This is a genomic window from Stomatobaculum longum, from assembly GCA_000242235.1.
GTDB lineage: Bacteria > Bacillota > Clostridia > Lachnospirales > Lachnospiraceae > Moryella > Moryella longum.
Genome location: JH590863.1, coordinates 418,228 through 463,730, shown reverse-complemented (window position 1 = coordinate 463,730; position 45,503 = coordinate 418,228). Strand labels below are relative to the sequence as shown.

Here is a 45,503-nt window from a genome sequence, read left to right as displayed (position 1 = left end):
CGACGGAGGATCACCCCCGCGTGTGCGGGGAAAACATGCTAAGGGTAGACAAAAGAGAGGCGCGCCGGGGATCACCCCCGCGTGTGCGGGGAAAACGCTTTCAAGATTCTAAGCTGATTAGCCGGAGCAGGATCACCCCCGCGTGTGCGGGGAAAACTCCCCTCGTTAATAGCACTTTCTAATGTAGAAAGGATCACCCCCGCGTGTGCGGGGAAAACCGCGGCTTTATAAAATTAGGAACTGACAAAATAGGATCACCCCCGCGTGTGCGGGGAAAACTCATATTTGCAAATACTGTCGTTGTATTATCCAGGATCACCCCCGCGTGTGCGGGGAAAACGGCTTACCCGCTCTTTTTAGTATCTCATCTTTAGGATCACCCCCGCGTGTGCGGGGAAAACTGTTGCGGCAAATAAACTTAAGGAACTTAAGGGGGATCACCCCCGCGTGTGCGGGGAAAACCCCTAGTATTGCAACGCAAAAAGCTATTAGTGAGGATCACCCCCGCGTGTGCGGGGAAAACAGATGGGGGCAATGAAAGCAGTTGAATCTCTGAGGATCACCCCCGCGTGTGCGGGGAAAACGAAATGCTATTGACGGCAAAGCTGATGATACTAGGATCACCCCCGCGTGTGCGGGGAAAACACGAGGCCAGTCAGAAGGTTATGACCTGGATAAGGATCACCCCCGCGTGTGCGGGGAAAACCGGAGGTGTTGCCTTCCGCCGTCGTGATCCTGAGGATCACCCCCGCGTGTGCGGGGAAAACGAAGATAACTATAAGGGCTTTAATTATCGGTTGGGATCACCCCCGCGTGTGCGGGGAAAACTTATATTGTAGATTTCCTTGTATATAAGCATGAGGATCACCCCCGCGTGTGCGGGGAAAACTTTCACTAACTATACGACTACTTACGATAGCTAGGATCACCCCCGCGTGTGCGGGGAAAACGCAGAATGGCCTGCATGCTGAAATCCTGGAGGAGGATCACCCCCGCGTGTGCGGGGAAAACGAACTTAAGGGTTTTATCTGTGAACGCGATTCAGGATCACCCCCGCGTGTGCGGGGAAAACTTTGATGAAACTGGCGCAATGTCTGAAGGGCAGGGATCACCCCCGCGTGTGCGGGGAAAACCTCTTCAATCAATGCAAGCTGTTCACAAACCTGGGATCACCCCCGCGTGTGCGGGGAAAACGTCGAATTTTATGAGAACTTAAAGCCGGATGAGGGATCACCCCCGCGTGTGCGGGGAAAACTCCAGTGCTTTCTCAAAATCCTTCTTGTTCATAGGATCACCCCCGCGTGTGCGGGGAAAACACCACATTCACAATCGCATTTTCCCATTTCATAGGATCACCCCCGCGTGTGCGGGGAAAACTTAGAATATTTACTAATGATATATCTTTTTTAAGGATCACCCCCGCGTGTGCGGGGAAAACCTATAGTCTCATTCAATCATCAGAACTCATAGAGGATCACCCCCGCGTGTGCGGGGAAAACACTTCGGAAATGGCGTATTTCCGTGGTTGATCCTAGTCCTCAGCCTCGATCCGCTTTAACTTCTCGTAGAGCTGATGCGTCAAGCGGCAGTCAGCGAGCGCCCTATGCGGCTCCAGTATAGCAAAATGAAAGTACTTTGATAAGGTCAAGAGTTTGTAATCTTCCACCTCATCTACTTTTTGCCTTGCAAGATTCAGCGTGTCGGTAATGTGAGGATGCCCCGACAAGATATCGTTTTGCTTGCAAGCCTGCTGCAGGAAGCGCCAATCAAAACTCGCATTGTGACTCACAATGCGAGTATCTCCGATGAACTCCAGCAGCTCTTTAAGCACCTGTGCAATCGGTTTTCCTTCGTTTTTTAGCTTATCCGATGTGATTCCGGTCAATTCAACAATTGTCTCCGGTACAGCATCGCAGTAAATCAAGCTACTGTAACAGGAAACTTCTCGTCCTTCCTCTACTCGGATAGCCGCAACTTCAATCATCCGGTCATGTGCTATATTTAGGCCAGTCGTCTCTACATCCAGGACTACATACTCGGCTGTACTCCGTTTGCGTGCCTGATGCTTCTGAATTCGCTGCACCTGATAGAACTTCTCCGCACGGCTCATCGCGGCCTTTTCTGTCTCAACTTGTTCGGAATTCTTTTCTCGTTTTTTTATCCCGGGCTTTCTCACCAGCTTGATGCCGTCGTAATCTACCGGAAGCCAACTGGTATTATGAATTGCAAAGTCTAGTTTCTGCTCTCCGTTGCTGCTGTAAACCATGGTCGCTCTGCCATCTTTGAGGTGCTCACAAATGCGTCCCCAAAGTTCATCGCGTACGCGTGCACTGAGATTCCCAACATAAACGCCTGTCGAAATTTCAAGCAACCATTTAGACAAATCCCCTCGCACCTTGGGGGGACAATCGGTAAGTGTAATCACTATCATGGTGTATCACCCATCCGATATGAGGTGGCGTTTGGAACAGTATCTCTTATGTTATCCCAAAGGTAAACCACACTCTCTTCTTCTCCCGCTTCCTCCTCATCTGCAAGCAAATAGTGCAAATCTCGTATCATTCGCTCTAAAATGTGCTGCTCTACCATCGCATCACGAGTCTTCCTTCTAACATAAGCGGGCAAGTCCGGCAAGTCTTGCGACGCCGCTTCAAATGCGATAGGGATAGTCACCTCGGCTTTGTAAAGGTCTGCAATATCATATACAAATGAGAGTTCATGTCCGACATGGACAAAACCGAGTCCCGGGGAACACCCCAAAGCAACAATGACTGCATGCGCAAGACCGTAAAGACATACATGCCCTGCACTGAGTGCTTGATTCACCGCATTGCTCTCAAAGAAATCCTCTGGATTGTATTCTCTGCCGGACCACGAAACGTCGTATTGCTTGGATAGCTTGCGGTATATTTCCCGCACACGACTGCCCTCACGTCCGCGGAGTTGCTGTAACGTTAACTTGCTTACATCTTCGGAAGGGAAACGCATTGCATACATCTTTCGAACGACAGCCAAATGTAACCGCTGATTACTAACCAACTTGGCTTGTTGCAACAAAAGACCTGCTCGCTTGGTGAGCGGGCGTCCGCTTGCATAATAGCGGACACCGTGCTCTCCAACCCAAATGACAGTAACGCCGACGTCTCCGATTAATTCCATCGCACGGTGGGTAATGCTGCTGCCCGGTCCCAACATCAGTACCGATATGGCTGCCGCCGGAATATCTACCGTACCGTCATCGTCCATAACTTCAATCGCACTGTCACGTCGATTCAGCTTGCAGCGTTCCAGATACAGAAAGGTCATTCGATCTTTGACCTGTGGCAACTGTTGTAATTCCGGGCGTATGATGCCTGGAATCTCCTTCATCTTTCACCTCAGGGCAGACGCATAATGGTGAGCAATCCCATGCCGTAAGCTCTTCCTCTGCCCATACCGCGGCATAGAAGCTCTTTAAACTTTTCGACATCCGTTACAGTTAAAATGCCTTCGTAACTCACTTCACGCAGAGAAACAGACTTGTCCTTTTCTTCCCGTTTATGGAAAATGTGCCAACTGTTTCCGACAGCGCGAAAGCCTCCTTCTTCCAGCATAAACCCATTCTTTTCAGCTCGTTTCTTGAGCCAACTCTCTTGCTGCTCTGCGCCCACACAAGCTCTTACCTCACCGCGTTGCCCTGTGCTTGCACGAGAAATGCTCTGCGTTGGATTCGCGACTAGGCGAAAACGCCACCGGCTCTGCTTGGTGATACGCGCTAAGAGAGGCTCATAATCTCTCGTCAAACAGCCTTCTTTCGGATTCCCGTATTCATGTACCGCAGCCTCCAAGTTTGGCTTTTCTTCGCTGAGTACAAGGAGATAGAGCCTACCTCCAAGAGAATCCAAGCGCCAGAGTCTCCGCTCTCTGCCTCCTGCAAAGGCACTTTCCACCATCCCGTGGATTTTACTGCGGGAGCTGAGGAGTCTCCTTGTGCTTCTTTTGTCTGTATCTAATTCCATTCTTGTCAGATACATATCCTCCCTCCTTTCACAGTTCTGCCATGGCATCGTGTTCTTCTGCCGATTCTTCGGTATTCACATCATCCCGAAGCCAGATTTCCTTTGCACGCCGATAACCGAATTCTCGTTTCATCGGATTAAAAGAAATCGGCAAATCCTGTACAACAGCACCTTCTTGTTCCGCCACGCCACAGTCTAAGCGAATGTAGCGATGACTCTGCTGTATGCTCTTCGAATCTTTATTTTGATTCTCTTCTTCCCGTAATGCAATCTCTAACACATCCTCTCGAATACCGAGCACCAAAGGGAGAGTAGGCGGACAAGAACGTCTTCCAAGGAAAAGCGGAAAGCAGGGATTCCGTAGCGCGCTCTCTATCTTTTCCAAGAAACTTCGATCTTCCGATTCCAATCCGACTAAAAAAATTGCGTCGGAAAGATAATAACGATAGGTGAGATATGAAGTTTTCTCAGCCTTTGCCATATGAAAATCCTTTATGACTTCACCGTTTCGATCGACACGAACGCCAAAGCGAAGTGCTGATAGTTCCGATAAATCTGCATCTCGTCTAAGTCCCAATGCTGCCGCCAACAGACCAATCACTCCACTCTTCGAGGGCTCACGGTTGGTACGTCTTACCTCAAATTTTGAATCGGTTCCCCACGCCTGCAGCGGTGCAGCGAGGCGCAGTAACAAGGTACTCATTCCGCCTCCCCTGCTTTATCCAAAAGTTCACGAACACAATTCTCCAGAGTCTCCAGATTCTCTTTCACCGATTTGGTAACGCAAAGTCTCTCGATGCCTTCGCCGGTTCCCAATGCATAGGTCGGAATTTCAACAAAGTTTCGGTAACTCTTCTCTGCGTATTCCTGAATCCGCTCAATAGACGCTTTGCTATATCCGTTGCGGCTCATGACTGCCTCTTCAAAGGCACCGCTGAAATTCACCGGCTGATCCTCACGAATCGTGATATAAACTGCATCCGGGACAGTACGATTGGCGAACGTATTCTGCTTTCCGGTCGGCATCGCATAGATAAATGCCTCTGCAAAAACTCTGACAATCTGCTCCGGATTCTTTACCCACTTCTTCAACTCTGACACGTTGACCGTTGCATAGCGATACAAAGTCGAAGAATTGAACTCAACCGTTCCAAGATGTCCGGCTCCAGCATTGTCCTCCGGCGCGAGATCATCCACTGCCGTAAAGTAATCATACTCACTGTGTACCGCATGGGTCGAAATACTGTGCGCAACCTGAGAAGCTGCATCATAATTCAGCGAAGGATCTGCAGCAACCATGCGTCCGAACAGCGCAATTTCAAATCCGGGAATATCTTTCAACGCCTTCTTAAAAGACTCTTTTTCTTCACAACCATCCACTGCAAGCTGTGCCAATGCCTGGATTTGTGCACTGCTGATAAAAAATAACGCGTCTAACTCTGCCTTCTTGCCTTTTTTCTCATCGATCTTGACCTTGAGGCCTGCTTTCGTCAAAGCATCAATTGCCAGCTTCTCACCGTTCAGACCAGAATTTAACTTCTGTATCTCCTCTGCCAACAATCCAACCACTCTCTTGCTTCTCTTAGAGAGCTCCTCCTCCGTCATTACCTCCTTGAAGTACTCGCGCATTGCATGCTTCCATGCCTGAGATGAAACTCTCGCTCGCGTGGTTCCACCGTAAATAGCGGTCTTCGGACTACCAGTATCATCGCGGTTGATGCAGCTCGGCGGAACCGTCTGAATCACATGCAAGTCCACAAACAATCTATTCTTATCCATATCTTTATCCTTTCCGGTCTTGATGACCTCTCCTAGATTAAAATCTGCTCTTCCCCACAGCAAATCCCTACGCTTTACTCTTTCGATCCGGTTCCTGCCTCATCTTCATCCTTCTCACGATAGGATAGTTCCCTGTAAAAATCACGCCCCCATTTAAGCCGCACATTGTCAAGACGATTCAAGTCCTGATACTCGTACAAATCTCTTGCTAATGCCGCATAGTCCAACGGAATGCTCTCGCGCTTGCAAAGCTGAATAATATTTCGTAAATGCCAACTGAACTCCGTCAAGTCTGCCGAAGTGACAACCACATTGAAACGCCGAATGACTGCCTCTTCATTCCCATTCGATTTTCGTGCCAACTGCCCGACTGCGCGTCCCAAAGTATTGTTTTCCAGATACATGAACTCACTGTGAAGATCTTTTCCCTGCTGATGCAATGCGTATAGCGTCAGTGCCGTATAAACTGCCTTCTCTGCTCGACTGGGGTCATTCCCTCTTCCTTCCAGTTCCTCCGGCAATCCATCGAATAATAAATCCCAGAGCTCCGGTACCGCTCCCGGCTGCTCACCGATACCGCGCCGCATCTTTGCAAGCTTTGCACGAACCTCAGCATCTCTCGGATTCCGTTGTAACTGCAATAGCTTGGACTTTACAAATCCGGAGATAAGACTCGCCTTACTTAGTACCTTATGTTTTTCTTCCATGCACGCCTCCTTTAATTCTTGTTCGCGCTCCGCAAAGCAGGATATAATTTGTTGATTTTACGCACCATGACTTCAAATGCTTTCGGAGCCGAGTAATAAACTTCTCCCTGCTCTCTTCCCACCATGGCGACCAAGCCCGCATTGCGCGTCAGCTCTCGTCCGAGCACCAATGCTCGCTCCTTCGCCTGCCGCTGCCATTCCAGTATCTTATCTTCCATCGCTTCACCCAAACTACTCGGTTCAATCGAATTCAGCCATGCACGGAAAGGAAAATCCAGAGCAGCGTAGCAAGTTTCTCTTGCATCCGAAAAAGCGCTCCCACCTGTATCATTTCCCGCTGCGATTGTTAAATCTTTTGCCAGTCCTCCGACAATGCCGGCAAGCTTATCGCAACTTTCAACCTCACTTTTAATTCGTGATAGCCAGGCTTCTCCGGAATTCTGTTGCATCTCTGTAAGCAAACCGGCGGCAAATGAAAGCCGATCCTCAAACGCATCATTAACAAAAAAGTCTTTGTCTCCGTACTGCACGGAAACAATTCTAAAGTTACACTGCTGTTTTTCCCCTAGCCTGGCATTCTTGTAAAGCGCCTGATTCCACCTGACAATTCCTGGCAGATAAGTTCCTTCCTCCGCACAAAAAATCGAAGCAAACTCTCTCCACATCTGTATACCGGCTCTATGTCGTCTCGGCTGATACTGAATGATTTTCTTGTCTGCCGTTCTTCCCCAAAGAGTCATTTGTTCTGTCGCAGCGCTTTCCTTCGGGAAGAAATCCCCACCTAACAGCGTAAATCCGTCTACAGAGAATTCATCAGCTCGATGCAGTAAAAGCCGTCTCGACTGTAGGGTTAGTAATTCCGCCTGATTTTCCGGCAATTGTATCTCTTCTCTCTCTTTATAAGGCGCCTTTTCTTTCTCCCAAACTGCAATATTCTCTTGCTGCCACGCTTTACTCCCGTCTTTCAGCAAAGTTAGATTTAAGAGTAGGGTTTCAAACAGTGTTTTTCCAGCAGCTGTGATGATGCCTAATTTTCCAAGCCATCCGGCTCCGGGCGAGGGCAGCCCCTTTTTCTTTGGCTTGGCTGAAGTGTCATCAAATCCATTGAGATATAAGAGCCATCTTGCCGCTTCCGCATTGGAAAGCACTTTCTTTCCTTCTCCCGCCCGTGTCGAGAATAAACGCAGCTTGTTGCTACTCTCTGAAATCTCGCCGTTTAACTTAGAGACTTCATATTCAGTTCCCGCTTCTGCGCTGGTTGCCTGCCAAAACGGCCTCTCCTCATGAAACAGCCAGAACCTTTCCCGCCACTGTTCCAAATATTCTCGAATCGGCTCTTCCGGAAAATGTCCCAAGTCATACAATGCTTTCCAGCGCCGAAACACTTCATCCTCTAGCTCATCGTCCTCCAAATCAAACAGTAAGTTCTCTTCACCGTTCTCATCCACCCGAGAAAAGGTGCAGTGAAGTACTGCAAGTAACAGGCGCAGCATGGCCACGTCCTGCGCAGCCGTTTCACCGGCCAAATCCTCATATTCATGCGCATGGACAAACATATCTTTGAGCGATACCTCTTCGACACGACAATCTCGTGTTCGAACCCGTATCCACGGCTCATCCAGCAGGTTAAACTCAGGTTTTATCATCCGCAGCTCCTTTCTCATAAAACAGGCCTTCCTCCTTCGAGTACCATAGACGAAAACCCGCAAGTTCTGTTTCCAGCTGTTCGTTCAACAGGAGAAATGACTCCTCTCTTAACATCGGGTCGTGCTTCCACTCACCGGATAACACAAGCTCATTCATCGGCTTCAGCGCATCAAGAGTCTTTTTAATTTGATATTCACGGCAGAGCGCACTTGGCAACTTTACACTTTGCCGCAACAAGTCTCGCTTCTCTTCCGGAGAGGGAATTCGTTCGACCGAAAGTCTCTGCCCCTCGTGTTGCCAGGGAAGATAGTGGATTTCATTTCCTTTTTGGACGAATAAGAGCACCTCGATGCTGTTTTCCGAGTCTCTTACCTGCGCCTCTGCTTCCTCCTCGTCCAATTTGGTCTCCACATTGCTAATCCAGTTTTCAAGACTTCTTCTGGGCTTATCGAGGCAATAGGAATCCGCCTTCGTCTTTTTATGTCCGGTCTTATTCGCCTCTTCCTTTTTCGCTTTTCCGTACATTTCCTTATCAGCTTCGGTTTCCCAATCAGGTTCCCGGTCGTCGTAGCAATCCTGCACCAAATTCGGAATATCCGTTGGCAGTGTGATTTTGTCCGGCAAGCGCTTCCTGGTTCTCATGAGGAGATAGTCCCCGTAAATGGCGCGTGTTCCGGACTCAAACGCATCTTCATCCGGTTCTATAACATAGCATTGTGCCGCCTTCAGCTGTTCCGGCCGCATATTGTCATGAATCGGATGACGATGTAAGCGTCCCAAGCGTTGCAGGAGTAAATCCATGGGGCAAAGGTCGGTTAACATCACATCTCCGTCAATGTCCAGACTTTGTTCGAGCACCGATGTTCCGATTACAATCAAATGATCCCGTTCCGCTTTGGTGGAGCGCTTTCCCAGTTTTTGTAACAATTCACGCTCACGCGCTGCGCGATCCGGCATCAAAAACGCACTGTGCAGGAGGACAATATCCGCGTCCGGCATCTGCCCTCTTACTTCCTTGGCAAACTCTTGCGCTCGCCGTATGGTGCTTAATATCACGATTGCGCAGCCACCGTCCCGCAACTTTTCTTGTAGTATTTGAATGCGCCCCGATTCTTTGACTCGTCGAATCGCCACACTTCGCGATACACTCTGTAGTTGCAATCCCCTTTGATGAACCTCTTTTCCGTCGGTCCAGGTAAGCAGCGGATACGCGCGCGAATATCTCCAATCCGCTTCTTCGCCTTGCGTAAACCGCTTTTCGCGCTCACGTATTTCTCGCTTGGATGTATTCAGATAGGCATCCACAAAGTCGATGCGCCTTGAAGCGGGCAAGGTGGCCGAGAGAAGAATCACCGGCACATGATAGGCACCGAGCCAGGAGAGTGCGCGCTCCAGGTACACGTTCATGTAGGCGTCGTAGGCATGCACCTCATCGATAATCACAATTTTTCCCGCCATGCCGAGATGCCTGAGCATCAAGTGTTTTTGCTTCAGTGCGGCCATCAAAATCTGATCGACCGTTGCAATGACAAAATCGGAGAGCAATACTTGCTTGCGGCCGCGGAAAAAGCTGTGTACCACCAGCGCCTTATCTTCATCCTCACCGATGCATGCTTCCCCCGTGAACTCTCCCTTCCCTGCTTCCAGCAAATCGGCATAGTCTTGATTTAACTCTGCTTTGCCGTGCGCAAGGCGTATCGAGAGCTTCTCCTTGCTCTCTCCCTGAACCGCAACCTGTTCCTCCGCCCAAGTCCGTATACGCGGGAATATACCGTTTGCCGTCGCCTGTGTCGGCAGTCCGAAAAAGAGCCCGCCGCTTCCGCACTTTCCGGCAAATGTTTCGGCGGCAGCAAGTGCCGCCTCGGTCTTACCGACGCCCATCTGCGCCTCAACAATGAGGATACCCGGCGAGCTGACTGCTTCTGATATCTCAAGCACTGCCTTCTGTAGTTCGTTGGGTGGAAAGCTAAAATTCTCCGCAAAAGCTGCCTCGTCCATTCCGCCAAGTTCGGCAGACCAGACAGCCGGAAGCTTTAACTTTTTCCAAGCACTGCGAGTCCGCTTGGGATACATGTCTTCCCGTCCCAACTCGTCAATCGATATCGTCGGGTGGTAGAATTGATTGCTCGCGACCCAGTCAGCCATGACGAGAAGCCCGGACAGTAAAACGCGCTGCGGTCCGGAGAGCTCCGGGATAATCGATGCATCTTGAATGCCGCTTACTTCTAAGGCGTATCGAAGAAAGGCGTCCCAAATCTCAACCCACAGCGTGGCATCACTATCCTTGCCTCTGAAATTGACGAGATGCCCGTCAAACGTAGACTCGCTCACCGCCTCCTGAGGTTTTCCGTGATGTGCGCCGACAATCTCACAAATTCCTTCATTCACACCCCGCTGCTGTAAAATCACCTGCCCGGCCAACGCATGCGCTACTGCTGAGGGATCGGTAAAAGTTTTTATATCTGCTATCTCCAGCCCCTCTTCCGCAAGCCGCTCCCGCACCTCCGGCAACATTTCCAGAATGCGCGCCTGAAACACAGCCGTTGCCTTGCCGATATCATGCGCCATACCCAGGAATACACACACCTTTTGAAACAGCGCTTCGTTTTCCTGTAGAGCCTCCTCGCTGCCGCCGCAGATTTCTCGCCGTACGGCAGCCGGAAGCCAATGCTTCCAGAGTTTCTTCATGATTCCCGCTGTGTCCCGCGCGTGCATCCAGAGCGGCAGCCACTGCGCGCTGTCGTTCGGATTGGTTTTTGCCGCAAGACTGCGCATCAGCTTGCTTACATTCATGCTCTCCTCCCCGAGTTCTTAACATTCTCTTACATTTTAGCGCTTATAATCTTGATTTCAAGTTATAATTGCATATTTTTGCTTTGATTCTTATCTCAGTTTTATATATTTTGATGCGGTTATATCATCTCCCGAAATTTTGAACTGTCATTTCTATGCGTTTCGATATTTCGGATTCTCGACTGCGCTCCCTCACGCCCTCAGCTTTGTTATCTTTACTTTACCACAGCACCTGTCCGAATTTCGGGACTCCATTATTCGCTCACGTTCCCTTTTCAAAATTTCCGGACAAAAAAGGAGGCCGCTGCTTCCGCAACCGCCTCTTTCCTATCTTTTTTCTCAAAGATACAATACCGTGTAATCCAACTCTTGTCTTCTTAACTCCCGTGCTTCTCATTCCCCGTGTAATTCCACGGAAAGGTAATTGTGCTTGACCGCCGTCAAAAAGGTTTCAAAGATATCCGTGCGCCGCAATTTGAGTGAGGATGTATTCACACAGGGATGGCAGCCGATGTACTCGTCTCGAAAGAGGTCTTGATCCACGAGAAGCTGTACTCTGTGTTCGCTGTCGTTCATCAGCCCCATGACACTCACCGAACCCGGGTAAAGCCCTAGGTACTCAATCATCTTTTCGGGCGGCGCAAAACTGAGGCGTGCGGAGCCGATCTGCGCCGAGAGTTCCTTGGTCTTAAAGGGCTTGTCCCCCGGCATCATCAAGAGATAAAAAGCGCTCTGCTGCCGGTTACAGAGAAACAGGTTCTTACAAATGCGGCAGTTTAACACTGTGTCGATGTCCGCGCAGACCTCCATGGTCTCGGCGGGTGCGTGATCCACGCGCACATACGGAATGTCCAGTCGATCCAACAAATCATAGACCGCAAGTTCCCGCGCTGTTCTATCGGCGCAGTCCTTCGGTCTGCCGTGTTCTACATGCAAAGCGTTTTCCTCTTATCCTTCAAAATAATAGATCCATACCATGATAGCGCATTTCCCGCGCTGCCGCAAAATTAAAGTGTCTGTGGCGTTTCGGCTTTTTTCCATGTAGTATGGACATAAAGCGCCTGCCGGGGCGGCAGTGCGGCTTACAACAGGAAAGGGTAACAATGAATACGGAACAAAACGGACAGCGGGCCGTTCGGCTGGATTTACTCAAAGCTCTGGCCATAACTTTGGTCGTCTTTCTCCACAATGCAGAGCTGAATCCGGGCGGTGTGATTGACAACGCCTTTATGATGCTCTGCACGAGCGCGGTTCCCGTCTTTTTCATGGTCACGGGTGCCATTCAATTAAACCGGACAGGCAGCATAAACTACAGGCGGCATCTAGCCTCGATCGGCCGCCTCTATGCGCTTGTAATCTGTTGGAAAATGCTCTATGCGGCTTTCATGCACTTTTTTTACGCGGTGCCGATTGACGGCAGCCTCTCGAATCTCGTAAATTACATCTTTCTCTTTCAGGAAATCCCGGGCGTCAGCACGGGACATTTCTGGTATTTTCAGGCGCTGATTACCCTGTATTTTATCCTGCCGCTATTACGCCTCTGCCGCGAGAAAAAGCTCCTGCTCTATCTCATGCTGCTGCTCTTCGTTTTCTCCTGTGTGACCTTTGATCTGGATTTATTCTTCCGGCTGCTGCAAAAACTATCCGGAAAGCATATCCCGGATATGATGCTGCTCACGACCCTGAGTCCGTTTCATCCGACCTATGCGGTCTATATCCTCTACCTCTTGCTCGGAAAATGCCTTTATGCGGAACGCGGGAAATGTGCCCGCTATCGGCGTTTTGCGCCGGTCTGCATTGTGCTCGGCCTCGCCGGACTGCTGCTCATTAAATATCTGCAAAGCGGTCTATGGTCCTGGCAGGGCGTGCACATCGTGAGCGGCTACTATTACGCTTCCACCATGCTGATTGCCGCGGGACTCATGCTTCTCTTTGTCGGCAGAACTGCTGTCTCCGCGCCGGAACAGTGGATCGGACGTGTCATCGGGCAGCATACGCTCGGCATTTTCTTCTTACATCTTTTACTTTACACTATCCTTGACTGTACGCTCTATCCGCACATCCGCGCTTGGAATTCCTGGTATCTGAATCTCCTCGAGAGCCTCGGTATCGTTGTCCTTTCCGCGCTCTGCACGATACTGTTCCGAAAGGGGATTCGGGCATTTACGGCTTTCTTCCGGCGCAAGTTTTGAGGCTCCGCTGCGGTGACAGCCCGCCGTCGAGTCCTCTGTCTGACATCGGCATCCGTATCGTTTTACCGCTTTTCAACGGTTCTTTCATCATTCGAACTTCTTACAATGCCGCTTCGGTTTCGACCTTCCCATTCGCCCCTCAGTTTTCTTTCCGCACTCTATCTTCGACGCATTCGATTGACCTTGTCCATGATTCACAGCAAAGCCCCCGCCGTGTCTTTCGACCCGGCGGGGGCTCACGTTTCACCTATTTGCTTTTACGCACTTGCTTTTGCCACTCAGCGCTCGAACAATTTCTTATATTCCCCGTAGCCCTCTTCTTCCAGCTTGTCATAGGGAATAAAGCGGAGCGAGGCGGAATTAATGCAGTAGCGAAGGCCGCCCGTCTCGCGGGGACCGTCGGGGAAGACGTGCCCGAGGTGCGAGTTCGCCTGCGCGGAGCGCACTTCCGTGCGGACCATGCCGTGCGAGCGGTCGGTGGTTTCCTTCAATTCCTTTCCTTCAATCGGCTTTGAAAAAGCGGGCCAGCCGCAGCCGGAATCAAACTTATCGAGGGAGCTAAACAGCGGCTCGCCGCTCACGATATCTACATAGATGCCCTTTTCAAAAAAGTCATCATACTCACCGGTGAAGGGGCGCTCGGTCGCGGCGTTCTGCGTGACCTCATAGGAGAGGTCGCCAATCTTTTTGCGGAGCGTCTCCTTGCTCTCCTCTTCCGCTAGATGGAACATCTTCTGCGGAATGTGGCAGTAGCCGTCCGGATTTTTATCGAGATACTTCTGGTGGTATTCCTCTGCCGAATAGAAGTTCTGTATGGGCGCCAGCTCGACCGCGAGCTTCGCGCCGTATTTTGCCTCCTGCTCGTCATAAACCGCCTGAATTTCCGAAAGCTGGCTCTGATCCGCATAGTAGATGCCGGTGCGGTACTGAATGCCCCTGTCATTTCCCTGCTTGTTTACGGAAAGCGGATCGATCACCAGAAAGTACTTATCGAGTAGCTCACGGAGCGAAATCTCCTTCGGGTCATACTCGATTTTCACGGTCTCCGCGTGCCCGCTGCTGTCGCAGACCTCCCGATAGGTAGGAGCACTGTCCGGACCGTTTGCATAGCCCACCTCGGTCGCGCGCACGCCCGGGAACTGGTCAAAGTACTTCTGTAAGCCCCAGAAACATCCGCCTGCGAGATAGATGGTCATTTTACCAGTTCCCCCTTCCATGTCATGACGCCGCCAAAGTTGTAGACCTTCCGATAGCCGAGCTTTGATAATTTCTCCGCCGCAAGTCCAGCTCGATGCCCACTGCGGCAGTAGATAAAAATCGGCTGATCCAGATCCTTCAGGATTTCCGGTCTCGTTCCGTTGATCTCCTCGTTCGGCAATAGCACCGCACCCGGAATGTGACCGCTGTCATACTCCTCCTTGGTGCGCACATCGAGGATGATGTGACCGTCGTCCTGCTTCATCATCTCCCGTGCCGTATCCTGATCGATTGTCTGATAGCCCATGGTCTCCTGTTCCTCCTTGCTCTCGCCTGTTGTGCTCATCGAAGCGCTGCTGCTTGTCTCGGCAGCCGCCATCGATACCGCACTTTCTGTTGCCTTACTTGTCTCCGCAGACTCGGCCTTCTTCCCGCAGGATACCAGCAGCGGCAGTGCAAGTGCCGCAACAACTGCGAGGAGGTAGCGTCTCTTCTTCATGGCTTTCTTTCCTCCTTTTATCGTATCGCTTTCTCAAACTTTTGCTCTGATGCATCAATTTCGAAATTGGTTCGAAATTCACTTATAGTATACCACTTTGGTCAGAAAAGGGAACAGGAATTCAAATATACCAGACCGGAAGTGCAAGGACATTTTCCCGCAGCACGCCCGGCTCTGGGCAGAGGCAGACCACGGCGCCCATGCCGCGCTTCTTCTCCGGGATGGTATCGAGCAGCTGAAACGCCGCCGTCATATCTGCCTTCGGTCTGCTGCTCTGTTTGATTTCCACCGGATATAGGATGCCGTTCTCTTCGATAATAAAATCAATCTCAGACTCAGTCGTAGACTTCAAATCCCGTCCGCGATAATAGGATACAAAGTAGCGGTAATCGAGACCGCGGTTTGCATAGGATTTTAAAATCTCCGAAATCACAAAGGTCTCAAAAAAGGCCCCGCTCATTGCGCCGTTTGCCAGTGTCTCAACCGTGAGCCATCTGGTCAGATAGGCAGCAAGGCCCGTGTCTCGGAAATAAAGCTTCGGCGTCTTAATGGCGTGCTTTAACACCGAGGCGGTATAGGGCTCTAAGAGGTAGATGATGCCCGACGCCTCAAGAATCGAGAGCCAGCGCTTCACCGTATCGGCATCCTTCCCGATTTCTCCCGCGATGTTACTGTAATTCAGAATCTCCCCCGTTCGCGCCGCACAGGCAATCATAAATTTCCGGAACGCATCCAAATCCTGCACCGCCGAGAGTTCGCGCACGTCCCGCTCAAGATAGGTCTTTACGTAGCTTGAGAAGTACATCTGCCAATCTACAGTCGCATCCTGCACGCCCGGATACCCGCCGCGGTGGATGTATTCCCAGATATTCTTAGGCTTGACCACTGTCTTTTGCCGCTCCCGCAGATAATCAAGGCCCGGCACAAAGGGCGCGCTAAAGCTGTCGCCCGTCAGTTCCCGGAGCGATAAAGTCGAAAGTTCCAGAACCGCCACTCTTCCGGCCAGAGACTCGAAGGCGAGCCGCATCAGCGAGAAGGGCTGCGAGCCCGAGAGCAGAAACTGCCCCTTTGCCTCGCTACCATCGCAGTGCAACTTCAGGTAGCGGAATAAATCCGGTACCCGCTGCACCTCATTCAGGACAACCGGCGGCTCATGCAGCATCATAAATATCTCCGGATTTTCCTTTGCCTGCTCCTCGAGGAAGAGGTCGTCAAAGGAGAGCTGTTTCCGCTCCGGAAACAACTCTCGCAAAAGCGTTGATTTTCCCGTCTGTCTCGCACCGGTAATCAGCACCGCCTTGAAACTTTGCGCCGCTTTGCACACCACATCTTCAATCTGCCGGTGAATGTACTCCATATTCGTATCCTATTCCTGCATCTCGTTGTTCAGCGCTTCCACTAGTCTCATTAATTCTTCCAACTTATTTATTATTTCTTGTTGCTGATTTGTCTGTTCCTGTGCTTGTACCGGCTGTTCAACAATATGATTTAATATTCCATTAAACGAATCTAGCTTATTCGTCATTTCAACGTATATACTTTTATTTGCATTTTCCTCTTCTAATTGAGATATCAATTTTTTAATTTCGCTTGTTTGATTCTGATTCGCATATATTTCTGAATTGCTCTCTTCTACTCCCCTTTTGATTTCATTCAATATTGCTGTAATCCGCTCTTTTACTTCAGTTTTGTTTTCGATATGGAGCTCGTATTTTTTTGAAACAAAGTCACTCCACAAAAACAGCCTCAAAATATTACCATTCTGGTTAATAGTTGCTTTGGTTCCGCAATAACAATATTCGCCCTTTCTGGTATAATAATAATATCTATTTTTATGTTTAGTTTCGAACCATACTCTAACTTGTCGCTTATTTAATTCTCGAACTATTATAATTGATGGCATTATAGGTGACAGCAATGCAAGAATGCCCATGGCAGGCAACATAGTGAATCTATCTCCCGGGGTTATAGCTATCATAATAGTAAAACAAAAACTAAAACACAAATATGGTGTTGCCTTTCTTGAAATTCTCTGTACAGTCTTATCTTTTGTAAATACATCAGGTGAACTCAAGCCGTTATAAACAAGAATCATTAAAATAAATATAGCTGAATATCCAACAGGAATTATCGATTCTTCACCCATATTTCTTATCAGAAAATCCAAAATCACTCCGGTAGATAGAAGAATCATATCTACGGATAATATTACCAAAATTAATGACACAACCTTTCGTTTAGTTCTCTCCTTTTCATCCTCAAACAAGAGTCTCAGATTATCATTTTCCAGAAGATTAGTCACTTCAACAATAGGATTCCACATTGATGATATTTTACTAAGTGCGGACTCTACTGTAGACATAGTCCCCATCCTTTTCACCTCTTACTTTAATCCACAATCTACAATATTAGCTTCTGATATCGCGGAAAAGCAGCCCCTTCATCTCTGAAGCAGCTGCTTTCCCTTATCACTGTGCACTTATTCTCTTATAACTCTCAGCCCATCTTCTCGCCCCAGTGCTCGTTGACATCGTAGTTATATGCCTTGATGCGGCGGTAGGCGATCTCCTGCCACGGCTCGCGGAAGCTGCCGTCTCCGCTTACAAAGAAGCCGGAATCCATGTAGCGGATGATGATGTACTCCGAGTTCTTCTGGTCAAAGCCGTTGCCCTGGCTAAAGTCAATGCCGTTGCCGGTATTCCGGGTCATCACGGCCTCGAGGAGCGGCAGGGTGACTTCGCTCAGCGGAAGCTTCATATCCGGCATGTCGAAGAAGCCGCCCTTTGCCTTCGTGTAAACGCAGAGCGTGCCGAGCGCACCGTTGCAAACGCACTTCACTCTCTTGATATCCGCGAGCTTCACCTGATGCTTTGCGCCTATGATGACGCCGCCCGAGAGGCGGATAATCTTCTCACCGAGCGTTGCGCCGAGCTCTGTCTCGAGGCTGTCCAGATTGTTCGGGAATTCAGCTCCCAACTTGCTCGCGGCAAAGGCAAGGAGCAGCGGCTTGGTCTCGCGAATGTTGTGGCCGTTGTTCCAGGTTCTGGTATCGAGATCCAGCTCCGGAACGCTCATATTCTTCATGTTCAGGTCGCGAAGCAAGACTCTGTAGTGGAAGTTCTGGCTCCAGTAGTTGGTCAGAAACAGAGAACCGATCTCCGCAAACTTCATATCCACATCGACCTTGCCGTTTAAGCTCTTATAGCTGAAACCGTCCTTCGCGATGCGAAGGGTATACCCCGCGCCGAGCATGCCTTTATTGGAAAACTCCATGGTTGCGCCGTCATCAAAATATGTCTTCATCTCTTCTCCCCTCAATTCGGCTTCCGGCTCACTCACAGAAGCTCGTTGTCAATGGTATAGCTCATGTAGGCGCCCTTCTTAAAGAGACCGCCCTCCTTCAGTCCCCAGGCAATCGCAGAGCAGGCAAGGCGCTGCGACTCTTTCTTTTTGACGCTCCGCGAGGTAAGCAAAATGCCCGCCGGGAAGAGTTTCGCAATCAGGAAGCTATAAAGGGAATCCGTCTCTCCTTTTTCCGCCAGCTTTGTGTGGTAGCTCGGATTGGTATCCCACCACTCGTTCGGCTTACAGAAGGAGCAGACCGCACGCATCTCGCTTGTGCTCAGGTTCTCGGCGCAGACCGCGCGAACCTGTTCCAAATCCTCATCGGCAATCACACCGTCCGTGATTGAGTAGGCATAGTAGGCGTTTGCAAGGCCGTCGTTATCGTCCTCGGTCTCCTTTAAGAGGTACAGATTCGACACGCCGCACTTTGCGTACTTCTTCCACTTGCCGCCGATGTCTCGAAACGCCTTTCCGCTGTAGCGCGCGGAATCACCGCTTTCCAGCGCGCGGCGCAGTTCTTCGAGATCCACGTCCTTCTTTTCCCACTCGTCAATCCAGTTGATACGTAAGTCTGACATGACTTTTTCTCTGCCTCCTTGGCTTTCCGGATTCCCCTACCGTGACTATGGTTCACATTCTTTTTATTATAGAATTTTGCCCCGCAAATCTCAAGCCAACTCTCCTGTTTCAGCGTTTTTTTGAAAGCACCGGCCTCCAAACCGGCAAGTTATACGGCATTCTGAATCACAGCTTCCGATTAGCTGTATACAGATCACCGCCTTGCGCTTCCAATCACACATTTCGCCCAAGATTTCGGTTCCGAAGAACGGATAGAGCCGCTCTGGTTTTCTCCCTTTCGGCTTTCTCCTTTTTCTTCCTCTTCCCGTACGCTGCACTCCGCCTTCTTAGCTCACTCCGTCAAAACCCCGATGTCGTTCCCAAGGTGTTTTCCGCCGTAGTTTCCGCCGCATTCGCCTCGGTGTTCCCGAACCCCAGTTGCAGCCCGAGGTACAGGATTACACCCTCGCGAAACACTCTGGGATCGTAGCCGGTCAGCGCATGAATTTTGTCGAGCTGATACTGGAGCGTGTTCTTGTGGATGTAGAGCTTCTCCGCCGCTGTCTTTAAGCTGCAGTCCGCGGCAAAGTAAACTTCCAAGATGTGTCTCTCTTTTTCGCTCAACTTTCCGAGCGTTCGCGTGGCATAGCTCTCGCGAACCGCGACCGGAATGGAACCGCTCAGCAGTTCCAGATCGAGCTGCTCAAAGTCCGCGTAGCCGGCTCTCTCAGCGCCCGCGCGGGCCGCAATCTGCGCCTCCCGAAACGAGCGGTACTGATGCACCAGTTTGTGATCAGCCCCCACACCGACCGAGAGAATTTCCCGGAACTCTGCGGCGAGCCGCTCAAATTGCTGCTGTCTCGGCGGATAGTCCCCCTTCGGCAAGATCAGGATGTACTCGTTCGGAAAGTGGAAGGTAAAGAGCGGGCTCCCGGTCTCACGGAATACGGTCAGTATTTTCTGCTCCACCATCGAGAGGTTCGCGGGGTTATAGCGCGTTGAGAGACGCACAAGTACGGTGCGATAGCGAACCTCTTCGCTGAGGCCGTGGGACGCGAGGAAGTCAAGGTAAAAGCCGTGGTTCATGGGCTTCCCCGAACTCAGCGCCCGCACCACATAGTCGGTCTCGACCTGCTCGTTCCGGTTTCTCGCATCGTACTCCTGCTCTCGGAGCAGAAGGGCCGTGATGCGCTGGGCGAGGTAGGCATACTTTCTCACTTCCTCGGGGACGCCGGTGATGCCGATGACCGCGACTATGGTTCCGTGGTGCGAAAAGGGCAGGTTCACGCCCTGCTGCGTGCCGTAGAAGCTGTCGTTCTCCATGACTTCGATCGGCTGTCCTTCCTGTGCGGCGCGGTGCCCGATTTCATGGTAGGTGCCGACCCGCTCGGGGTTCGTGCTCGCAAGTATGCTGCCGTCCGGCCGGATAAAGTTCACATCGTGCCCGCAGACATCTTTCACGCTGTCCACAATCTGCTGCGCTGTCTTTTTGCTGATTTCCGCCATTCCTTTGTTCTCCGTACCAATAATTGTGTCTACAGTATAGCACTTCTTGTCCTTTCACACATGGATTCAACAGGGCGATTTCGTTATTCTAATAACAGACAGACAGTCCCGGCTGTCGACAAGCATCCGAAAACAAAGCAAGGAGGAAATGAGATGAAAGTAGTGGTCGCCATTGATTCTCTCAAGGGATCTCTCAGTTCTCTTGAGGCGGGCGATGCAATCCGCGCCGGAATTCTAAGGGCGGACAGCAGCGCCGAAGTCCTGGTGCGCCCGCTCGCGGACGGCGGCGAGGGCACGGTGGAGGCGCTCACCATAGGTATGGGCGGCACTCTGCAGGAGGTGCGCGTCACAGGGCCGCTCGGCGCGCCGGTCACAGCGGTCTACGGCATTTTGCAGGACGGCAAAACCGCGATCCTCGAAATGGCTGCAGCTGCCGGCATCACCCTCGTCGAAGAAAAGGAGCGCAACCCGCTGAATACGACGACCTACGGGGTCGGAGAGATGATACGGGATGCGATTTCCAAGGGTTGCCGCCACTTTATTGTGGGCATCGGCGGTTCCGCGACGAATGACGGCGGCATCGGCATGTTACAGGCGCTCGGCTACGGGCTCCTTGACAGCGAGGGCAAGCAAGTTCCCTTCGGCGCCAAGGGCTTGCAGGTTCTGGACCGCATCTCGGATGAGAAGGTCATGCCGGAACTTGCGGATTGCACCTTCCGCGTGGCCTGCGATGTGACCAATACGCTCTGCGGCGATCAGGGCTGCAGCGCGGTCTTCGGCCCGCAGAAGGGCGCCGATCCCGGCATGATCATGCAGATGGACAAGTGGCTCGCCTACTATGCGACACTGGCGCGCGAAAAGTACGAGAAGGCGAACCCGCGGCAGGCGGGAACGGGCGCGGCGGGCGGCCTCGGCTTTGCCTTCTTAACCTTTACCGACGCGCAGCTGGAATCCGGCATCAAAATTGTGCTTGAGGAGACCCGCCTCGAGGACTATGTGAAAGAGGCCGACCTCGTGATTACCGGCGAGGGGCGGCTCGACGGACAGACTGTCATGGGCAAGGCGCCGATCGGCGTCGCGCATATCGCAAAGCAGTACGGAAAGCCCGTCATCGCCTTCGCGGGTGCGGTCACTCAGGATGCAACCGCCTGCAATGCACACGGCATCGATGCCTTTTTCCCGATACTGCGCCGCATCTCGACACTTCAGGAGGCCATGGAGCCCGAGAATGCGAGACAGAATATGACAGATACGGTCGAACAGGCACTGCGCCTGTTCCTGCTCAAATAAAAAAGGAGGTTACCCATGGACTTACAATTCACGACACTCGGCGCACTGATCGGACTGGTCGTCGCCATTCTTCTGATTATCAAAAAGGTACAGCCGGCTTACGGTCTGATTCTCGGCGCCTTAATCGGCGGATTGATCGGCGGTGGCGGTCTCGCGGGCACGGTCTCCACGATGGTGAGCGGCGCGGGCTCCATGATGTCCTCGGTGCTCCGCATTCTGACCAGCGGTATTCTGGCTGGCGCGCTCATTAAGACCGGCGCGGCACAGAAAATCGCAGAGACCATCGTCGACACGATAGGCGAAAAGCGCGCCATTGCGGCACTCGCGGTCGCAACCATGATTATCTGCGCGGTCGGCGTGTTCATTGACATCGCTGTCATCACGGTTGCGCCGATTGCCCTTGCAATCGGTGAGCGCGCCGGTCTCTCGAAGAGCGGCATTCTGCTTGCAATGATAGGCGGCGGCAAGGCAGGCAACATTGTCTCCCCGAACCCGAACACCATTGCCGTGACCGAGGCCTTTAAGCTTGACCTCACGGCTGTAATGATGAAGAACCTGATTCCGGCGCTCTGTGCGCTCATCGCGACCATCGTCCTCGCTTCCCTCCTCGCAAAGAAGGCGGGCGACGGCATTTCGCAGAACGATCTCGAGGCAGCTCCCGCGGAAAAGCTCCCGAACGCCCTGCAGGCGTTTGCGGGCCCGCTGACTGTGATTGTGCTCCTCGCCCTTCGCCCGCTCGCTAAAATTTCGGTGGATCCGCTGATTGCGCTTCCGCTCGGCGGTCTGGTCTGCATTCTGGTTACCGGAAACATTCGCAACCTGATTCCGTACACGGACTTCGGCCTCTCGAAGGTCATCGGCGTCGCGATTCTTCTGATCGGAACCGGCACGATTGCGGGTATCATCAAGGCTTCCGCGCTCCAGAAGGATATGACCGCGCTCCTCAGTGCCATGAACATGCCGGCCTTCATTCTGGCACCGCTCTCCGGTATCCTGATGGCAGCCGCAACCGCTTCCACCACCGCGGGTTCCACCGTTGCCTCTCAGACCTTCTCGGGCACTCTGCTTTCCGCCGGTGTCCCCGCGCTCTCGGCAGCAGCTATGATTCACGCAGGCGCGACTGTCCTTGACTCCCTGCCGCACGGCTCCTTCTTCCACGCGACCGGCGGCTCCGTCTACATGGACATCAAGAACCGCATGAAGCTGATTCCCTTCGAGGCATTAATCGGCCTCACTTCCACGATTGTCGCTGTCATTCTGTACCTCGTGGCGGCATAAGAATTCGGCAGCAGCAAAGACATAACGACACAAAAACAGCGGGTGCAGCTGACAAAAGTCAGTTGCACCCGCTGTTTTTGCTTACTTGTTTTCTCAGTTCTCGTTCTGCGTATGTTCGGACAACCATTTCTCCGCTTGTTTACGCAGCCAGCTTCGCCGGTAAAGCGTACTCGCGGTAACCGGCAAAATAGCAAACGGAAACATCATGATTACACATTACACCGGCGAGCGCGATTGTTGTGTAGTGTACTCTGCCCTTTGCGCGCGCAATTTCGTTGACAAAATCCGCCGCGCGGTCAATGAGCGTTCCGCCGCCGAAGATACGAAGCAGCGCATACTCCGCGATAAAGATTCCGAGACAAATCAGTATGATGGGAATCGTCACCCGTCCGCAGAGTTCAATCTTCTTCTCCATGGGGATTTTTTCTTCCCCCGGTATATTCCGAAACCAATTTTCCGCCCGTTCTTCCTTGTTCATCTCTCGTCCCCTCTTCACACGGTCAAGCGGCCTTCCGCCTGTATCCCTTCATCCCGATTGCGTATGTTGCCGCCGCGCTTGTTCTCGCGGCGTTTACTTGTCTCCGATTGCAACGAGGTGCGGACTCTTCTTTGCGCATGCATTTCGCATGGCTTTCCGTTTCAACTCTCCGTATCGTAGACCAGCTCGCCGCTATAATAAACTTCCAGGGACATCTCAATCAGATTGTCATCGTCCGGCAAGGTCAGGTACCCGCTGTAGGTGAGCGTGTGGTCCCCGTAAAGCTCGTCAACCAGTTCAAAACTGTACTCGTGATAGCGCTCCAAAAAGTGTTTGAGCGACATGCGCTTTCCTTCGAACGCTCCGCGCTCTTTCTCCGGGCGCAACAAAAGAACCGCCACAAAATCCGGGTCTACATCCTCAATCGTAAGGCTGCCCTCCTCAAAAAAGAGGCACACGGAAGTCCCTGCATCCGCAATTTCCTGTACGGTCCTGTCGTGCAGACTGAAAGGCGGCTTAATGGTAGGGCGGTATCTCGCAATCATGTCGCACCTCCGGAATACTGATCCTGCTGCCGCGCAAAACCGAGAAAGCGTGTTCCCTGAAAGCTTAACTGTCCGCGGTCACCCTCGGCCGACATACCGTAGACTCTGCCGTCCACATTGAACTCCGTGCGCTCGCCGCCCTCTGTCTGAAAGGTGAGGAAATACGCGGTATTCGTACTCCCGACCGTGTTGGTGCCGCTGTGCCCCCAGACCGCGGTTCGCTTTCCCACGAGCACTGCGGAAACCGTTTGTTTCGGCGATTGATTGTTCTTATGCCAGGTTCCTATGCCCTGCACAAGTCTCGCAATGATCAAAACAAAGGCCACAATAAAAATCAGAGTAAATACCGCACCGAATATCCCGCCAAACACATAGAAGTCGTCCATACTGTTCTCCTCTGCCGCTGTCAACGCGACTCTGTTGTGCTGTCCTGTTCACTGTGTCTCACGACCCGCTTATCGCTTTGTGCCTGCCGCCTTCTTCCCTCCGTCTCTTCTTTCATGTCAGCTGATTCCGGCATTTGCGAACGATGGGCTTCGCTCGGTTCCGACTTTCATCTTGCATCTACCTGCCTGTATGCATTGTTTTTCAAATCTCTCGAAACTACAGGGAACAGCTACGGATAAAGGGGCGAAGATCCGCACCGCTCTCCAGGTAGCGAAGCAAAATCTCCGCGCAGGCACGGCTGTCGCTGTCCGCCTTGTGGTGATCCAGTTCGATTCCGTAGTATTCGCAGAGCACATTTAACTTGTGGCTCATGCCGGGTAACAGGCGCTTTCCCATCTGCACCGTGCAGAGATAGGGGACCTCGGACTTCCACGCGATTCCGTAAGCATTCAGGCATTTCCTGAGTACGCCCATGTCAAACACGGCGTTATGCGCGACCAGAAGCCCGCTCTCCATGAGCGGCGCAATCTCCTCCCATACCTTGGGGAAGGTCGGCGCGTGCCGCACACTCTCCGCGCTGATGCCGGTGAGCTGCACATTGAAATAGTCGAAATGTGTTTCCGGGTTGACCAGACTATAGTAGGAATCCGCCACGACGCCGTTTTCAATCACGGAAATGCCGATGGCACTCATGCGGTCGCTGAAACGGTTCGGTGTCTCCACATCAAAAGCGATATAACACGACATACTTTCCTCTTTCTATCGATGCTCGATGCTTTTATTATAGCTGATTCTGCGCGTTTGCGCGACTTGCCTCTTTTTAATCCCTAGTATTCCTGTAGTCTTTTATGTTGATTTTCCTCTTTAACACAGCAAGAAAGCGGCGGAACGCGCTTCGTTGCGCTTCCGCCGCTTTTGTCCGTATGCTGATTTCGTTCCTTTCACCGCAAGCTCAATTCTGTTTGCCGAATTCCGGCGCAGGTACCAATCCGGTTTCCGTCAAACGCAGCACGCGCGTGCAGACCTCATCGATATATTTTCTGTCGTGGGAGATGCTGATAACAGCCCCGGGAAACGCGGCCAACAGGCTTCGAATCACAGGGCCCGAGAGCGGCGAAAAGTTGCGCGTCGGCTCATCGAGTATCAGAACATTCGCATCCGAGAGGCTCATTTTGAGAAGCAAGACCTTGGCCTTTTGGCCGCCGGAGAGTTCCCGCATGGGGTGATCCATCTCCTCGACCGTGAATTTAAGTGCCCCAAGATAGGTGCGAATCTTGGTGCGCAGTGCCTTATCGCCGCTGCTGTCCAGGAAGTCGACCGGGGTTCGCTTTAATTCCAACAAGTCCTCATAGTTCTGCGGCATATACTGCGCGCGGAGATCTGCTCGCGCGAGCAAATCCGCCGCAATTCTTCGCAGCAAGCTCGTCTTTCCCGCGCCGTTCTCGCCTATGATGCAGAGCTTTTCGGGACCGCGCAGTTTGAGACGAATGTCCCTTGCCAACAGACGCTCACCGTCCGGTGTTGTTAATTCCGGAAGGGCATAGTCGATCACCGTCTTTCCCTGCGGCATGACTGCCGCCTCGCCGCCGAGCCGAAAGAAGATTGCCTCCTCCTGCTCCGGTCTTTCGGTCATCTCCGCGTCTTCTTTTTCAAAGCGCTTTCCCATGGCCTTCACCACATGCATTTTGTCTTTTAAGTTCTTCCCCTCTCCCGGTGCCTGACGCGAAACACTTGAAAGCGCTCGCTCCACCGAGTTGTAGAGCCGCGCATACTTTTCATCCCGGAGCCTTTTCTCCTTGCGCTCGTTCTCTGCCTGTTGGGTCTTTCGCGCCAAAAGTTCCGCACGCTGCTGCCGGTAGCGAAGGTAGCTGTCCCGCACCACCGCATGGCGGCTCTCGCTCTTCCGCTTCAGCTGTTCTAAGTGAATCACCACAGTCGCCGTTTGCTCAATCAAGGTTTCATCGTGAGAGGTAAAGAGGACAATGCCTTCCCATTCATTAATCGAGCTTTCCAATAATTCGAGCGTGGCAAGATCTAAGTCATTCGAAGGCTCGTCGAGCAAAAGCACCGTGGGCCGCTCCAAAAAGATACGAAGCAGCTGTGCCTTCACCTTCTCGCCGCCGGAGAGCGTGTCCATGCACTGCTCTCCGTAAAAGAACTCTGGAGACAGGCGAAAGCGTGCGGCGAGCTCCGAGAGCTCCTTCGGACTGCAGTCGAACAATGCATCCGTAGCCGAAAAGAATTCGTAGACCGATTTCTCTTTCAGCGCGTCCGGCAGCTCCTGCGGTAGGTAAGCAAGCCGCTCCGCGCCCAGGATACGTTCCCCCCTGCACTCCGCATAGTCCGCGACAAGGGCGGGGTCAAAAATCCACTTGAGCAGGGTAGACTTCCCGTTGCCCTCCTCGCCGATGATAACCGCCTTGTCGCCTGTATTCAGGACCAGGTTAAAGTTCTCCAGAATGACACGCAAGTCACGACGATGTTCTATGGTAAGGCTCTTGATTTGGAGCATGGTCAACCTCCACTCTGTCACTTCCTGTCCTCATTTTCCGGCACGCCGCAGAGCCTGTCAAGGCGAATCCGCGCAAAAAAACGCTGTCTCGTTCTCACGAAACAGCGTTTCAAAATTCTTGTTTTTGCTCTCGTACAATGCGCTCAGGATCCGAGCATCATCACGAGCAGCTTCGGCAGAATCACAAGTCCCACCGTCGCAACCGGCTGGCAGGCAGCATAGAAGGAAGCCACCTTGTCATTGCCCGTCACGGTAATCAGCGCATTTAAGGACGGTGCCGAAGTCATAGCGCCCGTCGTTGCACCGAGGGCACCGAAAAGCGGCATCTTGCAGAGATATCTCGCCACCACATACGCGAAAAGGATAGCGACAACGCTCATGAACGCACCGACCAGGAACAGCATAATGCCGTACTGCTGCAGCGTCGACACAAATTTCGGGCCCGCACCCGCGCCGTTTTGCAAAAGGAACCATGCAATGCCGAGATCGCGGAGCGGCATCAGCGTCGACTTCGGCGCGGTCAGCTTAATCTTGCCGCAGTGACCGATTGCCGAGACAAAAATACCTGCGATGATAGCGCCGCCGCCCGTGCCGAGCGAGAAAGTCGTGCCGCCGCCGAGCGGAACCTTGATGGCACCGATCAGCGCGCCGAGGGCAATCGCAACGCAGACCACGAACACGCCCGGGCCGTCGACCGTGAGCAACGACTTGTCGCCCTCGCTCTTCGAGACCGGTGCATCCGGCAGCTTTGCATTTTCCGCATCGACATCCGCCTTCAGGAACTTCGGCACCAGCTGGACAAACATCACGACCGAGATAATGCCGAACACATAGGCGAGACCGTAGCCAACACCGGCCGCGGACTTATCGCCGAAGAGCTCCTTGGTCGTCGCAAGGCTCGCGGTGCAGGTCATTGCGCCTGCCATGACGCCGAGTGCAAGGTCAACCGGCAGCTTGAAAATCTTGACCGCCATGATGACCGTACCACCCGCGGCAACCAGAATCGCAACGGTCGTCGCAATAAAGCCCCAGAAATTTGCCTTCAGATTCGTGACAAACGACGGTCCCGCCGAGAGACCGACACACGCGAGGAACAGTGCCAGACCGGCCGTTCCGATGATGGCCGGCACTTCCATTCCCAGTGCGCCGAAAATCAACGCCATCACCAGAACGCCGGATGTGCCGAACTTCACACCTGCAAAATTAATCCTGCCGAATGCATAACCGCATACCAGCGTCAGAAAAATCATGAACACCCCATTGGTGCCCAAACCCTGAATGAAACTCATGACCCCTCCATTTCTTTGTAATGCCCTTCTGAAACTACGGTCATGGTAACATGATATTTCCTGTAGCGTCAATGAATCACCGCAAAATTGTTTGCAAATTTTGCCAGTATCTTATTTTAGCGGTAAATGTTGGCATTTGCACTGTATTGTCAATTTTATAACGAGGATGAGGCTACCCCACAGCTATCGCAAAGTGCACAATTAACCGGAACTTAATTCGTCTTTTATGTATATTTTATCTCTTAAATAACCTTTTTTGCAATAGGACTGCGGCGCGGGCCAAAAGTGCGTTTCCTCCGAGAATCACCACAATCCAGAACAGTGTGGATGCAAGACTCTGCTCCCGCACCTTCAGAAAACTGTAAGGACCTGAGATCAGCCCCAGGCCGTTTAATGCAATCATCGGAATCGCATAGAGCAGCGTGGTGAAAAGCGCATAGCCGACCCAGCGCTGCGGCGCGCGCTCCTCTCCCGTCAGAAACAACGCAAGCGAAAGAAACGGGCAGAGCAGGTGGCTGAAAAGACGTGTGCCGCCGAAGAATTCATGCGCATAGCCGTTCTGCGGTCCGAGAACCAGGAGCACCACGGTAAAGGTCACGAGCAGACAGCTCGTCGCAATAAAACGGAGCAAGCGCACCATCGTATCCGGTTTGCCGCGCTGCAAAAGGAACAGCGCAGAGGCGACGCCGCAGAGCAAATTCGAGTCCGTCGTATAAAAGCGGAGTGTGCCGATGCCATCCTCCGCAAAGCCGTGCAGCACAACAAGCAGCTCAAAGAGCAGCAAAAGTATATGTCCGACAACCAGTATTCTCTCTTTTCTGTTCATCATCCATTCTGTCTCCTATATGCAAGTCCCGGCAAAGCTGTGACTCTGGCGCAGCATTCCCATCTGCGGCAGGCAGAACCAACACCGCTGTTTTTAATATCCCCATGTCATGAGCTTCCATTGCCCGCCATCTGAACGCGCTAACCACCACTGCCAGTCGGTATATTCTTCATCCGCATTCCATGCGCCTCCCCCTTGCTTCGGCGAATGGAAATTACTCGTGAACATAATGCACTGCGTAAAGGTTTCCGTTGTGTCCGTTGCAGCCTCCATCTCGTTCAACCATTCAATATTTGATTGACTGCATTCATCATCCGATGAATAGGAAATGCTATGAAGCTCACACCCATCCCATGTGCTGAATTCCCTCAGGATTACCGCGATCGCGGAATTCATATCCTCTTTCGTATAGATTCGGGATGAGCCATAGTCAATCTTTACCTGCAAAACTGTTTCGCTTTCACTGCGATTTGCAGCCTCGTTTTGGGTCAAAGCTGTCTCTTCCGGTCTGTTTTTGTTGCCAGTATTTGCTGTCTCATTTTGAGTCGAAGCTGTCTCTTCCGATTTGTTTTTGTTGCCGATGCCTGCTCCACAGCCCGTCAGCAATAGAAACAGCGCAAAGATAAGTCCCATCGCGGTCCATTTTCTCATTATATCTTTCCTCCCGGCTTTCCTCAATCAATCTATTCCGCCGAACACCTCGTCAAAAAACGAAGTGCGGATTTTCCGGCCTTCAAAATCGCTTTGGGCTCGGCAGCCTCCGCAGCAGCGGCAGAAATCCACTTTTTCCCAAAGAGTGTCTGCGCCGCTTCCAGCATAATCCCGGCGGCGCGCAAGTCGCTCTCCTTCCGAATTGCCTCCGCAAAGACAGTCTTCGTTTTTTCTCGCACAGTCTCTGCCGCGACAGCGTGAAAGGAGAGCTGCATGAGACTTGCGGCAGCCCAGGCGCGACAGAGTGCATCCGGATCTCCCCGCAGAAAGTCGATCAAAACATCGATCTCCGCCGCCGAGCCGACCCAGCCGAGCGCAATGATGCGCTTTCGGCGAAGCGCGTCCTCCTTCGCTTCCGGCCCTGCCAGCAAAAGTGTGGTAAGCTCTTTGGAGAGCACGGCATAAAAGTCCCTGTGTCTCAGCTGCGAGAGCGTTTTTGCCGCCAGGTAAGCCGTATCCGTGTATTGCTGACTGCTTTCGTCCGCTCTCAGCTATTCCAGCAAAAAAACAATGCCCTCCTTTCCGTGCCGGTCAAAGCTGTTCTCGAGCGATAGCTGCTCGCCCGCCGCCCAATCCTCACAGATGAGGTGATAGTGATAAACGATGTCCTCACTGTTCCCCAGCGCGGCAATCAGGCGCAGCCGCTCGCCGTCCATCTTGATTTCCTCTGCCAGTTCACGATATGTTTTCTGCAATACGTCTCTCCTTTGAAAGCACTAAAAGCCTGCACCTTCTGCGGTGCAGGCAAGCTCTTGATCTTCTGATTGTACTTCTTTATTGTACCTCTTTTTCGTACTCCCGGACATACTCACAGAAATATCTAACACCGAGCTGTAAGACGCTCTCATCAATATCAAAATAGGGGCTGTGCTGCGGATAGCGCCGCTCCTCTTCCGAAAAGCCGCCGCCGAGGAACAGAAGGCACTTCGGCGCCTCATACTTTGCAAAGTCTTCACCGCCCATCTGTTGTTCCCAGTCGAGGAGATGCTCCTTTCCGAAGACTCTCTCGGCCGCTCTCCGCCCCGTGTCCACGCAGGCATCGTCGTTGATGGTCGGCGGCGGTCCCGGGTGATAGTCGAGCTGAATCTCGGTTCGGGTCGCCATGGCAACACCATCCGCGACGCGGCGCAACATCTCGGGATAGCGGTCCCGTATCTCCGGGTTAAAGGTTCTGGCGGTCCCCATGAGGTGCGCTTCTCCCGGTATCACGTTCGAGGTAGTACCCGAGACAAACGAAGTTACGCTGATCACCGCGGGTTCCAGCGGATTCAGTTCCCTTGATACCAGGCGCTGCAGAGACATAACCAGTTCCGCGCCCGCCACAATCGGATCCACCGTCTGCTGCGGCAGAGCACCGTGCCCGCCCTTGCCCTTCACGTAAAAGTCAAAGGTATCCGCCGCTGACATGACAGGGCCGTAGCGGAGCGAGGCATAGCCCGCAGGAATCTTACTCCAGATATGCATGGCAATCAGGCGGTCGCAGGTAAGGACTTCCGGTTCATCCTTCATGAGCCCCGCGCCGCTGTCCGCAATGAACTCCTCCGCGGGCTGGAATAAGAGCTTCACCGTAATCGTGAGCTCATCCTCCATCTTCTTTAAGAGCTTGGCCGTGCCGAGCAGCATGGTAATATGCGTGTCATGCCCGCAGGCGTGCATACAGCCCTCGTTCTCGGACTTCCATGCGACCTCCGAAAGCTCTGTAACCGGCAGCGCATCGATATCCGCGCGTATGCCGAGCACCTTTCCAGCGGAGTGCTTCCCCGCCACGGTCGCAATCACACCGGTCTTACAAACCTTCACATAAGGGATGCCGAGCGCATCCAAATAATCACAAATCTTTTTCTGCGTATTGAACTCCTGCCAAGACTGCTCCGGGTGCGCATGGAAATAGCGGCGCAGCTCCACCAGTTCCTCTCGAAGCGCAGTTCCCTCTGCCGAAATATCAATCATAATAACCTACCCCCTGACGTTTCTCTTATCGTGCGAGGACAAACGCCGCTTCCGGCTTCCCCGCGCTCATCATGCTTTCTCCGCGTATCGCGTATCTTTAAGCTTTATCCCTGCTCAGAACGGCCCGTAGTGAATCTTGGTCGCGACAATCAAGGCTATCATACAGACCACAAATAACATCGTAATCAAGGGCGTGACAAACTTCCACCATTTCTTTAAGGGAATGCCCGCAATCGTGAGGAAGATGAGCAGGGTACCGCTCGTGAACCAGAGCGAGTTCGTAAGACCGTCGCCGAACTGGAAGGCGAGTATCATCGTCTGCCGCGTCATACCGATGAGGTCCGCGAGCGGAATCAAAATGGGCATGAGCGCCATGGCTTTCGCGGAACCCGAGGTGATGAGACCGTTAAAAATCGCAATCACGAACATGACCGCAATCGCAGCGACCGGCCCCGGCAGGCTTTTTAAGGGTCTCGAAATGCTGTAGATAATCGGGTCTATGATGCCGGACGCCGTGAGTATCCACTGAATGCCGCGCGCAAGGCCTATGACCAGAGCCGGCACCAGACCGTCCTTTGCACCGGCGCAGATTGCATTCACGATATCATTCGGCGCCATGCGGTTAATGAAGCCCGCCGCAATCGCCGTGAAGAGGAAGCAGGCCGAGAGGTCATTCATCGACCAACCGAATTTCGCAACGCCTGCAATCGCCGTGATGAAAACCACGACAAAGAAGAGCAGGGAAAGACTCTGGCCGCCGGTCAGCGGCTCCCGCATCTCCTGCGAGTAGTCGACCCGGAACTTGTCACTGTCCAAGTCCGCGGTGAGCGACTGAATCTTTCCGCTCCGCACACCGCGCGCATAGCGAAGCACATAGAGGATGATGATAAAGTCCGCGATGCAGAGCAGAATAAAGCGGAACAGGAAGCCCGAGAACATCGGAAGCTCCGCGATTTCATCCGAGATACCGACGGTGTACACACTGGTCGGAGAGAAGGAAAAACTGATCATATCGATCATCGCCGAGCAGGCAATGCCTGTCATCAGATCATAGCCAAGCGCCAGACAGAGCGAGAGAACAATGGGTATGAAGGGTACAATCTGTTCGTTCCAGCCGAGGAAGCCGCCCAGTGCGCCGAAGATAATCATGATGAGCACAAGTACCTTCTCATGGCCCACGCGCTCCGACTTCGCGAGGATGCGCGCAACGCCCTTATTGAGTGCGCCGGTTCTCTTGTAGACTTCGATACATCCCGCGACCAGCATGACAAGGAACATCATACCCGCCGAGGAGACCAGGCCGTTCGGCACCGCCTGGAAGATTGCCTGCGGACCCAGATAAATCTTATCCGTGACGTGATAGGAATTTGCAATGACCACCGTGCGCCCGTTCAGCTGCTCGCGCTCAAAGGCGCCCGGGCTGATGAAGAGCGAAAGAATATAGCATCCCACAATGACGAGAAACACAATGACAAACGCATTAATCGAGCCGCGTTTCTTTGTTTTGTTTACCTGTTCTCCCATGTTGCACCTCCGCACAACGTTTCGCTTTCCGTTTCCGTCTGCTTCCTATTAAACTCCGAAAATCCACTCCTTCCGCTCTTGTCTTCGCCGCCTCCCTTCTGTGCGCCCGGCGCTCTATCCAAAGGCAGCCCCGACGCAAGTTCCGCTTACAATAAAGTCTCTCTTTGCAACTTTGCTTTTCTTTATCATATACAATCCGTTCAATCGAATCAATAATTCAACGCAAATATTTGTCGTTTTTTTATGAACCTTACTCGCAACCCCCGACTCAATTATTGTGCATTTATCGCTTATATCCACTCCATTTCTTCACCAGATTGCAACTTATCAACAACCCGCCCTCTTTTCTATCTCCCCTTTGCGTAGACCTTCCTGAAAACCAAGCGCCTACAGCCCTTCTGCCAAAAAGAAGAGCGGCCGCCGTTTGCCCGTTGGGCACGGCTTCCGCTCTTTTTCTTTGTGTTTGCTTTTCGAGTTCCTTTTTGGGGTTCTTTTTAGGTTTCTTTTCAGGCTCGTTTTTTGTACTTGCTTTCTTTGTGTTTTGCCTTTTGCGATGTCTTACTACACCGTCAGTTCGATTTGGTTTCCCTCAAAATCCAGAATGCAGGACTCGTAATACCCGTCTCCCGTGGTGCGCGGCCCGCTGATGACTTCATAGCCCGCCGTTCTCAACTGCTCTGTCAGTGCATCCACCTTTTCTTTGCTTCCGAGCGAAAAGGCCAGGTGCGCATAGCCCGCGCGATGCAGCGCCTTATCCTGTAACACGAGGTCGGGCTTTGTCATGAGCTCTAAACGAGCGCCGTCCGAAAAGGATATAAAGTAGGAGCGAAAGCCGGTCTTCTCATTGTGATACAGCGCATTTGAGCCTCCGCCGAAATAGCGGACAAAGAACGCCCGCGCGCGCTCCAAGTCGGAGACATAGAGCGCCACATGTTCGATTCTCATGCGCTCACTTTTTCCCGAAAAGTCTTGCAAAGAAACCGGGCTTTTTCTCTGTAGCTTTCTCGGGCTCTCGCGCCGCTTCCTCTGCCGCCTGTATTTCTTCCGCCGGGGTATCGTAATGGCGCTTTTCGTACTTCACTTTTTCTATGATTTCTTCCGTCTCCATCCCGCTCGCAGCTTTTACCTGCTCGATTGCGACTTTTTGATAGATGAAGGCGCCCTGCGGGTCACAGAGACGAATGTCCGAGTAGCAAGTCGACTTGTTGAGATCAAAGGGATTTACCTCCATGACCTCGGCCGCTTCCATGAGGCCGCTCTCCGACGCACTCGCCTGACGGAGCGAAGTCAAAAATACCGCTAAGTTGTCACCGAAAAAGGTCTCAAGGCAGTTCCGCACGCCTGCATCGCCCTCGTAATCCCGAAGCAAGGACTTCACCTGTTCCGGAGCCATGTAGATGCCGGCCGCGTAATTTTCACTTAAGATGTCATGGTCGGGTTCCGGAATCCACTCCGGCACAAAACTCTTCCACGGACTGCAGTAGCGCTTCATCTCCGGATGCTCCTCAATGAGGAACGAGTAAGCCGAGCCACGGACATACTGATATTCGGTGAAGAAACCGCTGACCACCGCCATTCCGTAGAGTATGCCCTTCTCACTGGCCCTCCGGATATCCCAGGCAGCGACGGTCTTCATAATGTCTAAGTATTTCTCCCCGTAAAAGGACTCATGTTCCGCCTGATACGCCGCCGCAAAGCGCTCTGCTACGCTGCTGTCTCCTTCCTTTAACGCCTTCATCGGCGCAAAGAAGCATCGCTCCATCTCATCCCTGCGAATCGCATGATAGGTGATGTCAAACCCCATGGTGAAATCTCCCTTCTGTTTCCTGAAATTGTCTAGCAGTCCCGCCGCCGGTAGATACGGATCGTCAGTACATACGAAAAGACAAATGCACACACCGCGGCTGACAATATCATAAAGCCGACCGCAATCGTTCCCCGCGCTGTCATCGGGGTCGGGATGCGTACATTGATGAAACTGCTGATCGCAACCATGATGCCAAAGCCCAAAAGCAGGCTGATAACCAACAGAGCTTCGCCTCTTTCCTCTCCTCCCGGTGAGCAATACAGCGGAAAAAAGATTGCCCCCATAAACAAACTGACGCCGATCCCTCCCACATACAGATTAAACACATCTGTGTGCTTGTCAAATAGAAAACCTCGAAACACCAGCGATAAACCAATCCCGATTCCGGCAAGCAACATTCCGAATGCGAGCCAGATCAGCAGGCTCAGAAAGTAGCTTCTCACAATCTCAGCTCTCTTTACCGGCATTGACAGCTTATACTTATCCCATTTAAAGCCCCTTTCTTTCAGGCTTCCGACAAGCGAGATGAGAGAAAAACCGACCATGCAAATCAGGGTAAACGAAATGATCAGACTTTGATTTTTCATAACAATACCCGACACACAGAGCAAAACCATGAGCCCTGTAATAGCCTTCGCATTGTCCAAGGTTGCAAAACAATTGTTTTTCAACAGTCCCTTCATATCCTTTCTCCCTTGATCAGCAGCAGCATGATCTCCTCAATGGATACATGGTCAATCACAGCATCCTTGTACTTTCTTTGTGCGGCTTTTCCGTCGGAAAGCAGCACATCGACCTGATAATCCCGTTTCAGATAAGCCATCATATCCTCTTGGTTCAAGGCCTGAAATTGATTCTCACTGCAGCGCATCACAGCATAGTTATAACGCAAATCATCTTTCAGTGCGGAGAAAATCAGCCTACCGTTGTGGATAAAGGTAATATAATCGGCTATTTTTTCCAAATCACTCGTGATGTGAGATGACAGCAAAATAGAGTGCCGCTCATCCTGCACAAAATCCAGAAACACATCTAACATCTCATCCCGCATGATGGGATCCAGTCCGCTTGTCGCCTCGTCTAAAACAAGCAGCTGCGGATGATGCGATAAGGCAGCCGCAATCGCCAGTTTCATCGTCATTCCTCTGGAATACTGTTTGATTTTCTGAGTCGGAGCCAATTTGAACTTCTCAAGGTAATGGCGAAACAGCGTCTTGTCCCAATTTCTGTAAATGCCCGCCATAATTTCCGACACTTGATTTGCACTCAGATAACTCGGAAAATTATCGCCGTCATAGACGACACCTATCCGTTCTCTGATATCCGTATCGGAATCCCGCATCTCTTTTCCAAATAATTTGATGCTGCCGTCGTATTGCGCAATCGTATTTAAAATACAGCCGATTGTGCTTGTCTTTCCGGCCCCATTTTCTCCGACAAAGCCCAACACAGCGCCATATGGCAACGAAAAGCTGATGTCCTCCAAACGAAAACTCGATCCCGGAAATGACTTGGAGACCTGCCGCAACTCTAATATATTTTCCATATTATTCGTCCTCCAGATAGAACAGCGCCAATAGCTCCTTCAATTTTTCAAGCGAAATTCGGTTCGTTCGGCCTATTTCCGCGGCGATTTGCAAATGTTCTTCGGCGATGCGTTGCTGTTCTTCCTGATAGAATTCTTTGTTTTGTGCGGAAACAAAACTGCCTCTGCCAACCGTGGTTTCTATAAAGCCATCTCTTTGCAGCTCCTCATACGCTCTCTGGACAGTAATGACACTGACATGGATTGATTTTGCCAGCGCACGCATGGAGGGAATCGCATCCCCCGCCTTCAGCTCCCCGCTTATGATCATGGCTTTTACCTGTGTTGTGATCTGCTCATAGATTGGTTTTCCGGTATTGTTGCTGATCACAATGTCCAAACCGCATCACCCCCCTTTGTCAAAGTGTACTTATTGTATATGTACATTATATCAACCTGCCGAGTATTTTCAACAGAATTTTTCTCTTCTTATTTGCGTCTTGGACCGTTTCCTAAGCGCAGCGGAAGATGCAGGCATAAAGATAGCGCAATCCGACTCTGTGAAGAAGTCGGATTGCGCTATCTCTTTCAAAACCAAGCGGCTCCGAAGCCGAAGCCTCGTCAAAGGCACACTGCAAGAACCTATCTTATTCGATATTCCGTACCACGCCCGAGAACAGCAGGGAGCCATCCTCCGCGGTCACGAGGAAGAGGAAGGGGCGGTCGAAGGTGATGTCCAGAGGCTCGTCCATCTGCATCGCCGCTCCCGCCATGGCCAGCATGGTATAGGCCGCTCCGGTCACGCCCTGCTCATCCACCTCTACCATGGCCGCGTGTGTTGCGCGATTCAGGAAGAAATTGTTGCTTGCATCCGTGAGCGGTTTAAAGTCCGCCTTGCCGCTATCCATCGCATCTGTAATTCCCATGGCAGCAAGCGTCTTCATGAGATCTGTCTCCTCGGAAACCTTGAATTTCGGCAAAGTCAGATTCACACGGTACGAAGTCCATTGCGCTGTGTCCGTCGGCGGCAAAGCATCAAAGACTGCCGCATCTTCCGTGAGTTCATTGACCGCAACGCCCTCCTTCGGCAGATAAAAATACATGTCGCCGCTGTCCTTAAGAGGCAGGCGCACTGCGGTAAATTTCTCCGCTTCCATGACGCCCATTGTGTCGGTTTGATGCATCATATCAACCGTCGCATCGCCCTTGGTCCCGTGGAAGGTCTCCTTTGTGTTGCCCGCGGCATAAAATTCGTCAACCCACGCTGCCTTATAGTAGATGGTCGATACCAGAGCCAAAACCGTATCCGGCTCGAGCTTTAAGTTCTTGGTGTACTCCGTCAAAAGTCCGCCGGTGTTTTGATCTGTCCACTTGCGGAGCGCCGCATCCATCTCCGGCGAACCCGGTTTTCCGCGAAACGAAGACGCATAGTAGATTTTCGCGAGCCTCTCCAGAGTTTCCTCGTTGTAGCTCACGGAATTGTTGAGCCAGAGCGAATCCGCGAGTAAGCTCTTGATGAGCGGCGTGTCAACATAGTTGCTCTCCCAAAGCGCCGTAATGCGACTCCGCAGAACTTCAATGTCCGACGCCTCAAGCGCATTCAGAATCTGCTGTCTGTTCTCTCCATCGGAGACCTCTGCGAGCATTCCGAGGGCAATATAAATATTGAGCGGGGAGCAGACGGTGTTATCATCCGACTCATTCAAAAGCTTCGGCAGCAAGCTCCGATAATAGCCGCGGAGTTCTGTCTGATACGGTTCAGACAGAGCAATCTTCTTTTGATAGAACTTGAGCCAGTCCTGATACTCCTGGCTTTCCGCAAACGTCTGCGCATTCTTCTCCTCCGCCGCCGGAACAGGGTAATTCGCCTCCACCGCCTTCAACGCAGCCGTCGGCGCACAGGCCGAAAGTGCGGACGCGGAAAGTGTCAGCGCCGTCAGCATTGCAAGACTCTTTTTCCGGAAATGTTTCATGGCTTACCTCCTTATTCTGCCGGTGGTTTTCGCTTCGGTGCAATCCGTTCTTTCGCTCGTTTGGTAAGCATCTCTTCCTTGAAGCGCTCCGCCGTTTCTGCCAGCGCTTCGTCTAAGTACACGGTACCCGCATAAAATTCCCGCAGTATCCTCCGAAGAAACGCTTCATAGGCCGGAAGTTCGGGCAGCATTCGCTGTAAGCCCTCTTCCTTGGAAAGAAGCGCCCCGCTCCGCAAAAAACAATGATAGCGGCAGAGGTTCATGACGGAATCCACCATATCCACGGGCGCATCGTGCTCATCGTAGGCGATGCTCTCCGTAAAAGTCTCGCGGGAGATGACGGGAAAGAGCGCCGTAATCTCCGGCCCTTCGAGCACGATGCCCCTCTGCCTTAGGTTAAAGATATGGCTTGTGATATCCTCATCCCTGCGCGATTCTTCATCCCAATTCTCCCAACCCGCCTCGCGGACATATTCATCCCAAAAGGGCGAATAGTGGCATTCCGTGACATAGGGGTGCGCCCCCCAACGAAGCTCTGCCTCCGTGAGCACGGAGACTTCAATCCCCTTCGCAGGCCCCTCCACGCTGAGTGCTCGAATCTCCTCAACAAAGTGAAGGCGTTCGGCCGCAGTGAGCCGCTCCGAAACCACCGCGAGTGCATCCACATCGGAGCGCTCCCAGCGGAAGGCATTCTGCGCCACCGAACCGTGGATATAGATGCCGATGAGCTTAGCGCCCAGAATGCATCTGAGTTTATTTTGAAACCTCCCCAAAAACCGGGTGAGTTGTTCGTCCTGTTCCGGAATATGACTGCTCATATTTGTCTCTCTTTCGGTAGCCACAGTGTAATCCCCTGCCCGTTTCGGTAATGCGCTCTTTGCTGCTTTGTCTGAAATCCGCTTTTTTGAAATTCTTTCACCAGCGTATGCATATAAAATCCGTGCGTTATAAGGACGCAGTCCTCGCCCGCGGCGCATACTTTTCCGACCAGTTTTCTCGCGCGGCGCTCTGTGAGACGTCTGGATTCGACTTGCCTCGGATGATTCAGAAACCACTGGATTCTCCCCGTCAGATTCCAAAACCAGAGCGGCAGCCGTAATTCCGTATCAAAACCGGATCTTAGCGGAACCTCGTCCAAGAGCCCCGTTTCTTTTGGTTCCGCTTTGCGATAGAGGAAAAGTGCAGTGCTTTTGCTTCTCTCTAAGCGGCTGATGTAAACAGCGCCCACTGCCTCTTGAATGGCTGACGGCTTTGCGACTTCAATCGGCGCCCTGTCGTACTCTCGACACGCCCGATCAAATTCCGCCGAGCTGTAAAAGCTGCGCCAGTCATATTTTACTTTGCAATGCCTGATCAGAATGACTTTTATATTGCTCCTCCTCGGCTTCCGGACACTCCCGCGGAAGCAAATAAGGTACCGCGCTTTGCGCCGTGAAGTCGAATCCCAAAGCGCCTACGCTTAAGTACAAAGTTCTGTTTTCTTTGAAACTGCTGCAAGCAAATTGTCTCTCTTTTGGCTTCGAAAGCAAAGTAAGTTTCCGTTACGATTTGCTTAAACTTTGATTGCAATATGCGATGAGTCGCTCAAAGTTCTCTCGCCAAGCGGCTTTGCAGCCTTCCTTATTTCTCCAGATTGCTTCCGGCCCGCTTGTTCTACCGAGGTCAATTCCATACATCCCGCGAACAGCTTTCAGCTCCTGCGGATTTTTTGCCTTTCCAGTCTGGTAGCAAACATTTTTTATGTCCGAATAGAGAATCACCGCGCAGAAATTTTCCATCGCCCTCACCTTTAGAACTGTGGAAAGCTGATTGCGAAACTTATCCTCATCCAAATGCTCATAATGACTGACCAAAATGTATCTCTTGTTCGGAATCGGCTTCAACACATCGGAATATAGCAAAGGCAAAACTTTTTCGGCCTTTAAAATATCATCCCCTTCCAAGATAGCTATGACAAGATTACAGTCCTCATGGGCTCGGACATACAGACCTTGGGACAGCTTCTTTGCCGATTGCAGCAGCCGATGTACGCTTGTTGCCGGAGCTTTGAACGCTTGGTACTTGTTCTCGGTCGCAAGTTGAACTTCTTCCGCAGTCATATGGGCATTATCTTTCTCGAGGTCAAACAAAAAGAGCCCTGCGGGAATCTCTGCATCATCCGCCTGCCGATTCAAACATACCGGCTCCATCACTCCGCCGAGGCGATTAAAACCGTAGACATAGTTGTGTTCGCTATATCCACCCATCGTGACCAGATTGAAACAGTGATTCTCTATCGCCCTGGCCTTGTTATAGCGATACCACTTCGAATAAACAACATCGCCCCCGGTGGAATTCAAAATCAAATCCACGCCCTGAAGACCGTAAATTCTGCCGAACAGGGAATAATTGCAGTCATAACAAATCGACATGCCGATTTTATAGCCCTTGAACGCAATGGGACGGAACAAACTTTCAATGACTTCCGGATAATTCTCCGTCTCAAACGCGGAACACCCCGTCATGGTGTGCTTTATGTAAAGGGCATGCCGGGTTTCATTCTTCTTTGCCCCTGCATTGACATAGATGCTGTATATATGCCCTTTGATATCTTCATCATTGACAATCAGCGCGCAACCAAGCTCTCTGCTAAGACGCTCTGCCTTCTCGACAAAGGAATGATAATCTCTCTCCGACAGGATATTGGGGAAGCACACATCCGCTAAAAACGGCACATAGCAAAATTCGGGAAATACCAGGATATCAACCTTGTTGGCTTTCACGATACGCATCGCCTTCTCAAACGGCTCCTCTTCCTGCTCATTTTCTGTCTGGAGATACATGCAGACTCTTAGTTTGACTTTCTTGTCGGAACGCTTGCCCTCTTCTTTTGCTTCATCCGGAGTTTCTTCTAACCTCAGCTTTTCGATGTGCAGGGTTTCAAATCCAAGCCTCTCGAAAAAACGCACCGTTTCCATACCGCCCGAATACTCATCCTTGCCAATCTCAATTCCGAAAGCCTCTCGATAGGCCATTCCGCGTATGTGTTTTGCCGGGTATTTCTTTCCTTCGTAGATAAGATAGGTAGAACGCGCCGCCGGATACTCGGGCCTTTCTTCCACAAAGCGCTTTATGGCACAGATAACGTGTTCCCTCGTGACAAGCTTCCAGTCCTTTGTTTGTTTCATACGTCAATACCTCCCCTTGCATTTACTGCTTCATCACGCGAAAGCTAATCATATCATCCAAGCGAATCTCTTCGATGTCACAACGCTGATTGCCCCGCAGGAAGGAAACCAGGCCGTAGCGCTCCATGCCTTGCTTGAGAAACGTCATGAGCTTTGCACTTCTGCGCTGATATCCGTATGCCCGCAAAAGCGTCCGGAGCTTCACACGAACATAATCCTGTTTCCCGTGGTACAAAATCACAATACGCATGCGCTTCAGATAAAACTCAAGCTCATAAAACTCCATCTCAAACAGATCTTGCTTCGCTCTGAGAAGGTTCAAGTCGTTTTTCGCATTAATCTCTTGCAGTTCTTTCGTGATGAGCGGAAACTCTGACGCAAGCGCAGCCCTGTCGTGAAGATAAGCGCCGCAAAAATGAACGGCCAGCATCCAGTTCTTTAGATTGTCGCGGTAAATCTCCGGGAGCAAGTTCTTCTCAAAGGTCCACACAAGCCGCTCCAGCGCATAGGTGTCTTTTATTGCCAACTCTATACTCTCCTCAATGCAGGCCATCTCAAGTGGGGTAAGGCAGACCTCCATCAGTGATCTCCCTTTACCCCGTTACAAGTCCTGCACAGAACCTGTAGATTCCCCGGAACACTTTTTCCACCCTGATTCATGGGGACGATGTGGTCTATCTGTAAGTAAATGCGGTTTCGAAACTGCTTGCCGCAACAAGCGCAGGTGTATTTGCCGCCCTTCATCTTGGCTTTCGCAAAGGCCTGTTCACGCAAGGTCTTTTCATATTCCGCACCTCCCGGATATTTGCGCATCTCACCGAGCGGCATATCCTCAAAGCGGCGCTTCCCGTAACTGACATTTTTCGTCTCAAAGGTCTCCGGCTCCACGATTCTCTGAAGCTCTATATCAACCTGGCGTCTAAAATAGCTCTTCATCCCGAAGAACAGGCGCAGCAAATTTTCATCCCCCTGTTCCCAGAGTTCATTTAAATACTTTGTCTGCTCGAGATAGTTCATACCCGACTCAATGATGTGTCGCGCGATCTGCGCCACATCGAGCTTGCTGTGTTCAATCTCATCAAAGGTATAGAAGGACGGTATTTCGCTGTGCTGCGCATAATACATCAGAATGTGGCGAATATCTTCTGGGTCGTACGAAGGAATCATATCGCCGGTAAAGAAGCTTGCCCTGCACTGCTCTTCCATCTCATCGATGAGTTCGACAGGCGGGTACTCGTCATCGTTTCCGTAGGAATCGAACAAGTCCGGCAGCGCCTTCATCAGCCTCTGGTACGCCTTATTGGTGCTGTCATAGACCATCACCTGCCAGCTCAAATCCATACCTTCCTGTTCCTGATACGACATCATATACATGCCGATCGGTATTCGTTTGTCAAAAGGCACTCTCTCTATGGCTGTCGTATCGACGGAATCATCCATGATAGCTGCGAACTCCTGGATTTTCTTAATCGAAATCATGCGTATTGCTCTTGCTTCACGCTCTGCCTGTTTGTCGGTATCCTCACCGCCCGCAAGTAAGCTCTCAGGATTGACCCAGGCGATGTGCTCATTCCAGTTGTCTACAAAGGATACAATATGCGCCGTCGCGGTGCCTCCGGCAGCCTCTCCTCGCAGCGCGCGCCCTATCATCTGTGTCATCAAAATGGTCGATACCGTGGGGCGCGTCAAAAAGACGGTCTTGGTCTGCGGAAGATCCACGCCCTCCGTCAGAATCATCACGTTGACCAGAACCTTTAACTTCCCCTCTTGATATGCCCGAATCTTCCGCTCATTGTCTTCTTGGTTGATGTTGGCTCCGGTCAACTCGTCCCGAATCGCGGACACCACAAAATCAGCCGGAATCCCGGCCTTGTTAAAGAGTTTCGACAGCGTAATTGCCTGTACCACATTCACCGCAAAAACAAGGGTCTGCCCGTATTCGTCTTGATTTTTCTGATACGTATTGACAATCAGTTTGTTTCTCGCCGCGCTCTCCGCAATCGTTTTGGCCAGCTCCTCGGGAAGTGTATCGAAATGCTGAATCTTCTCCAAATCATCAAGGCCTAGGTTTTGTCCGTAGGACTCGTCGGTCAGACAAGTCGTAAAAATCGGTTTTGCGAGAATACGGCGCTTGATTAACTCCTTCAAATCAATTTTGTAGGCAATCCCCCTGTGCTCCGGCATGCCGTTCAGGTAAAGATTTCCCAACTGTCCCGCGCCCTCCTCGCCCGTTCGGAACGGTGTTGCGGTTAAGCCGATTAATTTGAGATGTTTGACCTTCTTTTGAAGGTACTCAATCACCCTGCGATAGGTCTTTGCCGTACTGTGGTGTGCCTCGTCAATCACGAGGTACAATTCCTCTTCTCCCTTCAGCCACGAATTCAAGGCCGGAAGATTGCGCCCTATGCTGTCTTTACTTGCGATCAGAATATTGTCTTTCGCTTTGATATCAACCGCGCGGTCGTGAGCCACCGCACCGGATACAATGCGATAGGTAAAGGAGCTCGTATGCGGAATTGTTGTCGCATACGCATACTTCTGAAATGACTCCGCGGCCTGCTCAAGCAAGGTGTGGCGATGTGCCAGCCATAAAATCTTCTTGTTTCGGTCAATCGCGTGCTTTAAGAGCCAAGTCGAAGCCGTATAGGTTTTACCGCCTCCGGTCGGGAGCACAACCAAAGTACTGTACTTCTCTTCCGTATCCATGATACTCAGATTCTCCATGGCCTGCTTCTGATGCTCATAAAGCTGCCTCGGATTCGTACCCTTGATTGGCTCTACTGTTCCGTATGCCTTGTTTTCCGCATAGCCTTTCATCTGTCATTCCCCTTTTGTTTTCATCCGCATCGACAAACAAATCGTTCGGTGTTTTTTACAAAAACCACTGCCCAATACCTGTATTTTAGCACAGGCATGACAGCCGCTCCAGCAAAGGGCAGGTAGCAAGAAGCACGAAAAAAGTCGCAGACCTCGTAATTCAGGTCTGCGACTAAACACTCATGCACTAACAACGACTTTCCTTCTCAGCCCTCTCTATGATTCTTCAATCTCTGTCGAACATCGGAAGCTCCGTACAGAACATTCGTTACCGTGACAACATCCGATTCGATGACATAGCAGACCAAAAAGTTATCTACCACCATCCTGCGAATACCCATAGAGTATTCCGGTTCGGTGTGAAAACACCCAAATCGTTCGGGAAATCGGTCGAGCGTGAGGATGGCTTCCGCAATCCTATCGTACTGCCTCATTGCGTTCTCCGGCGCTCTAAGCTGAACAGCGATATACGTATACAGCTCCTCCATGTCTTCGACTACTTGATCTGTAATCCGGACCGTATAGTGCTTCATTTTCTGTGACTATCCCGAAACTTTGAAAATGTACTTGCGGCATCCTGCACCTTTCCGCTCCGGTAATCCTCATAACCTCTCCGTAGTTTTTCGCGAATTTCTTCTTCGCTCATCCCACGTGCATCTATGCCGGCAGGCACAGCGGGTAAACTCACTGCGAAAGGAAGCCCACCCGTAAGCACTATCTGATTTAAAAACAGATCCACTGCCGTTGACATCGGAAGACCTAATTGTCCGAGGATTGCCTCAGCATCCGCTTTCAATGTCGGATTGACCCTCAAGTTTAATGTCGCTGTTTTTTCCATGACAATCACCTCCTTGTAAGATTGTAACGCCGTTTGCGTTACAATTCAACGCAGATTTCCCTCTTCATCACTTCTTTCTTGACATAAAGGCCCCCTCCCGTTCCCGGGAGGGGGCCTTCCATCTCATCTCAATCTCAATCATTCTCCGCACTTGCCTCCAGTATCGCGCCGGAGTGTGCATCGATCTCGTAGTCATACTCGGTGTTGCCCACATAGAACTCAATCTCGTACACGCCTCGGCCGTCATCGTCGTCAAGCTTCGCCTTGGAGAAGGATACCGAGGATGCCGAGACACCCGCGTGTCCCAGAGCAATCGACTTCGCACGGTCCACACCGATGAAGCCTCTCGATGCCTCGGTTGCCGC

45 protein-coding genes and 1 CRISPR repeat array are annotated in these 45,503 nt (G+C 51.7%); of the genes, 3 read left to right on the top strand and 42 right to left on the bottom strand.

Going from position 1 to position 45,503, the window contains the following annotated elements; translation table 11 throughout:
• Window positions 1–6: 6 nt before the first annotated feature.
• Window positions 7–1,499: direct repeats of the CRISPR family, unit length 29 nt; unit sequence AGGATCACCCCCGCGTGTGCGGGGAAAAC.
• 32 nt (window positions 1,500–1,531) lie between these two features.
• From cas2e to HMPREF9623_RS07920, 9 genes are all read right to left on the bottom strand, one after another.
• On the bottom strand, window positions 1,532–2,431 hold the full coding sequence (gene cas2e / locus HMPREF9623_RS07960) for a type I-E CRISPR-associated endoribonuclease Cas2e (protein WP_009533386.1): 900 nt from the start codon (window positions 2,429–2,431) through the stop codon (window positions 1,532–1,534).
• Window positions 2,428–3,369, bottom strand: a complete 942-nt coding sequence (gene cas1e, locus HMPREF9623_RS07955; protein ID WP_009533385.1) for a type I-E CRISPR-associated endonuclease Cas1e — start codon at window positions 3,367–3,369, stop codon at window positions 2,428–2,430. The genes cas2e and cas1e overlap by 4 nt, the downstream gene beginning before the upstream one ends.
• An 8-nt stretch (window positions 3,370–3,377) precedes the next feature.
• A complete protein-coding gene (cas6e, locus tag HMPREF9623_RS07950) occupies window positions 3,378–4,013 on the bottom strand; it encodes a type I-E CRISPR-associated protein Cas6/Cse3/CasE (protein ID WP_009533384.1) in 636 nt (211 codons plus the stop codon).
• A 13-nt stretch (window positions 4,014–4,026) separates the two neighbouring features.
• Window positions 4,027–4,701 (bottom strand): type I-E CRISPR-associated protein Cas5/CasD, encoded by a 675-nt coding sequence (cas5e, locus tag HMPREF9623_RS07945; RefSeq protein ID WP_009533383.1) that lies wholly within the window; start codon window positions 4,699–4,701, stop codon window positions 4,027–4,029.
• Window positions 4,698–5,777, bottom strand: a complete 1,080-nt coding sequence (gene cas7e, locus HMPREF9623_RS07940; RefSeq protein WP_009533382.1) for a type I-E CRISPR-associated protein Cas7/Cse4/CasC — start codon at window positions 5,775–5,777, stop codon at window positions 4,698–4,700. Before cas7e ends, cas5e begins: the two co-directional genes overlap by 4 nt.
• Window positions 5,778–5,851: 74 nt before the next feature.
• A complete protein-coding gene (casB, locus tag HMPREF9623_RS07935; RefSeq protein WP_009533381.1) occupies window positions 5,852–6,484 on the bottom strand; it encodes a type I-E CRISPR-associated protein Cse2/CasB in 633 nt (210 codons plus the stop codon).
• Between the two features lie 11 nt (window positions 6,485–6,495).
• Window positions 6,496–8,148 carry a type I-E CRISPR-associated protein Cse1/CasA gene (casA, locus tag HMPREF9623_RS07930; RefSeq protein ID WP_242822166.1) on the bottom strand — a complete coding sequence of 551 codons (1,653 nt, stop codon included), beginning with the start codon at window positions 8,146–8,148 and terminating at the stop codon, window positions 6,496–6,498.
• A complete protein-coding gene (locus tag HMPREF9623_RS07925; protein ID WP_009533379.1) occupies window positions 8,117–10,924 on the bottom strand; it encodes a CRISPR-associated helicase/endonuclease Cas3 in 2,808 nt (935 codons plus the stop codon). The genes casA and HMPREF9623_RS07925 overlap by 32 nt, the downstream gene beginning before the upstream one ends.
• Window positions 10,925–11,317: 393 nt before the next feature.
• Entirely contained in the window at window positions 11,318–11,860 is a 543-nt protein-coding gene (locus HMPREF9623_RS07920; RefSeq protein WP_009533378.1) for a prolyl-tRNA synthetase associated domain-containing protein, read from the bottom strand.
• A 167-nt stretch (window positions 11,861–12,027) separates the two neighbouring features.
• Between HMPREF9623_RS07920 and HMPREF9623_RS07915 the strand changes: the two genes are divergently transcribed.
• Window positions 12,028–13,116 carry an acyltransferase gene (locus tag HMPREF9623_RS07915; RefSeq protein WP_009533377.1) on the top strand — a complete coding sequence of 363 codons (1,089 nt, stop codon included), beginning with the start codon at window positions 12,028–12,030 and terminating at the stop codon, window positions 13,114–13,116.
• Between the two features lie 278 nt (window positions 13,117–13,394).
• On the opposite strand, the gene msrB is transcribed toward HMPREF9623_RS07915, so the two are convergent.
• From msrB to HMPREF9623_RS07880, 7 genes are all read right to left on the bottom strand, one after another.
• Complete coding sequence (msrB, locus tag HMPREF9623_RS07910) at window positions 13,395–14,312, bottom strand: peptide-methionine (R)-S-oxide reductase MsrB (RefSeq protein ID WP_009533376.1); 918 nt, start codon at window positions 14,310–14,312, stop codon at window positions 13,395–13,397.
• Window positions 14,309–14,812 carry a rhodanese-like domain-containing protein gene (locus HMPREF9623_RS07905; protein WP_009533375.1) on the bottom strand — a complete coding sequence of 168 codons (504 nt, stop codon included), beginning with the start codon at window positions 14,810–14,812 and terminating at the stop codon, window positions 14,309–14,311. The genes msrB and HMPREF9623_RS07905 overlap by 4 nt, the downstream gene beginning before the upstream one ends.
• A 121-nt stretch (window positions 14,813–14,933) precedes the next feature.
• Window positions 14,934–16,169: an ATP-binding protein gene (locus HMPREF9623_RS07900; protein WP_009533374.1), complete on the bottom strand. Its 1,236-nt coding sequence runs from the start codon at window positions 16,167–16,169 to the stop codon at window positions 14,934–14,936.
• Window positions 16,170–16,178: 9 nt separating this feature from the next.
• Complete coding sequence (locus HMPREF9623_RS07895; RefSeq protein WP_154646138.1) at window positions 16,179–17,174, bottom strand: hypothetical protein; 996 nt, start codon at window positions 17,172–17,174, stop codon at window positions 16,179–16,181.
• A 134-nt stretch (window positions 17,175–17,308) separates the two neighbouring features.
• Window positions 17,309–18,115, bottom strand: coding sequence for a hypothetical protein (locus HMPREF9623_RS07890; RefSeq protein ID WP_009533372.1), 807 nt, complete (start codon window positions 18,113–18,115; stop codon window positions 17,309–17,311).
• A 32-nt stretch (window positions 18,116–18,147) separates the two neighbouring features.
• Complete coding sequence (locus HMPREF9623_RS07885; protein WP_009533371.1) at window positions 18,148–18,735, bottom strand: hypothetical protein; 588 nt, start codon at window positions 18,733–18,735, stop codon at window positions 18,148–18,150.
• A gap of 340 nt (window positions 18,736–19,075) precedes the next feature.
• Entirely contained in the window at window positions 19,076–20,221 is a 1,146-nt protein-coding gene (locus HMPREF9623_RS07880) for a CdaR family transcriptional regulator (RefSeq protein ID WP_009533370.1), read from the bottom strand.
• Window positions 20,222–20,374: 153 nt separating this feature from the next.
• Between HMPREF9623_RS07880 and HMPREF9623_RS07875 the strand changes: the two genes are divergently transcribed.
• Entirely contained in the window at window positions 20,375–21,511 is a 1,137-nt protein-coding gene (locus tag HMPREF9623_RS07875; RefSeq protein WP_009533369.1) for a glycerate kinase family protein, read from the top strand.
• Window positions 21,512–21,526: 15 nt separating this feature from the next.
• Complete coding sequence (locus tag HMPREF9623_RS07870; protein ID WP_009533368.1) at window positions 21,527–22,789, top strand: GntP family permease; 1,263 nt, start codon at window positions 21,527–21,529, stop codon at window positions 22,787–22,789.
• 139 nt (window positions 22,790–22,928) lie between these two features.
• Here the strand turns inward: HMPREF9623_RS07870 and HMPREF9623_RS07865 are convergent, their stop codons facing one another.
• The 26 genes from HMPREF9623_RS07865 to HMPREF9623_RS07740 form a co-directional block, all read right to left on the bottom strand.
• A complete protein-coding gene (locus HMPREF9623_RS07865; RefSeq protein WP_009533367.1) occupies window positions 22,929–23,267 on the bottom strand; it encodes a hypothetical protein in 339 nt (112 codons plus the stop codon).
• Window positions 23,268–23,428: 161 nt separating this feature from the next.
• On the bottom strand, window positions 23,429–23,812 hold the full coding sequence (locus HMPREF9623_RS07860; protein WP_009533366.1) for a hypothetical protein: 384 nt from the start codon (window positions 23,810–23,812) through the stop codon (window positions 23,429–23,431).
• Window positions 23,809–24,198, bottom strand: coding sequence for a DUF2500 domain-containing protein (locus tag HMPREF9623_RS07855; RefSeq protein ID WP_009533365.1), 390 nt, complete (start codon window positions 24,196–24,198; stop codon window positions 23,809–23,811). Before HMPREF9623_RS07855 ends, HMPREF9623_RS07860 begins: the two co-directional genes overlap by 4 nt.
• Before the next feature lie 217 nt (window positions 24,199–24,415).
• Window positions 24,416–24,946 carry a 3'-5' exonuclease gene (locus tag HMPREF9623_RS07850; RefSeq protein WP_009533364.1) on the bottom strand — a complete coding sequence of 177 codons (531 nt, stop codon included), beginning with the start codon at window positions 24,944–24,946 and terminating at the stop codon, window positions 24,416–24,418.
• 205 nt (window positions 24,947–25,151) lie between these two features.
• Window positions 25,152–26,711, bottom strand: coding sequence for an ATP-binding cassette domain-containing protein (locus tag HMPREF9623_RS07845; protein ID WP_009533363.1), 1,560 nt, complete (start codon window positions 26,709–26,711; stop codon window positions 25,152–25,154).
• A gap of 143 nt (window positions 26,712–26,854) precedes the next feature.
• Window positions 26,855–28,000: an aspartate-alanine antiporter-like transporter gene (locus HMPREF9623_RS07840; protein WP_009533362.1), complete on the bottom strand. Its 1,146-nt coding sequence runs from the start codon at window positions 27,998–28,000 to the stop codon at window positions 26,855–26,857.
• 235 nt (window positions 28,001–28,235) lie between these two features.
• Window positions 28,236–28,829 (bottom strand): hypothetical protein, encoded by a 594-nt coding sequence (locus HMPREF9623_RS07835; RefSeq protein ID WP_009533361.1) that lies wholly within the window; start codon window positions 28,827–28,829, stop codon window positions 28,236–28,238.
• A gap of 90 nt (window positions 28,830–28,919) precedes the next feature.
• A complete protein-coding gene (locus HMPREF9623_RS11880; RefSeq protein ID WP_009533360.1) occupies window positions 28,920–29,477 on the bottom strand; it encodes a hypothetical protein in 558 nt (185 codons plus the stop codon).
• A gap of 32 nt (window positions 29,478–29,509) precedes the next feature.
• Window positions 29,510–29,983 (bottom strand): HEAT repeat domain-containing protein, encoded by a 474-nt coding sequence (locus HMPREF9623_RS11875; RefSeq protein WP_330362078.1) that lies wholly within the window; start codon window positions 29,981–29,983, stop codon window positions 29,510–29,512.
• Between the two features lie 45 nt (window positions 29,984–30,028).
• Window positions 30,029–30,232 carry a hypothetical protein gene (locus tag HMPREF9623_RS11870; protein ID WP_009533358.1) on the bottom strand — a complete coding sequence of 68 codons (204 nt, stop codon included), beginning with the start codon at window positions 30,230–30,232 and terminating at the stop codon, window positions 30,029–30,031.
• A 79-nt stretch (window positions 30,233–30,311) separates the two neighbouring features.
• Entirely contained in the window at window positions 30,312–31,487 is a 1,176-nt protein-coding gene (locus HMPREF9623_RS07815; protein ID WP_009533357.1) for a M20 metallopeptidase family protein, read from the bottom strand.
• A gap of 114 nt (window positions 31,488–31,601) precedes the next feature.
• Entirely contained in the window at window positions 31,602–33,011 is a 1,410-nt protein-coding gene (locus HMPREF9623_RS07810; protein ID WP_009533356.1) for a YfcC family protein, read from the bottom strand.
• 561 nt (window positions 33,012–33,572) lie between these two features.
• Window positions 33,573–33,956, bottom strand: coding sequence for a VOC family protein (locus HMPREF9623_RS07805; RefSeq protein ID WP_009533355.1), 384 nt, complete (start codon window positions 33,954–33,956; stop codon window positions 33,573–33,575).
• A 4-nt stretch (window positions 33,957–33,960) separates the two neighbouring features.
• Window positions 33,961–34,815, bottom strand: a complete 855-nt coding sequence (locus HMPREF9623_RS07800) for a hypothetical protein (protein WP_009533354.1) — start codon at window positions 34,813–34,815, stop codon at window positions 33,961–33,963.
• Window positions 34,816–34,847: 32 nt separating this feature from the next.
• On the bottom strand, window positions 34,848–35,501 hold the full coding sequence (locus HMPREF9623_RS07795) for an ABC-2 transporter permease (RefSeq protein WP_009533353.1): 654 nt from the start codon (window positions 35,499–35,501) through the stop codon (window positions 34,848–34,850).
• Window positions 35,498–36,364, bottom strand: coding sequence for an ABC transporter ATP-binding protein (locus HMPREF9623_RS07790; protein WP_009533352.1), 867 nt, complete (start codon window positions 36,362–36,364; stop codon window positions 35,498–35,500). The genes HMPREF9623_RS07795 and HMPREF9623_RS07790 overlap by 4 nt, the downstream gene beginning before the upstream one ends.
• 1 nt (window position 36,365) lies before the next feature.
• Window positions 36,366–36,743 carry a GntR family transcriptional regulator gene (locus HMPREF9623_RS07785; protein ID WP_009533351.1) on the bottom strand — a complete coding sequence of 126 codons (378 nt, stop codon included), beginning with the start codon at window positions 36,741–36,743 and terminating at the stop codon, window positions 36,366–36,368.
• Between the two features lie 247 nt (window positions 36,744–36,990).
• On the bottom strand, window positions 36,991–38,316 hold the full coding sequence (locus HMPREF9623_RS07780; RefSeq protein WP_009533350.1) for a serpin family protein: 1,326 nt from the start codon (window positions 38,314–38,316) through the stop codon (window positions 36,991–36,993).
• A gap of 11 nt (window positions 38,317–38,327) precedes the next feature.
• The gene (locus HMPREF9623_RS07775) at window positions 38,328–39,158 is read right to left on the bottom strand and encodes an aminoglycoside adenylyltransferase domain-containing protein (protein ID WP_195891215.1); all 831 of its coding nucleotides are present in this window, start codon (window positions 39,156–39,158) and stop codon (window positions 38,328–38,330) included.
• The gene (locus tag HMPREF9623_RS12260) at window positions 39,131–39,670 is read right to left on the bottom strand and encodes a histidine phosphatase family protein (protein ID WP_408640648.1); all 540 of its coding nucleotides are present in this window, start codon (window positions 39,668–39,670) and stop codon (window positions 39,131–39,133) included. The genes HMPREF9623_RS07775 and HMPREF9623_RS12260 overlap by 28 nt, the downstream gene beginning before the upstream one ends.
• Window positions 39,671–39,857: 187 nt before the next feature.
• On the bottom strand, window positions 39,858–41,483 hold the full coding sequence (locus HMPREF9623_RS07765; RefSeq protein ID WP_009533348.1) for a carbon-nitrogen hydrolase family protein: 1,626 nt from the start codon (window positions 41,481–41,483) through the stop codon (window positions 39,858–39,860).
• A 22-nt stretch (window positions 41,484–41,505) separates the two neighbouring features.
• Complete coding sequence (locus tag HMPREF9623_RS11865) at window positions 41,506–42,009, bottom strand: hypothetical protein (RefSeq protein WP_242822165.1); 504 nt, start codon at window positions 42,007–42,009, stop codon at window positions 41,506–41,508.
• 53 nt (window positions 42,010–42,062) lie between these two features.
• Window positions 42,063–44,300: a DEAD/DEAH box helicase family protein gene (locus HMPREF9623_RS07755; RefSeq protein WP_009533346.1), complete on the bottom strand. Its 2,238-nt coding sequence runs from the start codon at window positions 44,298–44,300 to the stop codon at window positions 42,063–42,065.
• Between the two features lie 206 nt (window positions 44,301–44,506).
• Window positions 44,507–44,833, bottom strand: a complete 327-nt coding sequence (locus tag HMPREF9623_RS12180) for a type II toxin-antitoxin system RelE/ParE family toxin (protein WP_009533345.1) — start codon at window positions 44,831–44,833, stop codon at window positions 44,507–44,509.
• Window positions 44,830–45,138 carry a type II toxin-antitoxin system RelB/DinJ family antitoxin gene (locus HMPREF9623_RS07745; RefSeq protein ID WP_009533344.1) on the bottom strand — a complete coding sequence of 103 codons (309 nt, stop codon included), beginning with the start codon at window positions 45,136–45,138 and terminating at the stop codon, window positions 44,830–44,832. Before HMPREF9623_RS07745 ends, HMPREF9623_RS12180 begins: the two co-directional genes overlap by 4 nt.
• Window positions 45,139–45,272: 134 nt before the next feature.
• Window positions 45,273–45,503 (bottom strand): PepSY domain-containing protein (locus HMPREF9623_RS07740; protein ID WP_009533343.1); only part of this gene is annotated, 231 nt, incomplete at its 5' end.

Bases quoted from the DNA above. Each gene is read 5' to 3' on its own strand.
- cas2e (WP_009533386.1), bottom strand. From the start codon at position 2,431: ATGATAGTGATTACACTTACCGATTGTCCCCCCAAGGTGCGAGGGGAT.
- cas1e (WP_009533385.1), bottom strand. From the start codon at position 3,369: ATGAAGGAGATTCCAGGCATCATACGCCCGGAATTACAACAGTTGCCA.
- cas6e (WP_009533384.1), bottom strand. From the start codon at position 4,013: ATGTATCTGACAAGAATGGAATTAGATACAGACAAAAGAAGCACAAGG.
- cas5e (WP_009533383.1), bottom strand. From the start codon at position 4,701: ATGAGTACCTTGTTACTGCGCCTCGCTGCACCGCTGCAGGCGTGGGGA.
- cas7e (WP_009533382.1), bottom strand. From the start codon at position 5,777: ATGGATAAGAATAGATTGTTTGTGGACTTGCATGTGATTCAGACGGTT.
- casB (WP_009533381.1), bottom strand. From the start codon at position 6,484: ATGGAAGAAAAACATAAGGTACTAAGTAAGGCGAGTCTTATCTCCGGA.
- casA (WP_242822166.1), bottom strand. From the start codon at position 8,148: ATGAGAAAGGAGCTGCGGATGATAAAACCTGAGTTTAACCTGCTGGAT.
- HMPREF9623_RS07925 (WP_009533379.1), bottom strand. From the start codon at position 10,924: ATGAATGTAAGCAAGCTGATGCGCAGTCTTGCGGCAAAAACCAATCCG.
- HMPREF9623_RS07915 (WP_009533377.1), top strand. From the start codon at position 12,028: ATGAATACGGAACAAAACGGACAGCGGGCCGTTCGGCTGGATTTACTC.
- msrB (WP_009533376.1), bottom strand. From the start codon at position 14,312: ATGACCATCTATCTCGCAGGCGGATGTTTCTGGGGCTTACAGAAGTAC.
- HMPREF9623_RS07905 (WP_009533375.1), bottom strand. From the start codon at position 14,812: ATGAAGAAGAGACGCTACCTCCTCGCAGTTGTTGCGGCACTTGCACTG.
- HMPREF9623_RS07900 (WP_009533374.1), bottom strand. From the start codon at position 16,169: ATGGAGTACATTCACCGGCAGATTGAAGATGTGGTGTGCAAAGCGGCG.
- HMPREF9623_RS07895 (WP_154646138.1), bottom strand. From the start codon at position 17,174: ATGTCTACAGTAGAGTCCGCACTTAGTAAAATATCATCAATGTGGAAT.
- HMPREF9623_RS07890 (WP_009533372.1), bottom strand. From the start codon at position 18,115: ATGAAGACATATTTTGATGACGGCGCAACCATGGAGTTTTCCAATAAA.
- HMPREF9623_RS07885 (WP_009533371.1), bottom strand. From the start codon at position 18,735: ATGTCAGACTTACGTATCAACTGGATTGACGAGTGGGAAAAGAAGGAC.
- HMPREF9623_RS07880 (WP_009533370.1), bottom strand. From the start codon at position 20,221: ATGGCGGAAATCAGCAAAAAGACAGCGCAGCAGATTGTGGACAGCGTG.
- HMPREF9623_RS07875 (WP_009533369.1), top strand. From the start codon at position 20,375: ATGAAAGTAGTGGTCGCCATTGATTCTCTCAAGGGATCTCTCAGTTCT.
- HMPREF9623_RS07870 (WP_009533368.1), top strand. From the start codon at position 21,527: ATGGACTTACAATTCACGACACTCGGCGCACTGATCGGACTGGTCGTC.
- HMPREF9623_RS07865 (WP_009533367.1), bottom strand. From the start codon at position 23,267: ATGAACAAGGAAGAACGGGCGGAAAATTGGTTTCGGAATATACCGGGG.
- HMPREF9623_RS07860 (WP_009533366.1), bottom strand. From the start codon at position 23,812: ATGATTGCGAGATACCGCCCTACCATTAAGCCGCCTTTCAGTCTGCAC.
- HMPREF9623_RS07855 (WP_009533365.1), bottom strand. From the start codon at position 24,198: ATGGACGACTTCTATGTGTTTGGCGGGATATTCGGTGCGGTATTTACT.
- HMPREF9623_RS07850 (WP_009533364.1), bottom strand. From the start codon at position 24,946: ATGTCGTGTTATATCGCTTTTGATGTGGAGACACCGAACCGTTTCAGC.
- HMPREF9623_RS07845 (WP_009533363.1), bottom strand. From the start codon at position 26,711: ATGCTCCAAATCAAGAGCCTTACCATAGAACATCGTCGTGACTTGCGT.
- HMPREF9623_RS07840 (WP_009533362.1), bottom strand. From the start codon at position 28,000: ATGAGTTTCATTCAGGGTTTGGGCACCAATGGGGTGTTCATGATTTTT.
- HMPREF9623_RS07835 (WP_009533361.1), bottom strand. From the start codon at position 28,829: ATGATGAACAGAAAAGAGAGAATACTGGTTGTCGGACATATACTTTTG.
- HMPREF9623_RS11880 (WP_009533360.1), bottom strand. From the start codon at position 29,477: ATGAGAAAATGGACCGCGATGGGACTTATCTTTGCGCTGTTTCTATTG.
- HMPREF9623_RS07815 (WP_009533357.1), bottom strand. From the start codon at position 31,487: ATGATTGATATTTCGGCAGAGGGAACTGCGCTTCGAGAGGAACTGGTG.
- HMPREF9623_RS07810 (WP_009533356.1), bottom strand. From the start codon at position 33,011: ATGGGAGAACAGGTAAACAAAACAAAGAAACGCGGCTCGATTAATGCG.
- HMPREF9623_RS07805 (WP_009533355.1), bottom strand. From the start codon at position 33,956: ATGAGAATCGAACATGTGGCGCTCTATGTCTCCGACTTGGAGCGCGCG.
- HMPREF9623_RS07800 (WP_009533354.1), bottom strand. From the start codon at position 34,815: ATGGGGTTTGACATCACCTATCATGCGATTCGCAGGGATGAGATGGAG.
- HMPREF9623_RS07795 (WP_009533353.1), bottom strand. From the start codon at position 35,501: ATGAAGGGACTGTTGAAAAACAATTGTTTTGCAACCTTGGACAATGCG.
- HMPREF9623_RS07790 (WP_009533352.1), bottom strand. From the start codon at position 36,364: ATGGAAAATATATTAGAGTTGCGGCAGGTCTCCAAGTCATTTCCGGGA.
- HMPREF9623_RS07780 (WP_009533350.1), bottom strand. From the start codon at position 38,316: ATGAAACATTTCCGGAAAAAGAGTCTTGCAATGCTGACGGCGCTGACA.
- HMPREF9623_RS07765 (WP_009533348.1), bottom strand. From the start codon at position 41,483: ATGAAACAAACAAAGGACTGGAAGCTTGTCACGAGGGAACACGTTATC.
- HMPREF9623_RS07755 (WP_009533346.1), bottom strand. From the start codon at position 44,300: ATGAAAGGCTATGCGGAAAACAAGGCATACGGAACAGTAGAGCCAATC.
- HMPREF9623_RS12180 (WP_009533345.1), bottom strand. From the start codon at position 44,833: ATGAAGCACTATACGGTCCGGATTACAGATCAAGTAGTCGAAGACATG.
- HMPREF9623_RS07745 (WP_009533344.1), bottom strand. From the start codon at position 45,138: ATGGAAAAAACAGCGACATTAAACTTGAGGGTCAATCCGACATTGAAA.